We start from the raw sequence: 57,671 nt of genomic DNA on the forward strand, positions 1-57,671 counted from the left end.
GACGTGGTCGGCGTCCACCTCGTCGGCGGTGTCGTCGGCTCCCTCCTGGTCGGCCTCTTCGCCCCGAACCGGCCGGTTCGGGGGGCGCCCCTGTGTCGTCTCGTGCTCCGCGGTCCTAGATGCGGACCTGGACGGCGCGGGCCAGCCGGTCGTGCAGGCCGCGGCCGTCCCGGTCCCAGATCAGCGCCGGGATGACCAGGGCCAGCAGCAGCGTGCGCAGGAGCACGCGGCCGACGCCGAGGCGGCCGCCGTTCTCCGAGATCACCCGGAGGCCGAGGATCCGCTTGCCGGGGGTGAAGCCCACGGTGCCGATCGTCAGGACGCTGAGGGCCAGGAAGAGCCACAGGGTCCAGTTGCCCGCCGCGGCCACGTCGCCGCCCGTGATCAGCCCGTACGCGATGAGCTGGCAGCCGATCCAGTCGATCGCGACGGCGCCGAGCCGGCGCCCGAACCGGGCCACGGAGCCGGGTCCCTGCTGGGGCAGGCCGAGCCGCTGACCCGGATAGCCGAAGTCGACGCCCATCTCCTCGGCGGCCGCGCGGGGGCCGGAGAGCCAGGATCCGATTGCCTGTCTGTTGTCCACCCGACCACGGTACCGGTGGCGCCTCACGGCACTCCGGCGGGACCCTGGTTAACTTGTGCGAAACAAATGGGTCATGCTTGAGAAATCCCTTGTGCTTATGGTCGGGTCAGCGTGCGGCACCGCACTGACGCACCACGAGCTATAAAGCCCGCCCTGCCCCGGGGCCGGGAGTAGGAGGAGTTGGATGTTCCAGAACGCCGACGAAGTGAAGCAGTACATCGAGGAGAACGACGTCAAGTTCGTCGACGTCCGCTTCTGCGACCTGCCTGGTGTGATGCAGCACTTCACCATCCCGGCTCGGGCATTCGACCCGGCGGAGGAGCTCGCCTTCGACGGCTCCTCCATCCGCGGCTTCCAGGCGATCCACGAGTCCGACATGGCGCTGCGCGCCGACATCACCACCGCGCGCCTGGACCCGTTCCGCAAGGACAAGACGCTCAACATCAACTTCTTCATCCACGACCCGATCACGGGTGAGGCCTACAGCCGCGACCCGCGCAACGTGGCGAAGAAGGCCGAGGCGTACCTCGCCTCCACCGGCATCGCCGACACCGCGTACTTCGGCCCCGAGGCCGAGTTCTACGTGTTCGACAGCGTGCGCTTCGCGACCACCGCGAACGAGAGCTTCTACCACATCGACTCCGAGGCCGGCGCCTGGAACACGGGCTCCGAGGAGAACAACCGTGGTTACAAGGTCCGCTACAAGGGTGGTTACTTCCCCGTAGCCCCGGTCGACCACTTCGCCGACCTGCGCGCCGAGATCTCCCTCGAGCTGGACGCCCAGGGCCTCCAGGTCGAGCGCCAGCACCACGAGGTCGGCACCGGTGGCCAGGCCGAGATCAACTACAAGTTCAACACGCTGCTGGCCGCGGCCGACGACCTGATGCTCTTCAAGTACGTCGTGAAGAACGTCGCCTGGCGCAACGGCAAGACCGCGACCTTCATGCCGAAGCCGATCTTCGGCGACAACGGCTCGGGCATGCACGTGCACCAGTCGCTGTGGGCCAACGGCGACCCGCTGTTCTACGACGAGGCCGGCTACGCGGGCCTGTCGGACACCGCGCGCTACTACATCGGCGGCATCCTCAAGCACGCCCCGTCGCTGCTGGCGTTCACCAACCCGACGGTGAACTCCTACCACCGCCTGGTGCCGGGCTTCGAGGCGCCGGTCAACATGGTGTACTCGCAGCGCAACCGCTCCGCCGCCATGCGCATCCCGATCACGGGCTCGAACCCGAAGGCCAAGCGCGTCGAGTTCCGCGCGCCGGACCCGTCCTCGAACCCGTACCTCGCCTTCTCGGCGCTGCTGCTCGCGGGCCTCGACGGCGTGAAGAACAAGATCGAGCCGATGGAGCCGATCGACAAGGACCTCTACGAGCTCTCGCCCGACGAGCACGCGAGCGTCCCGCAGGTCCCGACCAGCCTGGACGCGGTCCTCAAGGCCCTGGAGGAGGACCACGAGTACCTCCTGGCCGGCGGTGTCTTCACCCCCGACCTGATCGAGACCTGGATCGACTACAAGCGCACGCACGAGATCGCCCCGATCGCACTGCGTCCGCACCCGCACGAGTTCGAGATGTACTTCGACCTCTAGGTCGCGACCGCTCGCGAACGAGCGTCATGCCTGATGGGAGGCCCCCCGCCACTCTCCACGGAGAGCGGCGGGGGGCCTTTCCCTTTGACAGGGCGGCAGGGGCGGGCGAGGGTGGAATAACCTAAATGCCGTATAAGCGAGACACGTACGGAGGTGCATGAAGATGCGCCGAAGGATCGTTGCAGCATGCCTGGCGGGGGCGGCCGGACTCACGATCGGCCTCATGCCGGTCGCCAGTGCGTCGGCGAGCACCCCCACGGGGGGTGGTGGCAGCTGGAGGTGCTCGGACAACAGCTGGCGTGACGGGCGCTGGGACGAATGCTGCAACCGGGACTGGCGTGACCGTCCGAGCTGGTGCTGGGACGACGGCGGAGTCGGCGGCAACAGCGGACGTCACCACTGGAACAACTGGAACGACTCGAACTGGCGTGACTCGAACTGGAACGACTCCGGTCGCGGCGGCAACGGCGACTGGGGCAGCCACGACTGGGGCAACTGGGGTGGCGGTCGCGGCGGTGACGGCGGCAACGGCGGCGACGGCGGGTGGGGCGGCGTCCGCGGTGGCGACGGCGGCAACGGCGGCGACGGCGGTGGCGGCGGCTGGAGCGGCGGTCGCGGTGGCGACGGTGGCAACGGCGGCGGAAGCGGCTGGGGCGGCGGCCACTGAGACCGATCGCGACACGTACGACACGCACGACACGTACGACACGCACGACACGTACGACACGCACGACACGTACGACGCAGACGACACGAACGACATGTAGGGCCGCGGGCCCGGGCCGGTGCCCCTGTCGCGCTGAACTCAGCGCAGCAGGGGCATCGCGCCCGTGAGGTCCCGCAGGCAGCGGACCGCGAGTTCGGCGGGGGAGCCGGTGCCCGAGACGGGTGCGTCCGTGGTCGACCACAGTTCCAGCGCGACGCGGATCGCGTCCGTGGCCGCCGCGGCGAGCAGCCGGACCTCCAGTGGATCGGCCTCCGGCCCGGCCAGCCGGGAGATCACCGGGACCAGGTGCTCCTCGGAGTCCTGGTTCACGCGGTACCAGACCGCCCGCAGGGCCTGGTCCCCCGCCGCCGCGCGCAGCAGGCCGCGGGTCACCTCCAGGCCCTCCTCGACCGCCTGCGGGCCGCTCAGCGACCGGGTGACGGCGCGTTCCAGCGCCTCGGCGAGGGGCGTGCCGGGGTCCTCCTCGGCCAGCAGCGCGCGCCAGGCGTCACCGCCGCCCGCGAGCAGCGGTGCCACCGCCTCCTGCTTGTTGCGGAAGTAGCGGTAGAAGGTGCGCAGTGCCACCCCCGCGCGGTGGGCGATGTCCTCGGCGGTGGTGCCGTCGGGGCCGTGTTCGGCGAACAGTTCGCAGGCGGCGCGGGCGATGTCGAGCTGGGTGGCGGCCTTGCGGCGCTCGGTCAGCGACTGGGCTCCGGGGCCGGCCTGGGGAGAGTACGGACGAGGGGATCTCACGGGGTGAAGCGTAACCTCCCGCGGCCCAGGGTCATGACATTCCCTGACAGCATGGCAAAACGTGCCACGTCTCGCGTACGCTCGCGCCATGAACCGTTACGAAGGACGTCGCGTCCTCATCACCGGCGGCGGCTCCGGCATCGGCCGCGCCACCGTCCACCGCATCCTCGCCGAGGGCGGCCGGGTCCACGCCGTGGACGTCAGCGAGGCCGGCCTCAAGGTCACCGCCGACCGCGCCGCCGCCGACGGCCACCAGGACCGGCTCACCACCGCCGTGCTCGACATATCCGACGAGAACGCGGTCAAGGAGGGCGTGGCCGCCGCGACCCTCGCCCTCGGCGGGATCGACGTGCTCGTCAACGCCGCGGGCATCCTGCGCTCCGCGCACACCCACCAGACCACGCTCGACCTGTGGAACCAGGTCATCGGGGTCAACCTGACCGGCACCTTCCTGATGATCCGCGAGTCGCTCCCGGCGCTGCTGGCGGGCGACCGCCCGGCCGTCGTGAACTTCAGCTCCACGTCGGCGTCCTTCGCGCACCCCTACATGTCCGCCTACGCGGCCAGCAAGGGAGGCATCCAGTCCATGACCCACGCGCTGGCCGCCGAGTACAGCAAGCAGGGCCTGCGCTTCACCTGCGTCGCGCCCGGCTCCATCGAGTCCGGCATGACCACCGGCAACGGCCCCGGCCTGCCCGAGGACACCGACTGGAGCCTGTTCACCAAGCTCGCCCCGGCCCTCGGCCAGGGCTTCGCCGGACCCGAGACCGTGGCCGGCGTCGTCGCGATGCTGGGCTCCGAGGACGGCGCCTTCATCACCGGTACGGAGATCCGCATCGACGGCGGCACCCACTACTGATCAGGCGCGGAACCGGTCCCACAGCCGGGGGAAGCGCTCCGCCAGCACGGCTTCGTTCTCGAAGTCCAGCGGGGCGCCCTCCGGCTCCGCCGCCTGCAGCGGGACGCCCAGGTCCGGTGCCACCGCCCCGGTCAGCTGCTCGTACGCCTCGTCGGCCGCGTACCCCAGCTCCTCGCCGTCCCCGTCGATCTCCTCGTCGAACTCGCCCAGCAGCTCCGCGAGATGGTCCGGATCGTGCACCCCGCCCTCGAAGACCTCCCGCCCCTGCCCGATCAGCCAGCAGCGGAAGTAGTCGAAGGCGTCGTCGCTCGCCCCGTCGAGCAGCACCCAGGCCGCGCCCCACAGGTCCCAGGTGTACGCGCGGTTGTAGCGCGACTCGAAGTGCCGCGCGAAGTCGAGGACGGAGTCCGGGTCGAGCTGGGCCAGCCGCTCCACGAGCAGCTCGGCGTGTTCCTCGGGGTCGCCGTCGGCGGCCTCGCGGGTACGGTCCACGATCTCCCAGAACTCCGTCTCGTCCATCACCGCTCCAGCATCACGGGTGCGCCCCCGCGCCGCCACCGCTCATACGGCGAAAGGCCGGTGTCCGACCCCCGCGGGGGTGGACACCGGCCTTCCGGCGGTCACTCGGAGCCTCAGAGGCCGTAGCGCTCCCGGGCCTCCTTGACGGCGGACGCCGGCACCTCGCCGCGGCGGGCGAGCTGGGCCAGCGCGGCCACCACGATCGACTGGGCGTCGACACCGAAGTGGCGGCGGGCGCCCTCACGGGTGTCGGACAGACCGAAGCCGTCCGTGCCCAGCGAGGTGTAGTCCTGCTCCACCCACTGGCTGATCTGGTCCGGGACCTGACGCATCCAGTCGGAGACGGCGAGGACCGGGCCCTGGGCGCCTTCCAGTGCGCGGGTGACGTACGGGGTGCGCACCTCGCCGCGCAGCAGCGCCTCGTCGCACTCCAGCGCGTCGCGGCGCAGCTCGCCCCAGGAGGTGGCGGACCAGACGTCGGCCGACACGTTCCAGTCGGCGGCGAGCAGCTTCTGCGCCTCCAGGATCCAGTGGATCGCCGTACCGGAGGCCATCAGCTGGACCTTCGGGGCGTCCGCGGCCGGGGCCGCCTCCGCCAGGTCCGCCGCCGTGTTGAAGCGGTACAGACCCTTGAGGATGCCTTCCTCGACGCCCTCGGGCATCGCGGGCTGCACCTTCGGCTCGTTGTAGACCGTCAGGTAGTAGAAGACGTCCTCGGGCTGCTCGCCGTACATCCGGCGCAGACCGTCCTTGACGATCACCGCGATCTCGTACGCGAAGGCCGGGTCGTAGTTGAGCGACGCCGGGTTCGTGGACGCGATCAGGTGCGAGTGGCCGTCCGCGTGCTGGAGGCCCTCACCGGTCAGCGTGGTGCGGCCGGCGGTGGCGCCGACGATGAAGCCCTTGCCGAGCTGGTCGGCGAGCTGCCACATCTGGTCGGCGGTGCGCTGCCAGCCGAACATCGAGTAGAAGATGTAGAACGGGATCATCGGCTCGCCGTGCGTCGCGTACGACGTGCAGGCGGCGATGAAGTCGGCCATGGCGCCGGCCTCGGTGATCCCCTCGTTGAGGATCTGACCGTCCTTGGCTTCCTTGTAGTACATGAGCTGGTCGCGGTCGACCGGCTCGTACGTCTGGCCCAGCGGCGAGTAGATGCCGGCCGACGGGAAGAGGGACTCCATGCCGAAGGTACGGGCCTCGTCGGGGACGATCGGCACCCAGCGCTTGCCGGTCTCCTTGTCCCGCATCAGGTCCTTGACGAGGCGGACGAAGGCCATGGTGGTGGCCATCTCCTGCTTGCCGGAACCCTTGAGCAGCGGGGCGAAGGAACGGTCCGCCGGAGCCGGCAGGGCGACCTGCTTGACCTTGCGGGCCGGGGCCGGGCCGCCGAGCGCCGCGCGGCGCTCGTTCAGGTACTGGACCTCGGGGCTGTTCGCACCGGGGTGGCCGTACGGGACCTGGCCGTCGGCGAAGGCGCTGTCCGGGATCGGGAGGCCAAGGAGGTCACGCATGTCCTTGAACTCGTCGATCGTCAGCTTCTTCATCTGGTGGTTCGCGTTCTTCGACTCGAACCCGGCACCCAGCGTGTAGCCCTTGACGGTCTGCGCCAGGATGACCGTCGGCGCGCCCTTGTGCTCCAGGGCGGCCTTGTACGCGGCGTAGACCTTGCGGGGCTCGTGGCCGCCGCGGGAGCTGTGGAAGCACTCGGCGATCTTCGCGTCGGAGAGCACGCCGGCCAGCTGCACGAGCTCGGCGTTGGCGCCGAAGAAGTGCTGGCGGATGTAGGCCACGTCGCGGGTCGCGTACGTCTGGAACTGCGCGTCCGGTACCTCGCGCAGGCGGCGTACCAGGGCGCCCGTGGTGTCGAGCTGGAACAGCTCGTCCCAGGCGGAGCCCCACAGCGACTTGATGACGTTCCAGCCGGCGCCGCGGAACTGGGCCTCCAGCTCCTGGACCACGCGGAAGTTGGCGCGGACCGGACCGTCGAGGCGCTGCAGGTTGCAGTTGATGACGAAGGTCAGGTTGTCGAGCTGCTCGCGGGAGGCGAGGGCCAGGGCGGCGGTCGACTCGGGCTCGTCCATCTCGCCGTCGCCCAGGAAGGCCCAGACGTGCGAGTTCGCGGTGTCCTTGATGCTGCGGTTCTGCAGGTAGCGGTTGAAGCGCGCCTGGTAGATCGCGGACAGCGGGCCGAGGCCCATGGACACCGTCGGGAACTCCCACAGCCACGGCAGGCGCCGCGGGTGCGGGTAGGACGGCAGGCCGTTGCCGCCGGACTCCTGGCGGAAGTTGTCGAGCTGCTGCTCGGAGATGCGCCCGTCGAGGAAGGCGCGGGCGTAGATGCCGGGGGAGGCGTGGCCCTGGATGTAGAGCTGGTCGCCCGATCCGTCGGCCTCCTTCCCGCGGAAGAAGTGCTGGAAGCCGGTCTCGTACAGCCACGCGGCGGAGGCGAAGGTGGCGATGTGGCCGCCGACGCCGTACTTGGAGCCGCGGGTCACCATGGCGGCCGCGTTCCAGCGGTTCCACGCGGTGATCTTGGCTTCCATCTCCTCGTCACCGGGGAACTCGGGCTCCGCGGCGGTGGGGATGGTGTTGACGTAGTCCGTCTCCAGCAGCTTGGGGAGCGCGAGGCCGGCGGCCTCGGCGTGCTGGAGGGTGCGACGCAGCAGGTATTCGGCCCGGCGTGTACCGGCGGCCTTGGCGACGGCGTCGAGGGAGGCCGCCCACTCGGCGGTCTCCTCGGTGTCGCGGTCCGGGAGCTGGTCGAGCTCGCTCGGAAGCTTTCCTACGGGGTCGGACATCGCTGTGCGCCGCCTTCCGGGTAATGGAGAGGTGGTGAAAAAATCCCTGACGGGCAGGACAGGGTCGGTGGACCTGGTTGAGGTCCGCGACGACTGTAAATCGCTGATCGATGATCGATCAAATAAAAGTGACGAAGAAACGTCCATCTGACGAAAGTCGGCACCGCGTGCCAGGAAGAAAGGCACGCGGTGCCGGTCAAATGGGGGCAAGCCGGGCGGCTCACGCCCTCGGAGCGCACCCCAGGACGTGCCGCTTCACGAGCAGACCGATGTCCGGGTCCTGGCTGCGGAACGCCTCGACCAGCGCCTCGTGCTCCTCGGCGTAGGACTTCTGGACGGTGCCCAGCCAGCGGATGGACAGGGCCGTGAACACCTCGATGCCCAGGCTCTCCCAGGTGTGCAGCAGCACGCTGTTCCCGGCCGCCCGCACCATCTCCCGGTGGAAGCCCACCGTGTGCCGCACCTGCGCCGTGCCGTCCTCGATGCGGTCGGCCTCCCACAGGGCCGCCACGTGCGGCTCCAGGGCCGTGCAGTCGGCCGCCAGCCGCGGCGCGGCCAGCTCGGCCGCGATCTGCTCGAGGCCGGCCCGGACCGGGTAGATCTCCTCCAGGTCGGCCGCGGAGAGGTTCCGTACGCGCACGCCCTTGTTCGGCGCCGACTCGATCAGCCGCAGGGTCTCCAGCTCGCGCAGGGCCTCCCGTACGGGGGTCTGGCTGACCTCCAGCTCCACGGCGATCCGGCGCTCGACAATCCGCTCACCGGGCTTCCAGCGCCCGCTGACGATCCCCTCCACGATGTGCTCGCGGATCTGCTCGCGCAGCGAGTGCACGACGGGTGGGGTGATCATCGGGGCTTCATCTCCTGGTGGGTGTGCAGGGTCATGCGGGGCCTGATGCGTAGACAATACGGCGGCGCCCCCGCCCGGAAGTATCCCGGACGGGGGCGCCGACAGTGAGGCTGGTTACAAGCCGTTCGGCTCAGAGGCCGAGCTCGACCTCGAACTCGCCGGCCTCGAGGATCGCCTTGACGGCCGAGAGGTACCGGGCCGCGTCCGCGCCGTCCACCAGGCGGTGGTCGTAGGACAGGGTCAGGTACGTCATGTCGCGGATGCCGATGTTGGTGCCCTCGGCGGTCTCGATGACCACCGGGCGCTTCACCGTGGCACCGATGCCCAGGATGGCGACCTGGTTCGGGGGCACGATGACCGTGTCGAACAGCGCACCGCGCGAACCGGTGTTGCTGATGGTGAAGGTCGCGCCCGACAGCTCGTCCGGCGTGATCTTGTTGCCGCGGACCTTGGCGGCCAGGTCGGCGGTCGCCTTGGAGATGCCCGCCAGGTTGAGGTCACCGGCACCCTTGATGACCGGGGTCATCAGGCCCTTCTCGGAGTCCACGGCGATGCCGATGTTCTCCGAGTCGAAGTAGGTGATGGTGCCCTCGTCGTCGTTGATCCGGGCGTTGACGACCGCGTGGGCCTTCAGCGCCTGGGCAGCGGCCTTGACGAAGAACGGCATCGGCGAGAGCTTGACGCCCTCACGGGCCAGGAACGCGCCCTTGGCCTTCTCGCGCAGCTTCATGATCTTGGTGATGTCCACCTCGACCACGGAGCTGAGCTGAGCCTGCGAGTGCAGGGCCTTCATCATGTTGTCGCCGATGACCTTGCGCATGCGGGTCATCTTGACCGTCTGACCGCGCAGCTCGGACACCGCGGCGGCCGGGGCCTTGGCGGCGGGAGCCGCAGCCGGCGCCGGGGCGGCGGCGGCGGCCTTGGCGGCCTCGGCGGCGGCCAGGACGTCCTGCTTGCGGATGCGGCCACCGACACCGGTGCCCGAGACCGTGGACAGGTTGACGCCGGACTCCGAGGCGAGCTTGCGCACCAGCGGGGTCACGTACGCGCCCTCGTCACCGGCGGAGACCGCGGTGGCGGCCGGGGCCGCAGCGGCCACGGGGGCCGGGGCGGCGACCGGAGCCGGGGCGGCCGCGGGGGCCGGAGCGGCAGCGGCGGGAGCGGCCACGGCCGGAGCCGGGGCGGCGGCCGGAGCGGCAGCCTGGACCGGAGCCGGGGCGGCGGCGGCCGGGGCGGCCGCGGGGGCGGCACCGGCGGCGCCGATGACGGCCAGAACGGCGCCGACCTCGGCGGTCTCGTCCTCGCCGATCCGGATCTCCAGCAGCGTGCCGGAGACCGGCGCGGGGATCTCGGTGTCGACCTTGTCCGTGGAGACCTCGAGCAGCGGCTCGTCGGCCTCGACGGACTCGCCGACCTGCTTCAGCCAGCGGGTGACGGTGCCCTCGGTGACGGACTCGCCCAGGGCGGGGAGCACGACATCGGTGCCGGACGCGGCCGGGGCAGCGGGGGCCTCGGCGGCCGGAGCCGGGGCCGCGGGGGCCTCGGCGGCGGGGGCCGCAGCGGCCGGGGCCTCGGCCGCGGGGGCGGCGGCCGGCTCGGCGGCCGGAGCCGCAGCGGCGGCGGGGGCGCCGGAGCCGTCGTCGATGACGGCCAGCTCGGCACCGACCTCGACGGTCTCGTCCTCGGCGACCTTGATGGAGGCCAGGATGCCGGAGACAGGCGACGGGATCTCGGTGTCGACCTTGTCGGTCGATACCTCGAGCAGCGGCTCGTCGGCCTCGACGCGCTCGCCCTCGGCCTTCAGCCAGCGGGTGACAGTGCCCTCGGTGACGCTCTCACCGAGCGCCGGAAGGGTTACGGAAACCGACATGGTTTCAGTTGCTCCTAACGAAAGTGCGGAAGTGGTCGTCGCGCCCGTGACGATTAGTCGTGGGAGTGAAGCGGCTTGCCGGCCAGGGCCAGGTGGGCCTCGCCGAGCGCCTCGTTCTGGGTCGGGTGCGCGTGGATGAGCTGCGCGACCTCGGCCGGCAGAGCCTCCCAGTTGTAGATCAGCTGGGCCTCGCCGACCTGCTCGCCCATCCGGTCACCGACCATGTGGACGCCGACCACGGCACCGTCCTTGACCTGGACGAGCTTGATCTCGCCCGCGGTCTTCAGGATCTTGCTCTTGCCGTTGCCCGCCAGGTTGTACTTCAGCGCCACGACCTTGTCCGCACCGTAGATCTCCTTGGCCTTGGCCTCGGTGATGCCGACGGAAGCGACCTCGGGGTGGCAGTAGGTGACGCGAGGGACGCCGTCGTAGTCGATCGGGACGGTCTTCAGACCGGCCAGACGCTCCGCCACCAGGATGCCCTCGGCGAAGCCGACGTGCGCGAGCTGGAGGGTCGGGACGAGGTCACCGACGGCCGAGATGGTCGGCACGTTGGTCTGCATGTACTCGTCGACCAGGACGTAGCCGCGGTCCATCGCGACGCCCTGCTCCTCGTAGCCCAGACCCTGCGAGACCGGACCGCGGCCGACCGCGACCAGGAGCACCTCGGCCTCGAAGGTCTTGCCGTCGGCCAGCGTCACGCGGACGCCGTTCTCCGTGTACTCGGCCTTGTCGAAGAAGGTGCCGAGGTTGAACTTGATGCCGCGCTTGCGGAACGCGCGCTCCAGCAGCTTCGAGCTGTTCTCGTCCTCGACCGGCACGAGGTGCTTGAGGCCCTCGATGACCGTGATGTCGGAGCCGAAGGACTTCCACGCCGAGGCGAACTCGACGCCGATGACGCCACCGCCCAGGACGATCGCGGACTCGGGCACGCGGTCCAGGACCAGCGCGTGGTCCGAGGAGATGATGCGGTTGCCGTCGATGTTCAGGCCCGGCAGCGACTTCGGCACGGAGCCGGTCGCCAGCAGGATGTGGCGGCCCTGGATGCGCTGGCCGTTCACGTCGACGGAAGTCGGGGAGGAGAGGCGGCCCTCTCCCTCGATGTAGGTCACCTTGCGGGAGGCGACCAGGCCCTGCAGGCCCTTGTACAGGCCCGAGATGACCTCGTCCTTGTACTTCTGGACACCCGCGATGTCGATGCCCTCGAAAGTGGCCTTGACACCGAACTGGGCGGCCTCGCGAGCCTGGTCCGCGATCTCGCCCGCGTGCAGCAGAGCCTTCGTGGGGATGCAGCCGTTGTGCAGGCAGGTGCCGCCGAGCTTGTTCTTCTCGATCAGGGCAACGTCCAGACCCAGCTGGGATGCGCGCAGCGCCGCGGCGTAACCGCCACTGCCACCGCCGAGGATCACTAGGTCGAAAACGGTGCTGGCGTCGTTCGCCACGTCACGTCCTCCATGCATGTGCGCCGGGCACCGGTCCTCTGTGACCGGGCGGCGGCTGGTAATCGGCCGCTTGTTTCTTCGGCCCTGTGGTGGGGGCCCTGTCCTGCCGAGAACCCATCTTCGCATTTGTCGGGGGAACGCGGGACGCCGGGCCCGCACTGTGGACGGAGCTTCTGTCCGAGGTGAGGGTTACCGATGCGTAGAAACGTACGGTTCCCCGATGTTTCGCCATAAGCCGAACGCACCCCGGGCCCCGACCCGGGCCCGGGGTGCGTCACGTCTCACATCCCGGTCGTCAGCCCAGGTCGCCCGTGGCCGTGCGCTCGGCCAGCCGCACCAGGGTGCGCACGGCCGAGCCGGTGCCGCCCTTGGGGGTGTAGCCGTGCGGCGCGCCCTCGTGGAAGGCCGGGCCGGCGATGTCGAGGTGGGCCCAGGTGATGCCCTCGCCGACGAACTCCTGCAGGAAGAGGCCGGCCACCAGGCCGCCGCCCATCCGGACACCCATGTTCGCGATGTCGGCGGTGGGGGAGTCCATGGTCTTGCGCAGCTCCGCGGGGAGCGGCATCGGCCAGGAGGACTCGCCGACCTCCTCGGCGATCTCGTGGATCGACGTGCGGAAGGCGTCGTCGTTCGACATGATCCCGAAGGTGCGGTCGCCGAGGGCGAGCACCATGGCGCCGGTCAGGGTGGCGACGTCGACGATCGCGTCCGGGTTCTCCTCGGAGGCCTTGGTCAGCGCGTCACCGAGGACCAGGCGGCCCTCGGCGTCCGTGTTGAGGACCTCGACGGTCTTGCCGCTGTACATGCGCAGCACGTCACCGGGCTTGGTGGCGGAGCCGGACGGCATGTTCTCGGCGAGCGCGAGCCAGCCGGTGACGTTGACCCGCAGGCCCAGCTTCGCGGCCGCGACGACGGAGGCGAAGACGGCGGCGGCGCCGGCCATGTCGCACTTCATCGTCTCGTTGTGGCCGGCCGGCTTCAGGGAGATGCCGCCCGAGTCGTAGGTGATGCCCTTGCCGACGAAGGCCAGGGTCTTCTCCGCCTTCGGGTGCGTGTAGCTGAGCTTCACCAGGCGCGGCAGGTTCTCGGAGCCCTTGCCGACGCCCATGATGCCGCCGAAGCCGCCCTTGACCAGGGCCTTCTCGTCCAGCACCTGGACCTTGATGCCGTTCTCCTTCGCGGCCGCGGAGGCGACCGCGGCGAAGGCCTCGGGGGTCAGGTCGTTCGGCGGGGTGTTCACCAGGTCACGGGCGACGTTGACCTCGGCCGCGACGACCGCGGCGCGCTCGGCGGCGGCCTTGTGCTCCTTGTCGCGGGGCTTGGCGCCCAGCAGGGCCACCTCGGCGAGCGGGGCCTTCGGGGCCGCGCCCTTGGCCTCCTTGCGGGCCTTGTTCTCGCCGCCCTGGTAGGCGGTGAACGCGTACGCGCCCAGCAGCGCGCCCTCGGCGACGGCGGTGACGGCCGAGGCGTCCTCCAGCGGGAGGGCGAAGGCGGCCTTCTTGGTGCCGTGCAGCGCGCGGGCGGCGGCGCCGGCGGCGCGGCGCAGCACCTCCTCGTCGAACGACTCGTCCTTCTCCGGGACGGAGCCGAGCCCCACCGCCAGCACGACCGGGACCTTGAGGCCTGCCGGAGCCGGCAGCTTGGTGATCTCGCCTTCGGCGCCCGAGGCGCCCAGCGCGTCGAGGACGCCGGCGAGCTTACCGTCGTACGCCTTGTCCACGGCCTCGGCGCCCGCGGCGACCAACGGGCCCTTGGGGCCCTTCGCGACGCCGACGACGAGGGCGTCGGCGCGGAGCGTCGCCGCGCCGGCAGTGCTGAGAGTCAGAGCAGTCACGGTGGTGAAGTCTCGCTTCCGTTTGTGTGTGTGGGCCGAGTGGGTGGACGGCCATCCGTAGCGATCGTATTCGGGCCCGACGGCCTCCAGAAATGAGCCTACGCGCACGGGCTCGCCCGCACGCCACTCGAAGGTTTGGCAAGTTGTTCGATCAAGGGGCCGTCAGGTTCACCCATCCGTGGACTCTGCTCCAGGTTTGCCTCTTAGACCTGACGAGGTCCGAGAGACTCGGTCCACTCTCGCAAGGGGACGCGGGGTTCCTTTGCATGATTTCCACAGAGCCTCCCCGGCCCGGCCGTCCGCCATGGGCCGTGTCGAGGGATGCCTGCGGGGGGAAAGGCCGAAATGGTCAACAAGAATCGGATGAACAGGCTCGCCGCCGTCATGGCCGCAGCAGCCCTGGTGTCCGTGGCAGTACCCGCCGCGTCCGCTCAGGCGGCCGAGGCACCGCGGATCGACCTGAAGGTGCTCGTCGTCGACGACGGCGGCAGCTCGGTCCAGGCGGTCACCGCGGAGCTCCGGGACACCGGAGTGCCGTACACCCGCGTCGAGCTGGGCAGCGCGAGCCGCCCGGTCATCAACGCGGCGTTCCTCAGCGACACCCTCGACGGCCGGCCGCGCGCCAAGTACCAGGGCGTCGTCCTGCCGAACGAGAACCCCTTCGGCGAGGGCTCGGCCGAGATGGCCGCGCTCGCCGCGTACGAGACGACGTACGGGATCCGCCAGGTCGACGCCTACACCTGGTCGCACCCGGGCGTCGGGCTGGAGTACACCGACAACGGCGGCTACAGCGGCCAGCTCGACGGCACCCAGGCCGCGGTCACCCCGGCCGGCAAGGCGGGGCCCTTCGCCTACCTCGGCGGACAGGTCACCTTCGAGGACAACTCCGCCCTCGTCCCCGAGAGCTTCGGGTTCATGGGCAAGCCGCGCCCCGGCTACACCAGCTACCTCGACGCCCCCGTCGGCTCCGGGCGGGCCTCGCTCGTCGGCCAGTACAGCCACGACGGACGCAACGAACTGGTCGTCACCTTCGGCTACAACCAGTACCAGCAGCAGTTCCGGCTGCTCGCCCGCGGCATCGTCGACTGGCTCACCCAGGGGGTCCACCTCGGCCAGAGCCGCAACTACTTCGCGGTCCACGTCGACGACGTCTTCGCCCCCGACGCCCGCTGGAACAAGGACCTGAACTGCACGCCGGGCGACTACGCCTGCGCGGGCGGGGAGGGCAAGGAGAGCACCATCCGGATGACCGCCGCCGACGCCGTCTACGCGGCGCAGTGGCAGACGTCCAAGGACTTCAAGCTCGACATGCTCTTCAACGGCGGCGCCGGCGAGGAGTGGAAGGCCGAGAACGGCGGGGTCGACGCCCTGACCGCCCAGCTCGTCGCCGACCGCGCCAAGTACCGCTGGATGAACCACACCTACACCCACCCGTTCCTCGGCTGCGTCCAGAACACCGCCGTCGTCCCCTGGACGTGCACGAAGAACGCCCAGGGCGCCGTCCAGTACATGAGCCGCGCCGACATCGCCGCCCAGATCCGCGACAACAACAACTGGGCCGCCTCCAAGGGCATCACCACCGACCGGACCGAGCTGGTCACCGGCGAGCACTCCGGCCTGAAGACCGCACCGCAGCAGCCCGTGGACAACCCCAACCTGGCCGGCGCCCTCGCCGACACCGGGGTCAAGTGGGCCGGCAGCGACAACTCCCGCGAGCCCGCCCAGCGGACGGTCGGCTCGGCCCTCACCGTCCCCCGGCACCCGATGAACGTGTACTACAACACGGGCACCAACGCCGAGATGGCCGACGAGTACAACTGGATCTACACCAGCCGCGCCGCCGGTGGCAGCGGCGCCTGCGAGGACAACCCGGGCACCTCCACCTGCCTGCCGGCCGCGCTCGACGTCAACACCGGCTACCTCCAGTACATCGTCCCGCAGGAGGCGCGGACCGCCCTGCGCCACGTACTGGCCAACGACCCCCGCCCGCACTACGTCCACCAGGCCAACCTGGCCGAGGACCGGACCCTCTACCCCGTGCTCAACCAGGTCCTCGACACCTACCGCACCCTCTACGCGCCGAGCGCGCCGATCGTCAACCAGACCATGAAGGACACCGGCGTCGAGCTCCAGCGCCGCGCCGCCTGGGACAAGGCGCTCGCGGACGGCAAGGTCACCGCCTACCGCATCGGCACCACCGTCACCGTCAAGGCGCCCTCCGGAGTCGTCGCCCCGGTCACCGCCCCCACCGGGACGAAGAAGCAGATGCTGCTCGGCACCAGCGACTTCGGCACCGCCTACGCCGGCAGCCGCTCCGCCTGGGCCGCTCCGGAGCTCCTCCAGAGCGCCGTCACGCTCAAGCTGCCCAGCTGACCTTCCGTCCCGCCCGAGCCGGCCGGCTGACCGTCCGTCACGTTCAGGCTGCCCGGCCGACCGTCCGTCCCGCAAGCCGTCACGAGCAACACCCAGCGCCGGCGCTCCGCACACCCACGGGCGCCGGCCCCTTTTCCGTCCTGGGGGGACACACCGTATGAGCCATGGGCGTCACGTCACCATGCTCACCGAAGGCACTTACCCGCACGTCCACGGGGGCGTCAGCACCTGGTGCGACCAACTGGTACGCGGTATGCCGGAAGTCGACTTCAACGTCATAGCCCTGACCGGCTCCGGACGCGAGCCGGTCACCTGGGAACTGCCGCGCAACGTCTACCGGCACACCGCCGTCCCGCTCTGGGGGCCGCCCCCCGGACGCGGCCGTCGTTCGGCCCTGCGCGGCAAGGCCCACCGCCGCTTCACCGAGGTCTACGAGGCCTTCCTGCTCTCCCTGCTCGACCCCGCGGGCGACCCCGCCCGGCACGGGTTCTCCGCCGCACTGCGCGAACTGGCCGCCCTCGCCCGGGCCGGGAAACTCGCCCCGGCCCTGCGCTCCGAATCGGTTCTGCGGCTGCTCATGACCGTATGGACCCGCCCCGGCCTCACCACCGCCGCGGCCGCGCCCACCATCCACGACGCGCTCACCGCCACCGACCTGCTGGAACACGCGCTGCGCCCGCTCGGCGTACGGATCCCGCCCGACAGCGTCGCCCACGCCGTCAGCAGCGGCCTGGCCACCCTCCCGGCCCTCGCCGCCAAACACCTCGACGGGGTCCCCTTCCTGCTCACCGAGCACGGCATCTACCTGCGCGAGCGCTACCTCGGCTACCGCAGCGCCGGCCAGCGCTGGCCCGTCAAGGCGCTCATGCTCGGCTTCTACCGCGAGCTCAACACCGAGGGCTACCGGCAGGCCGACCTGATCACCCCGTGCAACCAGTACAACCGCCGCTGGGAGGAGCGCGGAGGCGCCGACTCCGAGCGCATCCGCACCGTCTACAACGGCGTCGACCCGCACGCCTTCCCCGAGGCCGGCCCCGAACCGGACGTGCCCACCCTCAGCTGGTGCGGCCGCATCGACCCGATCAAGGACCTCGAAACCCTCATCCGGGCCTACGCCTTCATGCGCGAGGAGCTGCCCGCCCTGCGGCTGCGCCTCTTCGGACCGGTCCCGGCCGGCTGCGAGGAGTACCGGCTCCGCCTGGAGGAGCTCGCCGCCGAACTCGGGGTGAGCGACGGGATCACGTACGAGGGCCGCATCGAGCAGGTCGCCCGGGCCTACGCGGCCGGCCACATCGTGATGCTCTCCAGCATCAGCGAGGGCTTCCCCTTCAGCATCATCGAAGCCATGTCCTGCGGCCGCACCACCGTCTCCACCGACGTCGGCGGGGTCCGCGAGGCCGTCGGCGACACCGGTCTGGTCGTCCCGCCGCGCGAGCCCGAGACCATGGCGCGCGCCACCCTCGCCCTGCTCCGCGACGACGAACGCCGCGCCGAGCTCGGCCGGCTGGCCCGCAAGCGGGTGGTGGAGAAGTTCACCCTCCACCAGTCCGTGGACGGCTTCCGGCACATCTACCGGGAACTCGCCGGCCAGCCCGTGCTGCCCGTCCACGCCGGCGACAGCTGGACCCAACGGCTCGCCGACCCCTGGTACCGCGAACTCGCCGCCCTGGGACGCCCCCGGACCGACTCCGCCGAAGGGGGCCTGTGGTGAGCGGATCCCTCTGGCTCAAGCCGCCCGGCGCGGCCAACGGCGCCGACACCCTCCCGGCCATCCCGCGGCCCCGCCGCGAGGGCCCCGGCCCGGCCGCCGACCCGATGGACGAACTCGCCGAACGCCTCGACGCGTTCATCTCCGCCGCCGTCCACCCCGACGAGATCGCCGCCATCCTCGAATCCGACGGCATGACGGACGAGTACATCCGGCTCACCTACGGCCGGCACGACTCCTTCGGCCTCGCCGAGGAGCTCTACGCCCGGGTCCCGCGCTCCTTCCCGGACCCGGGCGCCGCCCCCGACCCCTGGAAGGTCTCCCTCACCGCCTGCCTGCTGCGCGGGGTGATCTTCGCCCTGCCCGGCCTGGCCTACCTCCTCGGCGCACCCCTCCTCGAAGGCCCCCAGGACCGCCTCGGCCTGCCCGCAGGAACGCTCACCCTGCTCGCCGGCGCGCTCATCGGCTGGGTCTGGGACCAGACCCTGTCCCACCGGGCCTACTCCTGGCTCGGCATGGGGGACCGGGCCGCCGCCGGGCGGACCCTGCTCGTCGGCGCCCCCGCCGGATCCCTGCTGGGCACCGCCGCCGCGCTGGCCGTGCCCGGCGGGCCGCCGTTCTCCTACGCCTTCGCCGCCGGACAGGCCCTCTACGTCGGGGCCGCCACCGTCCTGCTGGTCCTCGGCCGGGAACGGGTCCTGCTCGCCGCACTCGCCCCGATGGCCGCGGGGGCGCTGCTCGTGCTCTTCGTCGACCTGCCCGTGCCGGTCCGGGTCACCCTGCTCGTGGTGTCCCTCGCGGCCGCCTGCACCCTGGCCGTACGGGAACTCCCGCTGGCCGACGGGACACGGGCCGCCGTGCACCGGATCCGCGGCTGGGCGGCGCGCCGGCCCGGCAAGGGCCCCGTGCGCTGGCGCATGCTGCGCGGCGCCGAGGAGCAGCTCGCGGCCCGCGGGCCCCGCCTCGGGGACTCCGTGCCGTACGGGGTCTTCGGCCTCGGCACCGGCCTGCTCGTGCTGTACGCCGCCCTCGGCGAGGTGCTCGCCGGCGGCCCCGCCGAAGCGGTCGCCGCGCCCTCGGCGGTGGCCCTCACCCTCAGCATGGGTCCCGCCGAATGGCTGCTCCACCGGTTCCGCAGCGGCAGCCTCTCCGGGCTCCAGGGAGCCCGCTCGCCCGGCGCCTTCCGCCGGCGGATGCTCGTCACCCTGGCCCGCTGCCTCGCCGTCTACCTGGCCGTGCTGCTGCTCCTGGGCCTGACCGGAACCCTCCTGTGGCCCGGCGCCCCCGGCCTGACCGGAGTCCGGGTCGCCACGCTGCTGCTGCTCGGCGCGGTGATGTGGACCGGGCTGCTCCTGCAGTCCTTCGGAGCGGTCCGGCCCGCCGCCGCCGTCTGCGCCTCGGCCGCCGTCGCCCAGAGCCTGGCCCTGCTGACCGGGCTGGGCCAGCCCCGCGCGGTCCAGCTGGTGGTGGCGGGCACCGCCGCCGCCGTCCTGGCCGCCCTGGTCTGCCTGCTCCTGGGCCGCGCCACCGCCCACCGATGACGTACGAGACGCACGAGACACACGAGACGCAGGAGAAGAAGGACCCCATGCTGCTGGTGCCCCTCTACGAGCACCCCGCCGACCGGCCCGAGGCCTGGGAGCGGCTCATCCGCTCCGCCGGCCGGCTGCACTCGGTGGTGCTCAACCCCGACAACGGGCCGGGGGCCGCCCCCGACGAACGGTTCGCCGTCGTCGCCGAGCGGCTGCGCGAGGCCGGCGTCCCCGTCCTCGGGTACGCCGACACCGACTACGGGCGGCGCCCGCACGCCGCGGTGGTGCAGGACCTGCTGCGCCACCGCGACTGGTACGCCACCGACGGGGCGTTCCTCGACCAGGCCTCCGCCGACCCGGAACTCCTCCCGCACTACGGACGGCTCGCGGTCGCGGCGCGCGCCGCCGGCGCCCGCACCCTCGTCCTCAACCACGGGGTCCACCCGCACCCCGGCTACGCCGAACTCGCGGACCTGCTCGTCACCTTCGAGGGACCCTGGGACGCCTACCGGGACGCGACCGCCGTACCGCCCTGGACGGCGGACCATCCCGCCCAGCGGTTCTGCCACCTCGTGTACGCGGTCCCGCCGGGCGCGCCCGCCGCCGAACTCGCCGAGGAGCGGCGGGCGGGCGTGCACTGCGCGGTCCCCGGGACCGGCGCACACCCGTGGGGGACCCTCCCGTACGCCCTGGAGGCAGCGGGATGAAACGACTCAGACTGCTGCTGCTCCTGCCGCTGCTCTTGCTCGCCGCGTGTACCGCGGGGCCGCCGGACGACGGCGAGGACGAGGACGAACCGTACCCGTGGCCCGAGCAGGCGCCGGGAGAGCTCTGGCGGCCCCCGCCGGGCGTCGGCTGGCAGTGGCAGCTCACCGGGAAGCTCGACACCTCGGTGAAGGCGCCCGTGTACGACGTCGACGGGTTCACCACCACCAAGGAACAGGTCGCGGAGCTGAAGAAGGCCGGGCGCAAGACCATCTGCTACCTCTCCACCGGAGCCTGGGAGGACTTCCGCCCCGACGCGGACGCCTTCCCGAAGGACCTCATCGGCAAGGGCAACGGCTGGGAGGGGGAACGCTGGCTGGACGTGCGGCGCGTGACCGAGCTGGAACCGCTGATGGCCAAACGGTTCGACATGTGCCGGGACAAGGGCTTCGACGCGGTCGAGCCGGACAACATGGACGCCTACCGCAACACGTCCGGCTTCCCGCTCACGGCCGACGACCAGCTGCGGTACAACCGGCTGATCGCGAAGCTGGCCCATGACCGGGGCCTGGCGGTCGGCCTGAAGAACGACCTGGACCAGATTCCGCAGCTCGTGGACGCGTTCGACTTCGCGGTGAACGAGCAGTGCGCGCAGTACGACGAGTGCGAGCTGCTGACGCCGTTCATCGCGGCGGGGAAGGCCGTGTTCCACGTGGAGTACGAACTCCCGACCGGCCGCTTCTGCGACCGCTCGCGCGAACTGAAACTGAGCTCCTTGCAGAAACGCTACGACCTGGACGCCTGGCGCCGCCCCTGCCACTAGCCGCGCCCTCCCGGCTGCGCCGCGCCCTCCCAACCGCCCCGGCTGCGCCCGCGCCCTTCCGTCTCCGCCGCGCCTTTCCCGCTGGCCGGGCACAATCAGCCCTCCCGGCTGCGCCGCGCCCTTCCCGCTTGGCCGGGCAAATCCAGCTCCTCCGGCTCCGCGGCCTCCTTCCGGCTGCGCCGCGCAAACCCAGCCTCGCCGGCGTTTGAGGCGCGGGTCCGGGCGGAGCCCGGTGCCCGGCGGAGCCGGGTTTCCTGGGGCTCCGCCCCAGACCCCGCTCCTCAAACGCCGGAGGGGCTGAAGTGGCCCGGCCAAGGCTGGAATTGCCCCCCGAGCTGAAGGGTGCGGGCGAAGCCCGAGGACAGTCCGGGCGGAGCCCGGGAGGGTTCGGGGGAGACGGACGGGTCTGGGCCGAGTCCGGGAAGGGGAGGGGAGTTGGCGGGTCCGGGCGCAGCCCGGGGGGTTAGGTGGGGAGGATGGCGTGGACGCGGTAGCCGCCGCCGAAGCGGGGGCCCGCGAAGCAGGAGCCGCCGAGGGCGCCGGCGCGCTCCCGCATGCCGAGGAGCCCGTGGCCCCCACCCGGGTCGGCCGGCTCCGCAGCGGACGCCCCCGCGCCCCCGTCGTCCAGCACCGTCACCTCCACCGACGGCCCGACCCGGACCACGCTGACCTCGGCCCGGGCCCCGGGCCCCGCGTGCTTGCGCACGTTGGTCAGCGCCTCCTGGATCACCCGGTACGCCGCCAGGTCCACCGCCGCCGGCAGCGCCCCCGCGCCCCCGTCGTCCAGCTGGACGATCACCTTCACCGGCAGCCCGGCGTGCCGGAAGGTGTCCACCAGCTCCTCCAGGACGCCCAGCCCGGGCGCGGGCTCCGTCGGCGCCTCCGGATCACCGGACTGCCGCAGCAGCCCCACGGTGGCCCGCAGTTCGTTGAGCGCCGACCGGCTGGCGTCCCGTACGTGGGCCAGCGCCTCCTTGGCCTGGTCCGGCCGCTTGTCCATGACGTGCGCGGCCACTCCCGCCTGCACGTTGACCAGCGCGATGTGGTGGGCGACCACGTCGTGGAGGTCCCGGGCGATCCGCAGCCGCTCCTCGGCGACCCGCCGCCGGGCCTCCTCGTCCCGGGTCCGCTCGGCCCGCTCGGCCCGCTCCCGGATGGCGTCGACGAAGGCCCGCCGGCTGCGCACGGCGTCCCCGGCGGCCGCGGCCATGCCCGTCCAGGCGAAGATCCCGATGTTCTCCTGCGCGTACCAGGGCAGTGGCCCGGCGAGCATCGCCACGCCCGTCAGCCCGGCCATGGTGAGCAGCCCGACCCGCCAGGTCGTGGGCCGGTCGGTGCGGGCGGCCACCGTGTACAGGGCGATCACCGTGCACATGGCGACGGGCGCCCGCGGCTCCCCGGTGGTCAGCTCCAGCAGCGAGAGCCCGCAGGTCACGGCCAGTACGGTGCGCGGCTGCCGGCGCCGGAACACCAGGGCGGCCGCGCCGAGCAGCATCAGCAGCAGCGAGAACGGATCGGGGGTGCGCGTCCCGAAGGTGGGCCCGTGCGGCCCGTGCGGATCGGCGAAGGAGCCGACGACCATGGCCGTGAACGCCCCGAACGCCAGCACGGCGTCGGTCGCGAGCGGATGGGCCCGCATCCACTGCCGGGTGGGGGCGAACCGCCCGAGGTCTGTCGTCACCCCGATACGGTACGGCCTGCCCGGCACCCGCTAAGGCGGTGGCTGTCCCACCGCGGCGCGGGTGCGCACCGGGTGCCACTGCGCCCGCACCACGCACACCGCCATCACCGCCGCGATCGCCGCCAGGTGCTCCTTGCCCGCCAGGTTGTCCTTGACGAGCACCTCGCCGATCATCGCCAGGATCACGACGGTGCCGGTCAGGTACGCCCGGTAGCGCCAGCAGACGTAGATGGCGAGCCCCACCACCGCCGCCGAGGGCCCGGTGTCGTTGACGATCCGGTCGGACACCGGCAGGCCGAAGGGATGGTCGTGGCCCAGCGCGAGCCCGATCCGCGCGTACGTGGTCCCGGCGAGGGTGGCGACGTAGCCGATCAGCAGGGTGCGCCACCAGCCGATGCAGATCTCCGAGATCCCGAAGACGAGCAGGATCTGCGCGAGCGCCCCCCACACCGGCAGGTCCAGGGCCGGGACGAACAGCGACAGGGGGGTGCGCAGCAGAGCCAGCCAGAGCGGGTCCGCGGCCTTGACCGACCCCAGGTCCTGGACCGGCTGGAAGCCCCAGGAGGTGTTCTGCACGATCTGGAAGACGGAGGTCAGACAGACCGCGCCGATGGTCATCGGAATCGCCCGCCACTTGTCGCGGACGAGCGCGTTCCGGACGGTCCGGAACAGGGGCCCCCACTCACGACGGGCGAACCGCCGGAGTGGGGAGGTGTTCCACGCTGTCAACGGCGGGTCTCCAGGTGTCTGCGGTGCAGCCACTTCGGAAGGCCGGGGGCCTCCAGGAAGCCTTCGGCCCGTCCGGCCGCGACACCGATCCGCAGCAGGTCCGAACTCTTCTCGAAGAGCATGAACCGCGGTTCCCAGATCGGCCGGTATTTGGCGTTGGCCCGGTAGAGGGACTCGATCTGCCACCAGCGGGAGAAGAAGCTCAGCAGCGAGCGCCACATCCGCAGCACCGGACCCGCGCCGAGCTTGGACCCGCGCTCGAAGACGGACCGGAACATCGCGAAGTTCAGCGAGACCTGGGTGACCCCGATCTCCTTGGAGCGTTCGAGGAGTTCGATGACCATGAACTCCATCAGGCCGTTCTCGGAGTCCCGGTCTCGGCGCATCAGATCCAGTGACAGACCCTTGGGTCCCCACGGTACGAAGGACAGCACGGCCCGCAGATCGCCGTTGCCGTCGGTGCACTCCAGCATCACGCACTGGCCGTCGGCGGGATCACCCAGCCGGCCCAGCGCCATGGAGAAGCCGCGCTCGGTCGCGCCGTCGCGCCAGTCGTCGGCGCGGCGCACCAGTTCGGCCATCTCCTCGGCCGGGATGTCGGCGTGGCGGCGGATGCGGACCGTGTACCCGGCCCGCTTGACGCGGTTGAACGCCTGCCGGACGGTCCGCATGGCGCGGCCCTCCAGGGTGAACTCGGCGGTCTCGACGATCGCTTCGTCACCGAGTTCCAGCGCGTCCAGGCCGTGCCGGGCGTAGATCTGCCCGGCCTCCTCGCTCGCCCCCATCACGGCCGGCACCCAGCCGTGCTCGCGGGCCTCGGCCAGCCACGGATCGATGGCGCCGGGCCAGGCCTCGGGGTCGCCGATGGGGTCGCCGGAGGCCAGCGAGACCCCGCCGACGACGCGGTAGGTGACGGCGGCCTTGCCGGTGGGGGACCAGATGACGGACTTCTCCCGGCGCAGCGCGAAGTAGCCGAGCGAGTCGCGGTCGCCCTGGCGGGCCAGCAGTGCCCGCAGCCGCTCCTCGTCCTCCTCGCTGATCGGGTCGACGGCGCGGCGCGAGCGGAAGGCGGCGAAGAGCACGGCGAGCAGCAGCAGCATCGACATGACGTTGATGACGACGTCCACCCAGGCGGGCGTGGTGATCGCCTCGAAGGCCCGGTCGTCCGGGGCGAGGGTGATCAGCCGCATCACGCCGTACTTCCAGCGCGCCAGGAAGGTGGCCTCGGAGCTGTGCGGGGCGGTGTTGGCGGCGCCGACGAGCAGGGCCGCGACGAGCGAGGTGACCAGCAGGCCGACGGCGGCGACGGCGGTGGCCAGCGCCGGGTTGGAGCGGTCGCCCTTGGCGTAGAACTCGCGGCGGCCCAACAGCAGGGCGCCGGTGAAGGCGGCCGTCAGGGCCAGGGAGACCCAGTTCTGCGGATGCTCGCGGATCTCCTCGTACGCGTAGAGCGCGTAGGCGAGCAGCAGGGCCAGGAGGCCGCTGAGGACGAGGTTGAGGATCCAGGAGGCGCGCTTGCGGCGGCCGAGGGTGACGGCGAGCAGCAGCGTGAACAGCCCGGAGGCGAAGCCCGCCGTGAGCATGTACGGGGTGTAGAAGTCCTCGACGTTGTGGCGCCGCAGGTCCTGCCCGAGCGAAACCCACACCGCGCTGAGGAAGTTGACGAAGGTGACGGCGCGCAGGTACCAGACCGCGAACGCGGCGCCGCGGCGCGAGCGGGCGGACCCCCGGCCCGGCTCCCGTCCGGCCTCGCGGCCCGGCTCCCGTCCGGCCTCCCGGCCGCCCCCCGCTGCCTTGCCGGCGGGGTTGCCGCCGGTCTCTTTCCTGCCGGATGACGGACCGGTCGCCGGTGAGGCGGTGCGGTCGGTCTCTGCGCTGGTCAAACGGACCTCTCCCATAAAAAGCGATCATATGGGGCGCCGCTGTCCGTGGTTGGGCGTACGGGGACCACGGCCTGGTCAGGACCGCGGGCCCCGGTGGCTCATTCCGTCGGCTCGGCCGCCGCCCGCTCAGGGAGTTCCGCCGCGAGTGCGGCGGCCGCCTGGACGAGGGGGAGAGCCAGCAATGCCCCGGTACCTTCGCCCACTGTGACGCCGTGGTCGAGCACAGGGTTGAGTGCCATCCGGTCCAAGGCCTTCGCCTGGCCGGGTTCGCCGCTGGCCTGACCGGCCAGCCACCAGTCCGGCGCCCGGAACGCGGCCCGCTGGGCCACCAGCCCGCAGGCCGCCGAGACCACGCCGTCGAGGATGACCGGCGTACGGCGCACCGCGCACTGGAGCAGGAAACCGGTGATGGCGGCCACGTCCGCGCCGCCCACCGCGGCCAGCAGCGCGACCTGGTCGCCGAGCACCGGGCGGGCCCGGCGCAGCGCGTCGCGGATCGCCGCGCACTTGCGCATCCAGGCCAGGTCGTCGATGGGCAGCCCGCCGCGGCCGGTGACCACCGAGGCGTCCGTTCCGCACAGGGCGGCGACGAGCGTCGCGGCGACGGTGGTCCCGCCGACGCTGAGGTCCCCGAGGACGACCAGGTCGGTGCCGGAGTCCGCTTCCTCGTCGGCGATGCGCATCCCGAGCCGGACCGCCGCCTCGGCCTCCTCGGCCGTCAGCGCGTCCTCCACGTCGATGCGGCCGCTGCCGCGCCGCACGCGGTGCCCGGTCACCTCCGCGGGGAGCAGCCCGGGATCGCAGTCCAGTCCGGCGTCGACGATCCGTATCGTGGCACCGAGCCGGCCGGCGAGGATGGCGACGGGGCTGGCCCCGTCCAGGACGGCCCGCACCAGCTCGTGGCCGGTGGACGCGGCCCGCGCGGAGACGCCCGCGGAGGCGATCCCGTGGTCGGCGGCGAACAGCACCACGCGGGGACGCTCGATCGGCTTGACCGGCACCTGCCCCTGCGCGGCGGCGAGCCACTCGGCGAGCTCGTCCAGCCGGCCCAGCGCACCGGGCGGCACGGCGAGGCGCTCACGGCGTTCCTCGGCATCACGCCGGACGCCCCCGTCGGGGCGCTCGATCAGATCGGAGAAGTCGTCGAGATTCAGCGTGCTCATCTGCCAGAGAGTACAGCCGGTGAGGCGCACCCTCAGGCCTTGGGCGAAGGCCCCGAGTTCAGGTTCCGGACGGCCTCTCGCGGCCCGGCCGCCGGCCCGGTTCCGGGGCCCGGTTCACGCCCCGCCGCACGGGCTCACGCCGGCGGTTCCTTGAGTACGGCCACCTGCCCCGCGACGACCAGCAGCACGTGCTCGCACTCTCCCGCGACCCGCGCGTTCAGCCGGCCCAGCTCGTCACGGAAGCGGCGGCCCGAGGAGGTCGCGGGGACCACGCCCGAGCCGACCTCGTTGCTGACCAGCACCACGTGACGCCGGGTCGCGCGCACCGCTGCCACCAGGGCGGCGGTGCGCTCGCCGAGCTTGCGCTGCCCGCTCTCGGTCCAGACGGCGTCGTCCCAGGCCCCGGCCCGGTCCATCGCGTCCGTCAGCCACAGCGCCAGACAGTCGATCAGCAGCGGCGGCCCCTCCTCGGCCAGCAGCGGAACCAGCTCACAGGTCTCCACCGTCCGCCAGCTGCCCGGCCGGCGCTCCCGGTGCAGGCCGACCCGCTGCGCCCATTCCGCGTCCCCGTCGCGGGTGCCGCCGGTGGCCACGTAGACCACCTCGGGGAAGGACTCCAGCCGGCGCTCCGCCTCCACGGACTTGCCCGAGCGGGCCCCGCCCAGCACCAGGGTCCGGCGCGGCAGGTCCGCCGCCGGGTGGTACTCCCCGACGGTCACGGTGGTCCCGTCCGGTACGGCCCTGGCCCCGGCGGCCGCGCACCGGCGCTCCAGCTCCCGGCCCGGCGCCACGTCGTGGTCCAGGTGTACGGCGATCACGTCCGTGGCCGGGCCGACGGCGCCGCTCGCCCGCAGCCGGGCGAGGGCCTCGGGCCGCCCCAGCACATCGGCGAGCACCACGTCGTACGGACGCTGCCCGGTCACGTCGTGCGTTCCGGCCGGGGCCCCGCCGGGCGGCAGGTACAGCAGCCGGCCGCCGTCCGGGCCCGTCACCTCGTACCCGGTGCCCGGCGCGTCCATCGGCACCGCCCGCACCCGGTGCCCGGAGATCACCGCGAGCTCGCGCCCGTCCGGGACCCGCCCGGCGGCCGGCAGCCCGGGCGGCAGCTCCACGGCGGGTCCGTCGTGCGGGTGAGTGAGCAGGACCTGCCGTACGCCGGCCAGCGAATGCCCGGCCCGGGCGCCGGCCAGCACGGCACCGGGGGTCAGGTCGAGCAGCAGCGCCCCATCGACCAGCACGGCCGTGGCGGCGCGGGACCGCCCGCCGACGGAGACCGCGCAGGCCGCACAGGGGCATCCGGGACGGGGCAGGCCCTCGGGTGTGCCGGTGCCGAGCAGAGTGAGTTCCACAGGATGATCCTCCCGCGTCCCCGAGACTGCTGCGCGCCCGGTTACTCTGCGGGCAGACTCAGGGCAGGAAGCGTGCGAGATGCGTGCGATGCGTGCGAGCAACGGAGGCGGACATGGCGTGGACGTGGCGGTTCGAGACGGCCGACGGCACCGAGACGAGCCCGTCGGTGGTACCGGAGGAGTTCACCACGCAGGGGGACGCGGAGTCCTGGATCGGTGAGTACTGGAAGGACCTGCTGGAAGGCGGCACCGAGCAGGTGAAGCTGTCCGACGACAGCGGGACCGAGCTCTACACGATGAGCCTGCGCTCAGCGTTGGAGGCGTAGCCTCCGTCGGCGGGGCTGGGTTGCCGCCGGGCAAATCCAGCCTCGCCGGCGTTTGAGTGGGGGTCCCCCCCCGGACGAAGTCTGGGGGAGGGTCCGGGCGGAGCCGGGTTTCCTGGGGCTCCGCCCCAGACCCCGCTCCTCAAACGCCGGAGGGGCTGGATTTGCAGGCGGGCTGTCAGCCCCGGACTCCGCACAAGTGCAGCAGCGCGGCCACGCCGCGGTAGGGGTCGGTCCGCCCCGCGCGGTCCTCGGCGGTCAGGAGCCGCTCCAGCTCCTCGTCCGGCGGCAGCACCTCGCCCGCCTCGGTGCCGTCGGTGAAGACGCGTACCCCGTACCAGGCGCCCAGCGGAGCGCCGATCCCGGACAGCGTGGCCGTCAGCCCGGCCAGCCGGTCGGCGCGCACGTCCAGGCCCAGCCGGTTCGTGTAGTCGGTGCTGTCGAAGGCGTCCAGCGCGCCCTTCCAGTCGCCGTCCAGCCCGGGCCGCATGGCGAGCGCGTCGCCGTTGCGCACCAGCAGGGACAGCAGACCGCCGGGGGCCAGCATCCGGGCCAGCCCGGCGAGCATGGCGTCCGGCTCGGGCACGTACATCAGCACCCCGTGGCACAGCACCACGTCGAAGCTGCCCGGCAGGAAGTGGGCGCCGGTCTCGCGCCCGTCCCCCTCCATGAGCTGCACCCGGTCGCGGATCCCGGCGGGCTCCTCGGCCAGCGCCTCACGGGCGACGGCCAGCATGCCGGGGTCCTGCTCCAGGCCCGTCACCTTGTGCCCGGCCCGGGCCAGCCGCAGTGCCTGCGTGCCCTGGCCCATGCCCACGTCGAGGACGCGCAGCCGCTGCCCGACCGGGAAGCGCTGCGCGATCTGCTCGTCGACCTGCCGGCCCACCAGTTCCTGCCGGACGGCGTTACGCAGTCCGCCCAGGCCCTCGAGCCAGATCCGCGCGCCCTCGGAGAATCCGCTCAGGGCCGTTCCCCGCGCTTGACCTGCGGCTTCGGCAGGCGCAGCCGGCGCATCTGGAGGGTGCGCATGAGGCCGTACGCGACCGCGCCGCGGCGCGGCTCGTTCGGGAAGCGCTCGTTCAGCGCCTTGCGCAGGCGGAACACCAGGCCGATGGAGTCGAGGATGATCAGCACGATCACGCCGAGCCACAGCATCAGCGCGACGTTCTGGATCGTCGGCTGCCGGATCATGCTGAGCACCAGGATGACCACGGCCAGGGGCAGGAACATCTCGGCGACGGAGAAGCGGGAGTCCACGAAGTCGCGGACGTACCTGCGGACGGGACCCTTGTCCCGGGTGGGCAGGTAACGCTCGTCGCCGCTGGCCAGCGCCTCGCGCTGCTTGGCCATCTCGGACCGGCGGCGCTCACGGGCTCGCTTGGCATCCTCCTTGCGGTTGCCGGTCGAGGCCACTACGGACTTGCGCTGCGACTGGGCCACAGCACGCTTCGGCGTAGGGCGGCCCTTCGGGGCCTGCGGATCACGGGGCTGCGAGAGGTCGGCGCTCACCTTGTCGGTGGCGGCGGCCTTCTCTTCCTTGGAGGAGCGGCTACCAAACACAAAACCCAAGCCTACGTGGTTGTGGGCACGCGCCCCACCCCGGTGGGGAACGATCCGGCAACGGCGGGCGTCTTCCCATTGCACGGTGTGTGCGGTGTCCGCCTCTCCTGGGATCACCTACTCCTTACGCCTGATACGGCGTGGCTGTAGTCGTCCTGGAGGAGGAGCGCATCCGTACTCGAACAGTGCGGTAATGGAGACAGGGCCCGTACTGTGGGTTCTGTCGGTGACCTGGAGCACAGTCCGTCTAGAAGGGGGCGCGCGAAGCCCATGAGCGGTGTCATGAAGCGTATGGGGATGATCTTCCGCGCGAAGGCGAACAAGGCCCTTGACCGGGCCGAGGACCCGCGCGAAACCCTCGACTACTCGTACCAGAAGCAGCTGGAGCTGCTGCAGAAGGTGCGCCGCGGAGTCGCCGACGTGGCGACCTCCCGCAAGCGCCTGGAGCTGCAGCTCAACCAGCTCCAGGGGCAGTCCGCCAAGCTGGAGGACCAGGGCCGCAAGGCCCTCGCCCTCGGCCGCGAGGACCTGGCCCGCGAGGCCCTCTCCCGCCGCGCCTCGCTCCAGCAGCAGGTCAGCGACCTGGAGGTGCAGCACCAGACCCTGCAGGGCGAGGAGGAGAAGCTGACCCTCGCCGCCCAGCGGCTCCAGGCCAAGGTGGACGCCTTCCGGACGAAGAAGGAGACCATCAAGGCCACCTACACCGCGGCCCAGGCGCAGACCCGGATCGCGGAGTCCTTCTCCGGCATCTCCGAGGAGATGAGCGACGTCGGCCTGGCCATCCAGCGGGCCGAGGACAAGACCGCCCAGCTGCAGGCCCGCGCGGGCGCGATCGACGAGCTGCTGGCCTCCGGAGCGCTCGACGACCAGAGCGGCCTCGGCTCCAAGGACGACATCCAGGCCGAGCTGGACCGCCTGTCGGGCGGTACGGACGTGGAGCTGGAGCTCCAGCGGATGAAGGCCGAGCTGGCGGGCGGCCCGTCCGCGCAGCAGCAGGCCATCGAGGGCGGTGCCCCGGGCACCGCCCAGCCGTCGCAGACCCAGCACCGGTTCGACAAGCAGTAGGACGGGGCCCGTCATGATTGTCCGCATCATGGGGGAAGGTCAGGTGGAGCTGGCCGACAGCCACTTCGCCGAGCTCAACAAGCTGGACGACGATCTGCTCGCGGAGATGGAGAGCGGTGACGAGGAGGGCTTCCGGCGCACGCTGGGCGCCCTGCTCGAAGAGGTACGGCGGCTGGGCCGGCCGCTCCCGGACGACGCGCTGGAGCCGTCCGAGCTGATCCTGCCCGCCCCCGACGCGAGCCTCGACGAGGTCAGGGAGATGCTCAGCGACGACGGCCTGATCCCGGGCTGAGTCCGCACGGACGCGCGGACAGGTAGACAGGCCGACGCGCGGACAGGCGGGCGCGCCGACGGACGGACCCACCGACACCGGACGTCACGACGGGCCCTTCCCCTTGCGGGGGAGGGCCCGTCGTCGCACGTCCGTCGTCACTGCGGCGGCTTCTCCAGGGAGACCGCGTTCCGCTCGGGGTCGGGGGTGCCGCCGATGAAGTTCTCGAACCTGCGGCGCGGCCGCGCCCACCGCCGGTCGTGGTGGAAGGCGCGCAGCCCGGCCTTGGCGCGGGCGCGCGGGCGGTTCGCGTAGAACCTCTTCGCGTACGGGGACCCGGGCCGGGCCAGCCGGATCGCCCCGACCAGCGCCACGAAGGGCACGATCACGCCGAAGAGCGCGGTGCGCGCCTTGCCCTTCCACAGGGCGATCAGGGCGAGGAAGAAGTTGAAGGCCGCGTTCATGGCGACCAGCCCCCGGCTCTGGCGCTCCTCGGGGGTCAGGTCGTTCACCCCGAAGGGCACGAACCCGCCCAGGACGAGGGCCACCACCGCCGCCGTCACGACCACGATCTCCACGCTCTTGCGGCCCTGCTCGCTCCAGTAGACGTCGTCGAGGTGCAGGATCAGCGCGAACTCGTCCAGGACCAAGCCCGCACCGAGCCCGAAGATGACGGCCGAGAGCGCCCCGCCGAAGCCGTACCGGCCGGCGCCGACCGCGCCGAAGCCGCCGATGATCACGAGGATCACGCCGGGGACGACGTGGTGGATGTGCAGACCGCCCGGGGTGACGTTCTTGAAGGGGCCGCGGCCGGCCCGGATCATCCGGGTGATCACACGGGTGACCAGGAACGACATCACGAAGGAGAGCAGGGCGAGCAGGAGGGGGAGCTTCCCCGGTTCGACGATGTTCCGATACCACCAGTGACCCATCCCACGGACTCCCTATTTGGCACGTAATGGGTAATTTACCGCTCGCGCCGAGGGGGTAGCGTTCCCGCCGATGACAGATTCGTTCGATGGTCCGCCCCTGACGCCGCCCCCGGAACGCGCCTCGTTCCCCGACGGCCTCCGCTTCGCCTTCGGCACGCTCACCGTGCTGCCCGCCCGCATCACCCGCTGGGACCGTCCCGCCGCCCGCACCGGGATGGCCTGCGCCCCGCTCGCCGGGCTGGTCGTGGGCGTGCTCGCGGCCGTCCCCGGAGCGCTCCTGCTGGTCCTCGGCGGGGGCCCGCTGCTCGCCGCGGCCGTCACCGTCGCCGTACCGGCCGCGCTGACCCGGGGCCTGCACCTGGACGGGCTCGCCGACACGGCGGACGGCCTGGGCAGCGCCAAACCGGCCGGCGAGGCCCTGCGCATCATGAAGCAGTCCGACATCGGCCCCTTCGGCGTCGTGGCCCTGGTGGTCGTGATGCTGGTGCAGGTGGCGGCCCTGTCCGACGTGTACGCCGACAGCTGGATCCGCGGCGCCCTCGCCACCGTGGTCGCCGCCGTGACGGCCCGCGTCGCCATGACCCTGGCCTGCCGCGAAGGCGTCCCGGCCGCCCGCCCCGGCGGGCTCGGCGCCGCCGTCGCCGGAGTCGTCCCGCGTCCCGTCGCCGCCGCGATCGCCGTGCTCGCCGTCGCCGCGGCCGCGGCCGCCGCCCTCCCGCTGGGCCTGCCCGCCGCCGGCCGGTACGCGGCGGCGGTCCTGCTGGCCCTGCTCGCCGCGCAGCTCCTGCTCCGCCGCTGCGTACGCCGCTTCGACGGGGTCACCGGCGATGTCTTCGGGGCCCTGGCCGAGGTCGCGGCGACCACCGCCCTGATCGTCCTCGCCCTGGGCTGAGCCGGCGCGCAGGACCCGGATCCGTCCGGTCCGACGGGACTCGTGCGTCCGGTCCGACGGGACCCGTGCGGCCGGCCCGGGCGGGCCCGCGTACGCTCACCCCGTGGACGACACGCCGACGGACCTGCCCGCCGCCGCGCCCATCCGGGTGCTGCTCGCCGACGACCAGGCACTGCTGCGCAGCGCCTTCAAGGTGCTCGTCGACTCCGAACCCGACATGGAGGTCGTCGGGGAGGCCTCCGACGGGGCGCAGGCCTTCGAACTGGCCCGCCGCACCCGCGCCGACGTCGTGCTCATGGACATCCGGATGCCCGGCACCGACGGACTCGCCGCCACCCGAATGATCAGCGCGGACCCGGAACTCGCCGCCGTGCGCGTGGTGATGCTGACGACCTTCGAGGTCGACGAGTACGTGGTCTCGGCCCTGCGGGCCGGCGCCTCCGGCTTCCTCGGCAAGGGCGCCGAGCCCGAGGAACTGCTCAACGCCATCCGCATCGCCGCCGCCGGTGAGGCGTTGCTCTCCCCGGCCGCCACCAAGGGGCTCATCGCCACCTTCCTCGCCCAGGGCGGCGCCGACCCGGCCGCCGCCGGAGCCTCGGCCGGGATGCACGTGGAGCGGCTCGCCGCGCTGACCGTCCGGGAGCGCGAGGTCCTCGTACACGTCGCCGCCGGGCTGTCCAACGACGAGATCGCCGGCCGGCTGGAGGTCAGCCCGCTCACCGTCAAGACCCACGTGAACCGGGCCATGGCCAAGCTCGGCGCGCGCGACAGGGCGCAATTGGTGGTCATTGCCTACGAATCGGGACTGGTCCGCCCACGCGCGGAGTAGTGGGGGAGTAGTCGGCGGTGGTGCGGCGTACTACGGACGCGGTATGCCGCACATAAGGACGGGACCTGCGAGCGACGAAACGCACCCGGGTGATGGGACAGGGTGGGAGTGCCCTCGCGTTCGTCACTGCAGAGAGATCCCATAACCATGTCGTGGCTGTCCCGCTTCAGCCTTGCCCAAAGGGCGTTGGTCGGCCTCGTGTCGATCGTCGCGCTCCTCTTCGGCGCCATAGCCATCCCGCAGCTCAAGCAGCAGCTGCTGCCGTCCATCGAACTGCCGATGGTGTCCGTGCTCGCGCCGTACCAGGGCGCCTCGCCCGACGTGGTGGAGAAGCAGGTCGTCGAACCGATCGAGGCCATGCTCAAGGGCGTCGACGGCATCACCGGCATCACCTCCACCGCCAGCGAGGGCAACGCCCTCATCATGGCCACCTTCGACTACGGCGACAGCGGCACCAAGCAGCTCGTCGCCGACGTCCAGCAGGCCGTCAACCGGGCCCGCGTCCGGCTGCCCGCCGAGGTGGACCCGCAGGTCGTGGCCGGTTCCACCGACGACATCCCGACCGTCATCCTCGCCGTCACCTCCGACAAGGACCAGCAGGCGCTCGCCGACCAGCTGGAACGCTCCGTCGTCCCCGTCCTGTCGGACATCGAGGGCGTCGGCCAGGTCACCGTCGACGGAGTCCAGGACCTCCAGGTCACCGTCACCCCCGACGAGGCCAAGCTCGCGGCCGCCGGCCTCGACGGCGCCGCGCTCGCGCAGGGCCTCCAGGCGGGCGGCGCGGCCGTACCCGCCGGCTCCTTCGACGAAGCGGGCAAGAACCGCACCGTCCGGGTCGGCGCCGGCTACACCTCCCTCGCCCAGGTGGAGGAGCTGCGCCTGAGCCCCGGCCCCGGCAAGCCGGCCGTCCGCCTCGGCGACGTCGCCACCGTGAAGCAGGAGGCGGCCAAGGCCGACTCCATCACCCGGACCAACGGCAAGCCCAGTCTCGCCCTCGTCCTCACCATGGACAAGGACGGCAGCGCCGTCGCCATCTCCGACGCCGTCAAGGACAAGCTCCCCGAGCTGCGTTCCACCCTCGGCGCCGGCGCCGACCTGACCGTCGTCAGCGACCAGGGCCCGGCCGTCGCCAAGTCCATCTCCAGCCTCACCACCGAGGGCCTGCTCGGCCTGCTCTTCGCGGTGATCGTGATCCTGGTGTTCCTGGCCTCGCTGCGCTCGACGCTGGTCACCGCGGTCTCCATCCCGCTGTCCGTGGTCCTCGCACTCATCGTGCTGTGGACCCGCGACCTGTCGCTCAACATGCTGACCCTCGGCGCCCTCACCATCGCCATCGGCCGCGTCGTCGACGACTCGATCGTGGTCCTGGAGAACATCAAGCGCCACCTCGGCTACGGCGAGGAGCGCGAGGCCGCCATCATCACCGCGGTCAAGGAGGTCGCCGGCGCGGTCACCTCCTCCACGCTCACCACCGTCGCCGTCTTCCTGCCGATCGGCCTCGTCGGCGGCATGATCGGCGAGCTCTTCGGCTCCTTCTCGCTCACCGTCACCGCGGCCCTGCTGGCCTCGCTGCTCGTTTCGCTGACGGTCGTGCCGGTGCTCTCGTACTGGTTCCTCAGCGCGCCCAAGGGCGTCACCGCAGGGGACGCCGAGAGCGCGGCCAAGGCCCGGCGCGAGGCCGAGGAGAAGGAGGCGCGCAGCCGCCTGCAGAAGTTCTACGTACGGGTCCTCGGCTTCGCCACCCGGCGCCGCCTGACCAGTGTGGCCATCGCCGTGGTCGTCCTCCTCGGCACCTTCGGGATGACCCCGATGCTGAAGACCAACTTCTTCGACCAGGGCGAGCAGGACGTCCTGACGGTCAAGCAGGAGCTCGCCCCCGGCACCTCGCTGGCCGCCTCCGACGAGGCGAGCCGCAAGATCGAGAAGGTGCTCGCCTCGGTCGAGGGCGTCAAGAGCTACCAGGTCACCGTCGGCTCCTCCGGCTTCCTCGCGGCCTTCGGCGGCGGTACGGGCTCCAACCAGGCCTCGTACCAGGTCTCGCTGAAGGACGCGGGCGACGGGGAGGCCGTGAAGAAGCAGATCGAGGAGAAGATCGCCGCGCTCGACGGCATCGGCGACACCCGCATCTCGGCGGGCGACGCCTTCGGCAGCCAGAACCTCAGCGTGGTCGTCAAGGCCGGCGACGGCGAGGTCCTCGCCAAGGCCGCCGAGCAGGTCCGCGCCGAGGTGGCGAAGCTGGACAACGTCACCGACGTGCAGAGCGACCTGTCCCAGTCCGTGCCCCGGATCTCCGTGACCGCCACCCCCAAGGCGGCGGAGGCGGGCCTGAACCAGGCCGCCCTCGGCGCACTCGTCGGGCAGGCCGTACGGGGCAACCCGGCGGGCAAGGCCGTACTGGACGACACCGAGCGGGACATCGTCATCAAGTCCGCGCAGCCGGCCACCACCCTGGCCGAACTGCAGGCGCTCCCCGTCGGCCCCCTCAAGCTCGGTGACATCGCCGAGGTCAAGGAGGTCGCCGGCCCGGTCGCGATGACCCGGATCGACGGCGCCCGCGCCGCGACCATCACCGCGAGGCCGCAGGGCGACAACACGGGCGCGGTCAGCGCCGAGCTCCAGACGAAGCTCAAGGCCCTGGACCTCCCCGAGGGCGCCACCGCCTCCATCGGCGGCGTCTCCGAGGACCAGGACGAGGCCTTCGGCTCGCTCGCCCTGGCCATGCTCGCGGCCATCGCGATCGTGTTCATGCTGCTGGTCGCGACCTTCCGCTCGCTGGTCCAGCCGCTGATCCTGCTGGTCTCCATCCCGTTCGCGGCGACCGGCGCACTCGGCCTGCTCCTCGTCACCGGCACCCCGATGGGCGTCCCGGCGATGATCGGCATGCTGATGCTCATCGGCATCGTGGTGACCAACGCGATCGTCCTGATCGACCTGGTCAACCAGTACCGCGCCCAGGGCCTGGGGGTCGTCGAAGCGGTCGTCGAGGGTGGCCGGCACCGCCTGCGCCCGATTCTGATGACGGCCCTGGCGACGATCTTCGCGCTGCTCCCGATGGCGCTGGGCGTCACCGGCGAGGGCGGCTTCATCTCGCAGCCGCTCGCGGTCGTGGTGATCGGCGGCCTGGTCAGCTCGACCCTGCTGACGCTGCTCCTGGTGCCGACCCTCTACACGATGGTGGAACTCCGCAAGGAGCGCCGCCGCGCCAAGCGCTCGGCGAAGCGCGAGGCCCGCCTGAAGGTGGTCCCGGCGCCGTCGTCCGTCCAGGAAGACGAAACCCCGGCCACGGTCTGACCCGACCTGCGGCAAGCACGGTGAAGGGGCGCTCCGCAACGGCGGGGCGCCCCTTCGCCCTCCTCCCACACCAGGGGAGCCGTGCTCGGCAGTTCCTCAGGCATCAAACCTCCGTCCGCTTCACAGGTTTTCCCCATCAGATCGAGCCGAATTGCGGTGAGCCTGGCACGGGTATCCACTGGATATAGGCGTGTTTAGCTTGGTTTCCCGTGGTTCTGCATCCCGGAATGAGCCCGCCCCGGCGGCCCCGCCCCTGTGGCCCGATGGGCCGCACACGTCTCCCGCGGTCGCCCGATCGTGAAGGCCAGATGGCGATGACCATGTCCAACACTGAACTGCCGCGTGTCGTAGCAACCATCCCGGTGGGGCCGAAGCCGATCGGTGTGGCGGTGGATGTCCACAACCACGTCTTCGTCACCAGTAGCGGTGCCCATCACGTTTCGGTGATCGATTCCTCGACCAACGCCGTGAGCGCCACCATCCAGGTCGGACTCCGGCCGGAGAGCGTGGCAGCCGATCCACAATTCGGCGTCTGTGTCGCCAACGGCGGAAACAACACCATGTCAGTGATCGACAGATTCAACGCCGTCATCGCCACCGTCAACATGGGAGGCCCTCTCGGCCCGCCGTTCAACGCGGTGCGGGTGGCGGTCGACCATCTCATGGGCCGGGCCTACGTGACCAACCGCCTGAGCGACAGGGTGGCGATCATCAGCATCAGCGGCGACCCGTCCTTCGTCGTCCCCGACTTCATCGATGTCCCAGGTCCCCTTGGTGTGGCAGTCGATCCGGCAAGTCACCGCGTCTACGTCACGCAGCCCGACTTCAACAGGGTGTCGGTGATCGATCCCGCGACGAAGGAGGTCATCACGACCATCCCGGTCCGCCAACAGCCCGCCGGTATCGCGGTCGATCCCCAGAGGCATCGTGTCTATGTCGCCAACTCCGGCTTCAAGACGGTGTCTGCGATCGACATCGCCGCCGGTGGCACCGCCGCCGGTGGCATCGCCGACATCGACGTCGGTGCAGGACCCGAATGCGTGGCGGTTGACTCCCGAGGTGACGTCTACGTCACCCACCCCGACGGCCTCGTGAGATTGATCGATGCCGGGACCGACAGCGTCACCGCCAGGATCGCAGTCGGATCCCAACCGGCAGGTCTGGCCTTCGAGTCCCACAGCAACCGCGTCTACGTCGCCAACAGCGGCGACGGCACCGTATCGGCGATCGACCTGGCCGCCCCTTAGACGGAAGGGGCACCCCGACGGAGTGCCCCTTCCAGTGATCGGTGCTGCGGCTACGGGAGGGCGAGCATCCGCTCCAGCGCGAGCTTCGCGAAGCTCTCCGTCTCCTTGTCGACCTTGATCTGGTTGACGAGGGTGCCCTCGGCCAGGGACTCCAGGGTCCACACCAGGTGCGGGAGGTCGATGCGGTTCATCGTCGAGCAGAAGCAGACCGTCTTGTCGAGGAAGACGACCTCCTTGTCCTCCGCGGCAAATCGATTCGCCAGGCGGCGGACGAGGTTCAGCTCGGTGCCGATGGCCCACTTGGAGCCGGCCGGGGCCGCCTCCAGCGCCTTGATGATGTACTCCGTCGAGCCGACGTAGTCCGCGGCCGCCACGACCTCGTGCTTGCACTCGGGGTGGACCAGGACGTTCACGCCGGGGATCCGGGCGCGGACGTCGTTGACCGAGTCGACCGAGAACCGGCCGTGGACCGAGCAGTGCCCGCGCCACAGGATCATCTTGGCGTTCCGCAGCTGCTCGGCGGTCAGGCCGCCGTTCGGCTTGTGCGGGTTGTAGAGCACGCAGTCGTCCAGGGACATGCCCATGTCGCGGACGGCGGTGTTGCGGCCCAGGTGCTGGTCCGGGAGGAAGAGGACCTTCTCGCCCTGCTCGAAGGCCCATTCCAGGGCCTTCTTCGCGTTGGACGAGGTGCAGATCGTGCCGCCGTGCTTGCCGGTGAAGGCCTTGATGTCGGCGGAGGAGTTCATGTACGAGACGGGAACCGTCGTACCGGCTATGCCGGCCTCGGTCAGCACGTCCCAGCACTCCGCGACCTGCTCGGCGGTGGCCATGTCGGCCATCGAGCAGCCGGCGGCCAGGTCCGGCAGGACCACCTTCTGGTCGTCCGAGGTCAGGATGTCCGCGGACTCGGCCATGAAGTGCACGCCGCAGAAGACGATGTACTCGGCCTCCGGCTTGGCGGCCGCGTCCTTGGCCAGCTTGAACGAGTCGCCGGTGACGTCCGCGAACTCGATGACCTCGTCGCGCTGGTAGTGGTGGCCGAGGATGAAGACCTTGTCCCCGAGCTTCTCCTTGGCCGCGCGGGCACGCTCCACGAGGTTCGGGTCCGAGGGCGAGGGCAGGTCGCCGGGGCACTCCACCCCGCGCTCGCTCTTGGGGTCGGCCTCACGGCCGAGCAGCAGCAGGGCAAGGGGCGTCGGCTGGACGTCCAACGGCTGGGCGGTGGTCACGACACGCACCCTTTCTGTTCTGCGAGACAAGGGACTTCTGGATCATCGATTCGACTTCTCGTCTACTTGACGTTATCTATCATAACCGCTTCACGTCAGTTTGACGATGCCGATAGTGTCAATGTGACGCATCAGCCCTCGATCCATCGGGCCCGCCCCCGCGCGCGGTGTGCGAGCATGGAATATCTGAAACAAGCGTCGGGTCCCGGAATGAATCCGCGGTCCCGCTCGTTGCCACCGACGGCAAGAGTCCGACGTTTCCCCGTCTCCGGCGGGGAGCCGCCCACTTCGGGAGTGAATGCAGATGTCCGTACAGGACGACAAGACCACCGTGAGCGACGGCATCCTCCTGTCCGACGCCGCCGCCGAAAAGGTCAGGACCCTGCTGGAGCAGGAAGGCCGCGATGACCTGGCGCTCCGCGTCGCCGTCCAGCCCGGTGGCTGCTCCGGCCTGCGCTACCAGCTCTTCTTCGACGAGCGTTCCCTCGACGGCGACGTCGTGAAGGACTTCGACGGTGTGAAGGTCGTCACGGACCGGATGAGCTCCCCGTACCTCCACGGCGCGTCCATCGACTTCGTCGACACCATCGAGAAGCAGGGCTTCACGATCGACAACCCGAACGCCACGGGCTCCTGCGCCTGCGGCGACTCGTTCAGCTAAGCCTGGACACTGCGCACGTACGACGAGGGCCCGCCTCCGGTCACACCGACCGGAGGCGGGCCCTCGCCGTATGCCTGAGGGGCTGCGGGCTATTGCCGGGGGAGCGGCTTGCCCGTGGTCGCGTCGAGCACCTTCCGGTCACCCAGCGGCTGTCGCAGCGTGGTCGTCAGGGACATCTCCTGCGCGAGCATGATGCAGGCCTGACCCGGCTTGTTCGGGGTGTCCGTGATCTTCACCAGGACCGACTCGGCCGACTCCCGCGCCTCCAGGGCGTAGGTGCTGCACACACTGCCCCAGAAGTGCACGGTGAGCTTCTGATCGGCCTGCGCGTACGAGACCCCGGGCACGGTACGACCGTCCTTCGGGGCGGGGGTGCCCTGTTCGGCGCCGGCCGGCTGGGCCACCGTGTGGGCGGGAGCGCCGCCGCGGCCCGCCACCTCGAAGAGCCAGGCCGGGACCAGGCCCCGCGCGCCGTTCACCGTGCCCGGGGCCAGCCCGAGCACCGCGCCCTGCACCGTCTCCGTCCGCGGCGGCTTCATCGGCCGCGGCTCCGGGTTGCACGGCACCGTGTCGGTGGCCCCCACCGGGGCGTCCGGCGCCAGCGGGACCGCGCTGGCGCAGCCGCTGGGGTCGGGGGCGCCGCCCCCCCGGCCGCCCGACTTCGCGTTCAGCTGTGCCAGCGCCTCCACGGCCCCGACCACCGGCTGCTCGGCCGCCCGCACGGGCGCCTTCAGCTCGCCGCTGCCGCCCACGACCGCGCCGTCGCCGGCCACGCTCACCTTCGTGGACCAGCCCTGCGTGGGCAGCCCGCCGACCACCGGATCGGCGCTCACCACCCGCACCGAACCCTGGGTGAGCCGGGCATCGAGCTTCGCCCCTTCCTGGCCCGCGGCGGCCAGTACGGGGGCCGCGGCGGCCTTGGCGGCCTCCTCGGACACCGGCTTGGCCGTCGACTCGGGCTTGCCCGCCCCCGAGACCGCTCCGTCGCCGTCCCGCGGGACGGTCGCGGGACCGCAGGTGTCCTTGCCGCGGGCGCAGTCGTCCCCGGTGCCGTTGGTCGGCGCCTGGAAGCGGGCGAAGTTCCAGGTCCCCGGGGCCGTACGGCTGACCGTGAGCCGGGGGCCGGAGCCGTCGGCGGCCTCCCCGGCCAGCCAGACGTCCCCGGCGAGCCGCGGCTCGCCCGGGATGCCGAGGGCCGCGGCGAGCCGGGCCACCTCCGCCGAGGCGACCTCGCCCGAGGCGGCGAAGGCCGGCGCGGAGGCCGGGCCCTCCGGGAGCCGCACGTCGGCCCGGTAGACCACGCCCTCGCCGGACGGATCGGGCTCACCGGGCGCGATGCCCGGACCCGGGGGATCCCCCGCGTCGCGGCGCGCGGAGGCCGCGCTGTCACCCGTACGGTGGCCCGGCCCGCCGTCGCCGTGGGCGGTGGACGCCCAGTACGCGGTGCCGCCGCCCGCGAGCAGGACGGCGGCCGCGATCGAACCGACGGCCCAGGCGGGCCGCCGTCGTGTGCCGCGTGATGTGTCGGGTTGTTCGCTGGTCACCGCAACGCTCCTTCTCCGGTCCCGCAGTGTCTGATGCGGGTGTGACGGAGCAGGGGCGAAACCGGTTCCCGTCCCCCTACTGGTCCCCGTACGCGGCGGTGGAGGCGATCAGCCGCGCCGAGGCCGGCGGGACGCTGATCCCGTGGATCTGCGAGGGCGCCACCCGGGCCGGCCGGGGGTCCGCCGGGACCGCCCAGTGCGGGGCCATCCGGGCGCAGTCGCCGAGCAGCCGGGTGAGGCCGGGCTGCCGGGGGGCTTCCGTGCCGCGCTTGTCCGCGGTGTACTCGCCGTAGCCGAAACCATCGGTATAGGTCATGAAGGCACCGTAGGCATCGGTGCTCTCGCGAAGAAAGAGCTACTAAGGGGTAGTTTCTGGGGTTCGGCCTGGGGTCGCTTACCGGGTAGTTTTGACTGTCCCCGCCGTCCTCAGCAGGAGCGTCCACGCCGTGCGCATTGCAGTCACCGGCTCCATCGCCACCGACCACCTCATGACCTTCCCCGGCCGTTTCGCCGACCAGCTGGTCGCCGACCAGCTGCACACGGTCTCCCTCTCCTTCCTCGTCGACAACCTCGACGTGCGACGGGGCGGTGTCGGCCCGAACATCTGCTTCGGCATGGGGCAGCTCGGCAGCCGCCCGATCCTGGTCGGAGCCGCCGGTTCCGACTTCGACGAGTACCGCGCCTGGCTGGACCGGCACGGCGTCGACACCGAGTCCGTCCGCATCTCCGAGGTGCTGCACACCGCGCGCTTCGTGTGCACCACGGACTCCGACCACAACCAGATCGGCTCCTTCTACACGGGCGCGATGAGCGAGGCCCGCCTGATCGAGCTGAAGTCCGTGGCCGACCGGGTCGGCGGACTGGACCTGGTCCTCATCGGCGCGGACGACCCCGAGGCGATGCTGCGCCACACGGAGGAGTGCCGGACGCGGGGGATCCCCTTCGCCGCCGACTTCTCGCAGCAGATCGCCCGGATGGACGGCGACAACATCCGCACCCTCATGGAGGGCGCGACCTTCCTCTTCTCGAACGAGTACGAGAAGGGCCTCATCGAGTCGAAGTCGGGCTGGACGGACGCGGAGATCCTCGCGAAGGTCGGCACGCGCGTGACCACGCTCGGCTCCAACGGCGTCAAGATCGAGCGGGTCGGCGAGGCCCCGATCGTGGTCGGCTGCCCGGAGGAGACCGCGAAGGTCGACCCGACGGGTGTCGGCGACGCGTTCCGCGCCGGGTTCCTGACGGGGCTGGCGTGGGGTGTGGGCCTGGAGCGGGCGGCGCAGCTGGGCTGCATGCTCGCGACGCTGGTCATCGAGACCCTCGGCACCCAGGAGTACACCCTGGCCCGGGCCCACTTCATGGAGCGCTTCACGAAGGCATACGGCGACGAAGCCGCCGCCGAAGTCCGCGCCCACCTGGCCTGACCCGTCACCTGTCCTGACCCGTCCGGCCGGCGCCGCCGCCTGGGCTCCGCCGCCTCATCCAGCCCCTCCGGCGTTTGAGTGGGGGTCCCCCCGGACGAAGTCTGGGGGAGGGTCCGGGCGGAGCCCGGTGCCCGGCGGAGCCGGGTTTCCTGGGGCTCCGCCCCAGACCCCGCTCCTCAAACGCCGGAGGGGCTGGATTTGCCGGCGACCGGGAGGCTGAAGCAACGGGGCGCGGGTCCGGGCGGAGCCCGGGTTACACCAGGCGGCGGACCGTGTAGGCGGAGCCGGCCGCGCGGGGGGTTTCGCCCACGTACTCCTGCCCCCGCATCGCGCACCACGCCGGGATGTCCAGCCGGGCCACCTCGTCGTCGGAGACGACCGTGACCGTGCCGCCCACCGGTACCCGGAAAATGGCCCGGGCCAGTTCGATCACCGGCTGCGGGCACCGCAGGCCGAGCGCGTCGAGCTCCAGGGTGTCCGCCACCGGCTGCACCGCCGGGGGGTGCGAGACGCCGAGCCGCTCCCGTACGCCCGCCACCGCACCCGGCAGCACCTCCAGGAACGCGTTGACCTCCTCTGCCGTGGTCCCCGGCGGCAGGGACACCCGTACGTTCCCCTCCGACAGCACGCCCATCGCCCGCAGTACGTGACTGGGGGTCAGCGTGGAGCTCGTGCACGAGGAGCCCGAGGAGACCGAGAAGCCCGCCCGGTCCAGCTCGTGCAGCAGGGTCTCCCCGTCGACGTACAGGCAGGAGAAGGTGACCAGGTGCGGCAGCCTCCGCTCCGCGTCGCCGACCACCTCCACGTCGGGGACCAGCCGCACCACCCGCCGCCGGATCCGGTCCACCAGGATCCGCAGCCGGGCCGCCTCCGCCTCGGCCTCGGCCCGTACGGCCCGCAGCGACGCCGCAGCCGCCACGATCGCGGGGAGGTTCGCGAAACCGGGGGAGCGCCCGGACTCCCGCTCGTCGGAAGGGTGTTGGGGGGCGAACCGGACCCCCTTGCGGACCGCCAGCAGGCCGACCCCGGGCGGCCCGCCCCACTTGTGGGCGCTCGCCGCCAGGACCGACCAGGCGCCCTCCACCGGGCCCCAGCCCAGCGACTGCGCCGCGTCCACGAGCAGCGGCACGCCGGCCGCCGCGCAGACCTCGGCCACCTCCGCCACCGGCTGGACCGTGCCCACCTCGTGATTGGCCGACTGGAGGCAGGCGAGGGCGGTCGTCGGGAGGAGCGCGTCCGCGTACCCGGCCGCGGTCACCGCGCCGTAGCGGTCCACCGGGACCTCGGTCACCGTCCCGCCGTGCGCCTCGTGCGTCGCCGCCGCGTGCAGTACAGAACTGTGTTCGACCGCCGACATGACCAGGTGGCCCCCGACGCGCCGGCGCCCAGCGAGGGCCCCCGCCACTCCCGTGTGAACCGCGTGCGTCCCCGAAGGAGTGAACACGAGCTCGTCGGCGCGGCATCCCACCGCCTCCGCCGCGGCCTCCCGCGCCGCGTCCAGCAACAGCCGGGCGCGCCTGCCCTCCCGGTACAGCCTGGCCGGATCGGCCCAGCCCTCGTCCAGGGAGGCCTGCAACGCCTGCCGGGCCACGGGGTGCAGGGGGGCGGCGGACGCGCTGTCGAAGTACGGCATCCGGCCACCGTAAGGCAAGGTGGCGGGTCCGGGAGCGTCCGAGGTCAGGGGGCGTCAGTTGTGCCCCGGAGCCCGCCATTCAGGGCCATTCGCACCGTCCCCCGGACGGCGGATCCATCCCTTCGGGGGCTGTAGCGGCGCGTTGGGCACCCTCCCCGCGCGACCCCAAATAGCGTCCAGTAGGGTTTGGTCCGCATAAACATCCAAACCCCTGCCTGCGTCAGGGCCGGCGACCGACCCGAACACGGCCGCGGCCGGCCGCGCGGGCCGAGACTCTCGGGAAGGCGCTACGTGAGTCCCTACGGCTCCGACCGCTCGCCGCGGCGCCCGATGCGGCGGAAGCTGCTGCAGGCGCTGACTGCGGGCGTGGTCCTGGCGACCGCCACTGGTTGCTCGTATACATGGAAAGACTTCCCCCGCCTCGGAATGCCGACTCCGGTAACCGAGGAGGCGCCGCGCATCCTCTCCCTGTGGCAGGGATCCTGGGCGGCCGCGCTCGTCACGGGCATCCTGGTCTGGGGCCTGATCATCTGGAGCGTCATCTTCCACCGGCGCAGCCGGACGAAGGTGGAGGTCCCCCCGCAGACCCGGTACAACATGCCCATCGAGGCGCTGTACACCGTGGTCCCGCTCATCATCGTCTCGGTGCTCTTCTACTTCACCGCGCGTGACGAGTCGAAGCTGCTCGCCCTCTCCAAGCCGGCGCACACGATCAACGTGATCGGCTTCCAGTGGAGCTGGGGCTTCAACTACATCGAGAACGTCGACGGCGACGGCGCGACCCCGAAGGCGGGCGAGGTTCCCAAGGAGCTCGCCTCGATCCCGGACCGCTTCACGGAGGCCTTCCCGGCGGGCGCCGAGGGCGTCTACGAGAAGGGCGTCCCGGGCGACAAGAACCCGCAGACGGGCAACCCGGGGCCGACCCTGGTCCTGCCCAAGGGTGAGAAGGTCCGCTTCATCCTGTCGTCCAACGACGTCATCCACTCCTTCTGGGTGGTCCCCTTCCTGTTCAAGCAGGACGTCATCCCGGGCCACACCAACGTCTTCGAGGTCACCCCGAGCCAAGAGGGCACCTTCATGGGCAAGTGCGCCGAGCTCTGCGGCGTCGACCACTCCCGGATGCTCTTCAACGTCAAGGTGGTCTCGCCGGAGAAGTACCAGGAGTACCTGAAGGAGCTGGCTGAGAAGGGCCAGACCGGCTTCCTGCCCGCCGGCATCCAGCAGACCGACCCGGCCCGGAATGCGGAAGTGAACAAACTGTGAGCATCCTCAACGAATCCCAGGGTGCCGCCGCAGCTGACTCGTACGAGAACGAGCTGCCGGTACGGCGCAAGCAGCCGGGCAACGTGGTCGTGAAGTGGCTCACCACCACCGACCACAAGACCATCGGCACGATGTACCTGCTCACGTCGTTCGTGTTCTTCATCATCGGCGGCCTGCTGGCGCTCTTCATGCGCGCCGAGCTGGCTCGTCCGGGCACGCAGATCATGTCGAACGAGCAGTTCAACCAGGCCTTCACCATGCATGGCACGATCATGCTGCTGATGTTCGCCACCCCGCTGTTCGCGGGCTTCGCGAACTGGATCATGCCGCTGCAGATCGGCGCGCCCGACGTGGCGTTCCCGCGGCTGAACATGTTCGCGTACTGGCTGTACCTCTTCGGCTCGACCATCGCGGTGGCCGGCTTCGTGACGCCGAACGGCGCCGCCGACTTCGGCTGGTTCGCCTACTCCCCGCTGTCGGACGCGGTCCGCTCGCCGGGCATCGGCGCCGACATGTGGATCATGGGTCTGGCCTTCTCGGGCTTCGGTACGATCCTCGGTTCGGTCAACTTCATCACCACGATCATCTGCATGCGCGCACCCGGCATGACGATGTTCCGCATGCCGATCTTCACCTGGAACGTGCTGCTGACCGGTGTCCTGGTCCTGCTCGCCTTCCCGGTGCTGGCCGCCGCGCTGTTCGCGCTGGAGGCCGACCGCAAGTTCGGTTCGCATGTGTTCGATGCCGCGAACGGCGGCGCATTGCTATGGCAACACCTCTTCTGGTTCTTCGGACACCCAGAGGTGTACATCATCGCGTTGCCATTCTTCGGAATCGTTTCCGAGATCATTCCGGTCTTCTCGCGCAAGCCGATGTTCGGTTACATCGGTCTGATCGCCGCGACGATCGCGATCGCCGGCCTCTCGGTGACCGTGTGGGCCCACCACATGTACGTCACCGGCGGTGTACTGCTGCCGTTCTTCTCCTTCATGACCTTCCTGATCGCGGTACCGACCGGTGTGAAGTTCTTCAACTGGATCGGCACCATGTGGAAGGGCTCGCTGTCCTTCGAGACCCCGATGCTCTGGACGATCGGCTTCCTGGTCACCTTCACCTTCGGTGGTCTGACCGGCGTCATCCTGGCCTCGCCCCCGATGGACTTCCACGTCTCCGACTCGTACTTCGTCGTCGCGCACTTCCACTACGTCGTCTTCGGCACCGTGGTCTTCGCGATGTTCGCCGGCTTCCACTTCTGGTGGCCGAAGTTCACGGGCAAGATGCTGGACGAGCGCCTCGGCAAGATCACCTTCTGGACGCTGTTCATCGGCTTCCACGGCACGTTCCTGGTGCAGCACTGGCTGGGCGCCGAGGGCATGCCGCGTCGCTACGCGGACTACCTCGCGGCCGACGGCTTCACCACGCTGAACACGATCTCAACGATCAGCTCCTTCCTGCTCGGCCTGTCCATGCTTCCGTTCATGTACAACGTCTGGAAGACGGCCAAGTACGGCAAGAAGGTCGAGGTCGACGACCCGTGGGGTTACGGCCGTTCGCTCGAGTGGGCGACCTCCTGCCCGCCGCCGCGGCACAACTTCCTCACCCTGCCGCGGATCCGCTCCGAGTCCCCGGCCTTCGACCTGCACCACCCGGAGATCGCGGCCCTCGACCACCTCGAGGACCACAGCGTCGCGGCCCAGGCCGTCACCGGTGGCAAGGAGGCCGGCAAGTGAAGATCCAGGGCAAGATGTTCCTCTGGCTCTCCTTCTTCATCCTGATCATGGCCATCGTGTATGGCGTGTGGTCGAAGGAGCCCGTCGGCACCACCGCGCTCTTCCTGGCCTTCGGCCTGAGCGTCATGATCGGCTACTACCTGGCCTTCACGGCCAAGCGCGTGGACGAGATGGCCCAGGACAACCTGGAGGCCGACGTCGCCGACGAGGCGGGCGAGCTGGGGTTCTTCTCCCCGCACAGCTGGCAGCCGCTCTCGCTGGCCGTCGGTGGCGCGCTCGCCTTCATGGGCGTCATCTTCGGCTGGTGGCTCATGTACTTCTCGGCCCCGATCATCGTGATCGGCCTGTGGGGCTGGGTGTACGAGTACTACCGCGGTGAGAACGCGAACCAGTAGGAGCACCCCGCGCGGCCGAGCCGCGCGAGCACACTTGGGGCCCGGACACCTCTTCGGAGGAGTCCGGGCCCCTCGTTTGCAGTCACCCCGCGCGCCGTAATTGTCATATCTTCATAGCGTTGGCTCCATGAAGCACTCACCGCGTCTTTGGACGGTACTCAGCTGCTCCCTGCTGGTCGCGTCCCTCGGGGCCGGCGCCACCGCATGCGGGTCCGGCGACAAGAACCCGCTGTCAGCCCGCCCGTACGACGCGGGCGATCAGGTCGCCTTCAACCAGACCAAGGGCAGTCGCCCCGTGGACCCCGACAAGCCCCTCGAAATCACCGCCAAGGCCGGTGGCGGCCGGATCACCGACGTGCTGGCCGTGGACACCCACGGCCGCCGCCTGGCGGGCGAACTGAGCGCCAAGGGCGACCGCTGGCACAGCACCGTCCCGATGGCCTCAGGAGTCCGCTACACGGTCACCGTGAGCACCGAGGACGAGCGGGGCGCCCCGGGGCAGCGCACGCTGACGTTCGACACCACCCCGTCCAAGGGGGTCCTCAAGGTCGAATTCGGCCCGGAGGAGGGCAAATACGGCGTCGGACAGCCCCTCACGGCCGAGCTCAGCGAGCCGGTCAAGGACAAGGCCGCCCGCGCGATCGTGGAACGGGGCCTGATCGTCGACGCCCCGACCGGCGTCGAGGGCGCCTGGCACTGGGTGGACGACAAGAACCTCCACTTCAGGCCCAAGGACTACTGGCCCGCCAACTCCACCGTCTCCGTACGGAGCAACCTGGAGGGCATCAGGATCACCGACGAGCTCCACGGGGTCGCGGCCAAGCCCGTGAAGCTGGAGATCGGGGACCGGGTCGAGGTCACCACCGACGCCTCCTCGCACTACCTCACGTTCCGGCGCAACGGAGAAGTGATCAACACCATCCCGGTGACCACCGGAAAGCCCGGTTTCTCCACCCGCAACGGGGTCAAGGTGGTGCTGGGCAAGCAGTACTTCGTCCAGATGCGCGGCGACACCGTGGGCATCGGCGGCAGCGAGTACTACAACCTGCCCGTCTACTACGCCACCCGCGTCACCTGGAGTGGTGAATACGTCCACGCCGCGCCGTGGTCCGTCGGCTCCCAGGGCTACGAGAACGTCAGCCACGGGTGCACCGGCATGAGCACCGGCAACGCCGCCTGGTTCTACGAGAACATCACCGAGGGCGACATCGTCAAGGTGATCAACAGCATCGGCGACGACATGGACATCTTCGGCAACGGCTTCGGCGACTGGAACATGGACTGGAAGGACTGGCGCCAGGGCAGCGCGCTGCTCAAGGGCACCGAGGAAGGCCGCAACCCGATGGACCAGGCCCGCCTGCGGCCCACCGTCTGACGGGAAGCGCCTGTGCGGGCCCACGGATCACCCGTGGGCCCGCAGGCGCACCCTCAGGCGGCCGAGGAGGAGAGGCGGGTGCGCAGCACGCCCGCCAGGGCGTCCGCGAACTCCACCGGGTCCACCGGAAGGGTCACTGCGGCGTCCGCGCGGCTCCACGTGGCCAGCCAGGCGTCCTGGGGGCGCCCCATCAGCAGCAGCACCGGCGGACACCGGAAGATCTCGTCCTTGATCTGCCGGCACACCCCCATGCCCCCTGCCGGAACCGCCTCGCCGTCGAGCACGCACGCGTCGATGCCGCCCGCGTCCAGCTGCGTCAGCACCGCCGGCAGCGTCGCGCACTCCACGAACTCCACCGGCGGCAGGTCCGCGGCGGGCCGGCGTCCGGCCGCCAGCCGCACCTGCTCCCGGGTGCCCGCGTCGTCGCTGTAGACCAGAACCCGCGCAGTCGCCCGCATTTCGTTCCTCCACGTGTCCCGTGAATCACGTTGATGTTGCGCGGGATGCTACTCCTCCCGATGCGCTGTCAACATCGGTTCGGACATGTGCACGGGACATCCCACCGGGGCGATCTGATGGGCCGTTCGGGCCTTGCACACACCCCTGACACTCCGAACGGCACCCCCCGGGGTGAGGGCGGGATAAGCGACCGACATAATGTCGGTCGTGGCGACAGCAACGACAGTAGATACCGGGCACGCGCACCCGACGGTCAACCGGCCGAACCTCGTCAGCGTCGGAACCATCATCTGGTTGAGTTCCGAGCTGATGTTCTTCGCGGCCCTCTTCGCGATGTACTTCACCCTGCGATCCGTGACGGGTACCGAGTACTGGACAGAGCAGGCTTCGGCCTTGAATCTGCCCTTCTCGGCGACGAACACGACGATCCTGGTGCTTTCCTCGCTCACCTGCCAGCTCGGCGTATTCGCCGCCGAGCGCGGTGACGTGAAGAAGCTCCGGACGTGGTTCATCATCACGTTCGTCATGGGTGCGATCTTCATTGGCGGCCAGGTGTTCGAGTACACCGAGCTGGTCAAGCACGAGGGCATGAGCCTCTCGTCCGGTCCGTACGGCTCGGTCTTCTACCTGACCACCGGCTTCCACGGTCTGCACGTGACGGGCGGCCTCATCGCCTTCCTGCTGGTCCTCGGCCGGACGTACGCGGCCAAGAGGTTCACCCACGAACAGGCCACGTCGGCCATCGTCGTGTCCTACTACTGGCACTTCGTCGATGTCGTCTGGATCGGCCTCTTCGCCACGATCTACCTGATCAAGTAGCGAACACGTCACCGGGCCCGACCCGGCACTCCATCCAGACACACCGACGCAGAAGATCCTGACACCGGGGTAATCCGTGAAAAAGCTCTCCGCACGACGACGCCATCCGCTGGCGGCGGTCGTCGTTCTACTCCTCGCGCTGGCGGCCACTGGGGGGCTGTACGCCGCCTTTGCTCCCGCGGGCAAGGCGCAGGCCGATGAAACCGCCCAGTCCCTCGCCATCGAGGAGGGCAAGAAGCTCTACGCCGTGGGTTGCGCAAGCTGCCACGGAACCGGCGGTCAGGGTTCCTCTGACGGCCCGAGCCTGGTCGGCGTCGGCTCCGCGGCCGTCGACTTCCAGGTGAGCACGGGCCGCATGCCCGCCCAGCAGCCCGGCGCCCAGGTGCCGAAGAAGCCCGTCATCTACACCCAGGCGCAGATCGACCAGCTGGCGGCGTACGTCGCGTCCCTCGGCGCCGGTCCGATCACGCCGACCGCAAAGCAGTACGACCCGGCAGGTGCCGACATCGCCAGGGGTGGTGAGCTGTTCCGCAACAACTGCGCGCAGTGCCACAACTTCACCGGTGAGGGCGGCGCGCTGACGAACGGGAAGTACGCCCCCAACCTTGAGGGCGTCGACCCGAAGCACGTCTACGAGGCCATGCTGACCGGCCCGCAGAACATGCCCTCCTTCCCGGACCAGACCATGCCGGAGCAGCAGAAGAAGGACATCATCGCGTACCTCCAGAACGTGAACGGTGAGAAGTCGACCAGCCCCGGTGGTCTCAAGCTCGGTGGCCTCGGCCCCGTCTCCGAGGGTCTGTTCGGCTGGATCTTCGCTCTGGGTGCGCTGATCGCTGTCGCCGTCTGGGTCGCGGCCCACACCGCTAAGGCCAAGAAGTCATGAGTAGCCAAGAGATTCCCGAAGAGAAGCACCTGCCGAGCGAGCAGGGCGACGCGCACCACGGTGCCGTAGCGGTCGCGGACGACCCGTTCGCCGACCCGGGCCTGCCGGTCCACAAGCCCCGCATCCAGGACATCGACGAGCGGGCGGCGAAGCGCTCCGAGCGCACCGTCGCGATGCTGTTCACGCTGTCCATGCTGGCGACGATCGGCTTCATCGCGTCCTACGTGATCTTCCCGGTCGACAAGATCGTCTACATCTTCCCCATCGGGAAGGTCAGCGCGCTCAACTTCGCCCTGGGCATGACGCTGGGCACGGCCCTCTTCTGCATCGGCGCGGGCGCGGTCCACTGGGCCCGCACCCTGATGTCCGACGTCGAGGTCGCCGCCGAGCGCCACGAGATCGCCGCTCCGCCGGAGGTCAAGGCGCAGGTCCTGCAGGACTTCCGCGACGGCGCGAACGAGTCCGGCATCGGCCGTCGCCCCCTGATCCGCAACACGATGCTCGGTGCGCTGGCGATGCTGCCGCTCTCCGCCGTCATGATCATGCGCGACCTGGGCCCGCTGCCCGAGGAGAAGCTGCGCAAGACCGTGTGGGCCAAGGGCAAGCTGCTCATCAACGACAACACGAACGAGCCGCTGCGTCCCGAGGACGTGCTCGTCGGGTCGCTGACCTTCGTCAGGCCGGAAGGCCTGGAGGAGGAGCAGCACGACTTCCAGGTCCAGATCGCCAAGGCCGCCCTGATGATCGTCCGCATCCAGCCGGAGGACATCAAGGACAAGCAGGAGCTGGAGTGGTCCCACGACGGGATCGTGGCCTACTCCAAGATCTGCACCCACGTCGGCTGCCCGATCAGCCTGTACGAGCAGCAGACGCACCACGTGCTCTGCCCGTGCCACCAGTCCACCTTCGACCTCTCCGACGGCGCCCGTGTCATCTTCGGCCCGGCCGGTCACGCGCTTCCGCAGCTGCGGATCGGCGTGAATGACGAAGGCTTCCTCGAAGCGCTCGGCGACTTCGAAGAGCCCGTCGGTCCTGCATTCTGGGAGCGCGGATGAGCACCAGCGACAACAACGAGCGCAAAGCGCCGGCCGGCGAGCGCGTAGCCGACTGGGCGGACGGCCGCCTGGGCATCTACGGCCTGGCCAAGGCCAACATGCGCAAGATCTTCCCGGACCACTGGTCCTTCATGCTCGGTGAGATCTGCCTCTACAGCTTCATCATCATCATCCTCACGGGTGTGTACCTGACGCTGTTCTTCCACCCGAGCATGAACGAGGTCGTGTACCACGGCTCGTACGTGCCGATGCAGGGCGTCATGATGTCCGAGGCCTTCGCCTCGACGCTGGACATCAGCTTCGACGTCCGCGGTGGCCTGCTGATCCGTCAGATCCACCACTGGGCGGCGCTGATCTTCGTCGCGGCCATGGTCGTGCACATGATGCGCGTCTTCTTCACCGGCGCGTTCCGCAAGCCGCGTGAGGTCAACTGGATCTTCGGCTTCCTGCTGCTGGTCCTCGGCATGTTCACCGGCTTCACCGGTTACTCGCTGCCGGACGACCTGCTCTCGGGTACCGGTGTCCGCTTCATGCAGGGCGCCATCCTGTCCGTCCCGGTCGTCGGCACGTACCTGTCGATGTTCCTGTTCGGCGGGGAGTTCCCGGGCGGCGACTTCGTCGCGCGGTTCTACTCGGTGCACATCCTGCTGCTGCCCGGCATCATGATGGGCCTGCTCGTGGCCCACCTGATCCTGGTCTTCTACCACAAGCACACCCAGTTCGCGGGTCCCGGCAAGACGAACAACAACGTCGTCGGCATGCCGCTGCTGCCGGTCTACATGGCCAAGGCCGGAGGCTTCTTCTTCCTGGTCTTCGGTGTCATCGCGGCCGTCGCGGCCATCGCCTCGATCAACCCGATCTGGGCGCTCGGCCCGTACCGCCCGGACCACGTGTCCACCGGTGCGCAGCCCGACTGGTACATGGGTATGCCGGAAGGCCTGATCCGTGCCATGCCCGGCTGGGAGATCAACCTGTGGGGCCACACGCTCGTCCTGGGCGTGTTCATCCCGCTGCTGCTCTTCCCGCTGGTGCTGGGTGCGATCGCCGTCTGGCCGTTCATCGAGTCCTGGGTCACCGGGGACAAGCGCGAGCACCACATCCTGGACCGCCCGCGCAACGTCCCGACCCGTACGGCCTTCGGTGTCGCCTGGATCGCGGAGTACATCGTGCTCCTCATCGGCGGCGGCAACGACATGTTCGCCCAGTACTTCCACCTGTCGATCAACTCGATCACCTGGTTCGTCCGGATCGGCTTCTTCGTCGTCCCGGTCGTCGCCTTCATCGTCACCAAGCGGATCTGCCTCGGCCTCCAGCGCCGGGACCACGACAAGGTGCTGCACGGTCGCGAGACCGGCATCATCAAGCGTCTGCCGCACGGTGAGTTCGTCGAGGTCCACGAGCCGCTCCCGGCGGGTCAGCTGCACAAGCTCACCGCGCACGAGCAGTACAAGCCGATCGAGATCGGCCCGACGGTCGACGAGAACGGTGTCGAGCGCAAGGTGAAGGCCACGGAGAAGCTCCGCGCGAAGCTCAGCAAGGGCTTCTACGCCGAGAACAACCAGATTCCGAAGCCCACGGTGGAGGAGTACAAGGAGATCCAGGCCGGCCACGGCCACCACTGATCCCCTGCACGACCGTATGAGGGACTGATTTCGGTCAGTTCTGGTGTCGCCACGGCGAGAGCCCCGTCCAGTGTCTGGACGGGGCTCTTTGCCGTGTTCCGGGCTGGATAGGCTGGAGCCCTCCCATTCGACGTGGAAACCTTGACAAGCAGCAGGAGCGGACCATGAACGTTGTGACCCCGGCAGGCGGCGACAGCGTGGCGGCCCGTGGCTGGCCGGGCGTCCTCGACGCCCTGCTGACCGGCCAGGACCTGCGTGCCGACGACACCGCCTGGGCCATGGACCGGATCATGCGGGGGGAGGCCACCGACGCCCAGATCGCCGGCTTCACCGTCGCGCTGCGGGCGAAGGGGGAGACGGTCGCGGAGATCAACGGCCTCGTACGGGCGATGTACGAGCACGCCAACCTGATCGAGGTGCCGGGCCGGACGGTGGACATCGTCGGCACGGGCGGCGACGGGGCCAAGACGGTGAACATCTCGACGATGTCGGCGGTCGTGGTGGCCGGAACCGGTGCCAAGGTCGTCAAGCACGGGAACCGGGCCGCCTCCTCCGCGAGCGGCTCCTCGGACGTCCTGGAGAAGCTCGGGGTGAACCTCAACCTGAGCCGGGAACGGGTCGTGGAGGTCGCCGAGGAGGCCGGCATCACCTTCTGCTTCGCGGTCAAGTTCCACCCGGCACTGCGTCACGTGGCGGCGGCCCGCAAGGAGCTGGGCATCCGGACCTTCTTCAACGCGCTCGGCCCGCTGACCAACCCGGCCCGGGTGCGCGCCCAGGCGACCGGCGTGGCCGATCCCCGGATGGCCCCGATCATCGCGGGCGTGCTCGCCGAGCGGGGCTCGTCCGCGCTGGTCTTCCGCGGTGACGACGGCCTGGACGAACTGACCACGACGGCCACCTCGCGCGTCTGGTGGGTCCGCGACGGCAAGGTCTCGGAGCAGTCCTTCGACCCGCGCGACATCGGCATCGACCTGGTCGAGGTCTCGGCCCTGGCCGGCGGCGACCCCGCGTACAACGCGGACGTGGCCCGCCGCCTGCTGGCCGGCGAGACCGGCCCGGTCCGCGAAGCCGTACTGCTGAACTCGGCGGCGGCCCTGGTCGCCCTGCACCCCGGCACGGGCACGCTGGAGGAGCAGCTCGCCGCCGGTCTGGTGCGCGCGGCGGAGTCCATCGACTCGGGCGCGGCCCGCGCGGCGCTGGAGCGCTGGGTGGCGGCGAGCAACGCCTGATCACCCGCCGAATCGAGCCAAGGCCCCGGTCCACCATGCGGACCGGGTCTTGCGCGCGGGGGATCTTGTGGCAGGATGCTGACCAGGTCACGAGTGACAGCGTTTAGGCCCCGGCTTGCTGTCCGGCAACCCTCCTTCCGTGGCGGGGTGCCCCGGGTGATGACCAGGTCGTAGGCAGCAAGGCCTACGGCAAGCGCGGATCCCTCGACACCAGGGGTCCTGGTCTCTCGAGGAGCGTTTTCCGTGAGCAAGCGAATGCGATAGGGCGACTCCGCCCCTACTTCACCCCTCGGATCAGGGTCACTTCCGTGTACCCCCGCCGACCGTCAGGTCCGGCCCGAGGGCTCTCCCGTACCCCGGACGGCCGCACGGCCGTACCCGCGTACGGGCACTCCGAAGCCATTCAGCCCTGCCTGCCGGGAGATACCGCCATGTCCGCATTCCTGAACGCCGCCACCACCTCCGTCGCCACCGCCGAGGGCCCCGCCTGTGCCGAGCCGCTGCCGGTGCTCGGCCGGGACGTCACCGTCCCGCTCGTCACCGGCGGCGAGGTCACCTACGCCGCCCTGGACTACGCCGCCAGCGCCCCGGCGCTCCAGCGGGTCTGGGACGACGTGGCCGCCTACGCCCCGTACTACGGCAGCGTGCACCGCGGCGCCGGGTACCTCTCGCAGCTCTCCACCGACCTGTTCGAGCAGAGCCGGGTCACGGTCGCCGAGTTCCTCGACTGCCGCCCCTCCGACCAGGTGGTCTTCACCCGGTCCACCACCGACTCGCTGAACCTGCTCGCCGCCGTGCTCCCCGCCGACTGCCAGGTCTTCGTCTTCGAGACCGAGCACCACGCCTCGCTGCTGCCCTGGACGAACGCGCGGGTCACCTACCTCAACGCCCCCCGCACGCCGGGCGAGGCCGTCGCCACCCTGGAGCGGGCCCTCACCGACCGCGAGCCTTACGGCCCGGCCCTGGTCTGCGTCACCGGCGCGTCCAACGTCACCGGTGAACTGTGGCCGGTGAAGGAACTCGCCGCCGCCGCGCACGCCCACGGCGCGCGGATCGTCCTGGACGCCGCCCAGCTGGCCCCGCACCACCCCGTCTCCGTCCAGGACCTGGACGTGGACTGGGTCGCCTTCTCCGGACACAAGCTCTACGCGCCCTTCGGCTCGGGCGTGCTCGCCGGCCGCGCGGACTGGCTCCAGCAGGCCGAGCCGTACCTCGCGGGCGGCGGCGCCTCCCGCAAGGTGGCCCGGCGCGAGGACGGCGGCGTGGACGTCGAGTGGCACACCACGGCCGCCCGCCACGAGGCCGGCTCCCCGAACGTCATCGGCGTCTACTCCATCGCCTCCGCCTGCAAGGCCCTGACCGAGGCCGGCTTCGACAGCCTCGTCGCCCGCGAGCGCCACCTCATCGCCAAGGTCCGCGAAGGCCTGGCCGAGGTCCCGGCGGTCCGCGTCCTGTCGCTCTTCGGCGACGACGCCCCGCGCGTCGGCGTCATCTCCTTCGTGGTGGACGGCTGGAACAGCTCCCACTTCGCCGCAGCGCTGTCCGCGGAGTACGGGATCGGCGTCCGCGACGGCCTGTTCTGCGCCCACCCGCTGGTGCGCACCCTGCTCGGCAGCGAGCCGCAGGCCCAGGGCGAGTGCGGAGCCCCCGAGGCGGCCCCGGGGGAGCGCTCCCTGAACGCGATCCGCGTCAGCTTCGGCGCGGGCACCCCGGACGAGCACGTCGAGCGCTTCGTCCGCGCGGTGAAGGAGCTCGTCGCGGACGGCGCGAAGTGGCAGTACCGCACGGAGGAAGGCCGCTGCGTCCCGGCCGTCTGACACCGTACGGACCATGACCTACTGGGATCCGATACCGACCGTCCGGGCCTGCGTGGAGGGCGAGCCGCTCCCCGGCCTGGCCGCGTGGGTACCCGCGTACGACCACTCGTGGAGCACCTGGCCCGACACGTGGCAGGAGCGCAACTGGCGCAACGTGCCCGGGCCGTTCTACGGGGCGACGACCGACACCTGCTGGGTGGGGCGCGGCGTCGCGCCGGACCACATCCTGTACGACGACGAGTTCGGCCAGGAGTTCGTCTACCGTCAGCCGCGCACGCCCGAGGAGACGCACCGGGTCATGGCCGCGGCCTGGCAGGACCCGATGCGGGGATTCCAGTACGACGGGGACGAACGGTGGACGCCGGAGCTGGT

At 70.9% G+C, this 57,671-nt stretch carries 49 protein-coding genes and 1 riboswitch (1 of these 50 running past the window's edge); of the genes, 28 read left to right on the forward strand and 21 right to left on the reverse strand.

Annotated elements, in window-relative coordinates:
• Nucleotides 1-115 precede the first annotated feature (115 nt).
• A complete protein-coding gene (locus AB0D29_RS25820; RefSeq protein ID WP_362857439.1) occupies nt 116-583 on the reverse strand; it encodes an RDD family protein in 468 nt (155 codons plus the stop codon).
• 184 nt (nt 584-767) lie between these two features.
• Between AB0D29_RS25820 and glnA the strand changes: the two genes are divergently transcribed.
• Complete coding sequence (gene glnA / locus AB0D29_RS25825) at nt 768-2,177, forward strand: type I glutamate--ammonia ligase (RefSeq protein WP_327413593.1); 1,410 nt, start codon at nt 768-770, stop codon at nt 2,175-2,177.
• A 223-nt stretch (nt 2,178-2,400) separates the two neighbouring features.
• Entirely contained in the window at nt 2,401-2,844 is a 444-nt protein-coding gene (locus AB0D29_RS25830) for a hypothetical protein (RefSeq protein WP_362857440.1), read from the forward strand.
• Between the two features lie 138 nt (nt 2,845-2,982).
• Here the strand turns inward: AB0D29_RS25830 and AB0D29_RS25835 are convergent, their stop codons facing one another.
• The gene (locus AB0D29_RS25835) at nt 2,983-3,636 is read right to left on the reverse strand and encodes a TetR family transcriptional regulator (protein WP_362857441.1); all 654 of its coding nucleotides are present in this window, start codon (nt 3,634-3,636) and stop codon (nt 2,983-2,985) included.
• Between the two features lie 88 nt (nt 3,637-3,724).
• Here AB0D29_RS25835 and AB0D29_RS25840 point away from each other — a divergent pair, with 88 nt between their 5' ends.
• A complete protein-coding gene (locus AB0D29_RS25840) occupies nt 3,725-4,495 on the forward strand; it encodes an SDR family oxidoreductase (protein ID WP_362857442.1) in 771 nt (256 codons plus the stop codon).
• Here the strand turns inward: AB0D29_RS25840 and AB0D29_RS25845 are convergent, their stop codons facing one another.
• The 6 genes from AB0D29_RS25845 to AB0D29_RS25870 form a co-directional block, all read right to left on the reverse strand.
• Nucleotides 4,496-5,014 (reverse strand): DUF4240 domain-containing protein, encoded by a 519-nt coding sequence (locus tag AB0D29_RS25845; protein WP_351295812.1) that lies wholly within the window; start codon nt 5,012-5,014, stop codon nt 4,496-4,498. It abuts the gene before it with no gap.
• A gap of 113 nt (nt 5,015-5,127) precedes the next feature.
• Nucleotides 5,128-7,812 carry a pyruvate dehydrogenase (acetyl-transferring), homodimeric type gene (gene aceE, locus AB0D29_RS25850; protein WP_362857444.1) on the reverse strand — a complete coding sequence of 895 codons (2,685 nt, stop codon included), beginning with the start codon at nt 7,810-7,812 and terminating at the stop codon, nt 5,128-5,130.
• A 220-nt stretch (nt 7,813-8,032) separates the two neighbouring features.
• Nucleotides 8,033-8,656, reverse strand: coding sequence for a GntR family transcriptional regulator (locus AB0D29_RS25855; RefSeq protein ID WP_030707528.1), 624 nt, complete (start codon nt 8,654-8,656; stop codon nt 8,033-8,035).
• A gap of 133 nt (nt 8,657-8,789) precedes the next feature.
• Nucleotides 8,790-10,529, reverse strand: a complete 1,740-nt coding sequence (gene sucB, locus AB0D29_RS25860) for a 2-oxoglutarate dehydrogenase, E2 component, dihydrolipoamide succinyltransferase (RefSeq protein ID WP_362857446.1) — start codon at nt 10,527-10,529, stop codon at nt 8,790-8,792.
• A 53-nt stretch (nt 10,530-10,582) separates the two neighbouring features.
• Nucleotides 10,583-11,971 (reverse strand): dihydrolipoyl dehydrogenase, encoded by a 1,389-nt coding sequence (gene lpdA, locus AB0D29_RS25865; protein WP_030765666.1) that lies wholly within the window; start codon nt 11,969-11,971, stop codon nt 10,583-10,585.
• Nucleotides 11,972-12,266: 295 nt separating this feature from the next.
• Nucleotides 12,267-13,805 carry a leucyl aminopeptidase gene (locus AB0D29_RS25870; protein ID WP_362857448.1) on the reverse strand — a complete coding sequence of 513 codons (1,539 nt, stop codon included), beginning with the start codon at nt 13,803-13,805 and terminating at the stop codon, nt 12,267-12,269.
• Nucleotides 13,806-14,150: 345 nt separating this feature from the next.
• On the opposite strand from AB0D29_RS25870, the gene AB0D29_RS25875 reads away from it, so the two are divergent.
• From AB0D29_RS25875 to AB0D29_RS25895, 5 genes are all read left to right on the forward strand, one after another.
• Nucleotides 14,151-16,178: a hypothetical protein gene (locus tag AB0D29_RS25875; RefSeq protein ID WP_362857450.1), complete on the forward strand. Its 2,028-nt coding sequence runs from the start codon at nt 14,151-14,153 to the stop codon at nt 16,176-16,178.
• A gap of 157 nt (nt 16,179-16,335) precedes the next feature.
• Nucleotides 16,336-17,889, forward strand: coding sequence for a GT4 family glycosyltransferase PelF (gene pelF / locus AB0D29_RS25880; RefSeq protein ID WP_362857452.1), 1,554 nt, complete (start codon nt 16,336-16,338; stop codon nt 17,887-17,889).
• Nucleotides 17,886-19,427: a hypothetical protein gene (locus AB0D29_RS25885; RefSeq protein ID WP_362857454.1), complete on the forward strand. Its 1,542-nt coding sequence runs from the start codon at nt 17,886-17,888 to the stop codon at nt 19,425-19,427. Before pelF ends, AB0D29_RS25885 begins: the two co-directional genes overlap by 4 nt.
• Nucleotides 19,424-20,125, forward strand: coding sequence for a spherulation-specific family 4 protein (locus AB0D29_RS25890; RefSeq protein WP_362857456.1), 702 nt, complete (start codon nt 19,424-19,426; stop codon nt 20,123-20,125). Before AB0D29_RS25885 ends, AB0D29_RS25890 begins: the two co-directional genes overlap by 4 nt.
• Complete coding sequence (locus AB0D29_RS25895; protein ID WP_362857458.1) at nt 20,122-20,946, forward strand: endo alpha-1,4 polygalactosaminidase; 825 nt, start codon at nt 20,122-20,124, stop codon at nt 20,944-20,946. Before AB0D29_RS25890 ends, AB0D29_RS25895 begins: the two co-directional genes overlap by 4 nt.
• A gap of 463 nt (nt 20,947-21,409) precedes the next feature.
• Here AB0D29_RS25895 and AB0D29_RS25900 read toward each other — a convergent pair whose 3' ends face one another.
• The 5 genes from AB0D29_RS25900 to AB0D29_RS25920 form a co-directional block, all read right to left on the reverse strand.
• The gene (locus tag AB0D29_RS25900; protein WP_362857571.1) at nt 21,410-22,585 is read right to left on the reverse strand and encodes a sensor histidine kinase; all 1,176 of its coding nucleotides are present in this window, start codon (nt 22,583-22,585) and stop codon (nt 21,410-21,412) included.
• A 72-nt stretch (nt 22,586-22,657) separates the two neighbouring features.
• Entirely contained in the window at nt 22,658-23,356 is a 699-nt protein-coding gene (locus AB0D29_RS25905; RefSeq protein WP_362857459.1) for a hypothetical protein, read from the reverse strand.
• Nucleotides 23,353-25,254 (reverse strand): phosphatidylglycerol lysyltransferase domain-containing protein, encoded by a 1,902-nt coding sequence (locus AB0D29_RS25910; RefSeq protein ID WP_362857461.1) that lies wholly within the window; start codon nt 25,252-25,254, stop codon nt 23,353-23,355. Before AB0D29_RS25910 ends, AB0D29_RS25905 begins: the two co-directional genes overlap by 4 nt.
• Before the next feature lie 83 nt (nt 25,255-25,337).
• Nucleotides 25,338-26,402, reverse strand: a complete 1,065-nt coding sequence (gene cobT / locus AB0D29_RS25915) for a nicotinate-nucleotide--dimethylbenzimidazole phosphoribosyltransferase (protein WP_362857462.1) — start codon at nt 26,400-26,402, stop codon at nt 25,338-25,340.
• A gap of 134 nt (nt 26,403-26,536) precedes the next feature.
• The gene (locus AB0D29_RS25920) at nt 26,537-27,751 is read right to left on the reverse strand and encodes a bifunctional adenosylcobinamide kinase/adenosylcobinamide-phosphate guanylyltransferase (protein ID WP_362857464.1); all 1,215 of its coding nucleotides are present in this window, start codon (nt 27,749-27,751) and stop codon (nt 26,537-26,539) included.
• A 113-nt stretch (nt 27,752-27,864) separates the two neighbouring features.
• Between AB0D29_RS25920 and AB0D29_RS25925 the strand changes: the two genes are divergently transcribed.
• The gene (locus tag AB0D29_RS25925) at nt 27,865-28,077 is read left to right on the forward strand and encodes a hypothetical protein (protein WP_319721050.1); all 213 of its coding nucleotides are present in this window, start codon (nt 27,865-27,867) and stop codon (nt 28,075-28,077) included.
• 175 nt (nt 28,078-28,252) lie between these two features.
• Here the strand turns inward: AB0D29_RS25925 and AB0D29_RS25930 are convergent, their stop codons facing one another.
• Both AB0D29_RS25930 and AB0D29_RS25935 read right to left on the reverse strand, forming a co-directional pair.
• A complete protein-coding gene (locus tag AB0D29_RS25930) occupies nt 28,253-28,960 on the reverse strand; it encodes a class I SAM-dependent methyltransferase (RefSeq protein WP_362812271.1) in 708 nt (235 codons plus the stop codon).
• Nucleotides 28,961-29,034: 74 nt separating this feature from the next.
• Nucleotides 29,035-29,634 carry a DUF3043 domain-containing protein gene (locus AB0D29_RS25935; RefSeq protein WP_362857465.1) on the reverse strand — a complete coding sequence of 200 codons (600 nt, stop codon included), beginning with the start codon at nt 29,632-29,634 and terminating at the stop codon, nt 29,035-29,037.
• Between the two features lie 270 nt (nt 29,635-29,904).
• Between AB0D29_RS25935 and AB0D29_RS25940 the strand changes: the two genes are divergently transcribed.
• On the forward strand, nt 29,905-30,699 hold the full coding sequence (locus tag AB0D29_RS25940) for a PspA/IM30 family protein (protein WP_351830546.1): 795 nt from the start codon (nt 29,905-29,907) through the stop codon (nt 30,697-30,699).
• A gap of 13 nt (nt 30,700-30,712) precedes the next feature.
• The gene (locus tag AB0D29_RS25945) at nt 30,713-30,991 is read left to right on the forward strand and encodes a hypothetical protein (RefSeq protein ID WP_362857467.1); all 279 of its coding nucleotides are present in this window, start codon (nt 30,713-30,715) and stop codon (nt 30,989-30,991) included.
• Between the two features lie 137 nt (nt 30,992-31,128).
• Here AB0D29_RS25945 and AB0D29_RS25950 read toward each other — a convergent pair whose 3' ends face one another.
• Nucleotides 31,129-31,902 carry a hypothetical protein gene (locus AB0D29_RS25950; protein ID WP_362857469.1) on the reverse strand — a complete coding sequence of 258 codons (774 nt, stop codon included), beginning with the start codon at nt 31,900-31,902 and terminating at the stop codon, nt 31,129-31,131.
• Nucleotides 31,903-31,972: 70 nt separating this feature from the next.
• On the opposite strand from AB0D29_RS25950, the gene AB0D29_RS25955 reads away from it, so the two are divergent.
• The 4 genes from AB0D29_RS25955 (at nt 31,973) to AB0D29_RS25970 (ending at nt 38,161) form a co-directional block, all read left to right on the forward strand.
• Nucleotides 31,973-32,794: an adenosylcobinamide-GDP ribazoletransferase gene (locus tag AB0D29_RS25955; RefSeq protein WP_362857471.1), complete on the forward strand. Its 822-nt coding sequence runs from the start codon at nt 31,973-31,975 to the stop codon at nt 32,792-32,794.
• A 103-nt stretch (nt 32,795-32,897) separates the two neighbouring features.
• Entirely contained in the window at nt 32,898-33,623 is a 726-nt protein-coding gene (locus AB0D29_RS25960; RefSeq protein WP_362857473.1) for a response regulator transcription factor, read from the forward strand.
• 147 nt (nt 33,624-33,770) lie between these two features.
• Nucleotides 33,771-36,914 carry an efflux RND transporter permease subunit gene (locus AB0D29_RS25965; RefSeq protein WP_362857475.1) on the forward strand — a complete coding sequence of 1,048 codons (3,144 nt, stop codon included), beginning with the start codon at nt 33,771-33,773 and terminating at the stop codon, nt 36,912-36,914.
• Nucleotides 36,915-37,222: 308 nt separating this feature from the next.
• Nucleotides 37,223-38,161, forward strand: coding sequence for a YncE family protein (locus tag AB0D29_RS25970; protein WP_362857477.1), 939 nt, complete (start codon nt 37,223-37,225; stop codon nt 38,159-38,161).
• A 50-nt stretch (nt 38,162-38,211) separates the two neighbouring features.
• Here AB0D29_RS25970 and nadA read toward each other — a convergent pair whose 3' ends face one another.
• Nucleotides 38,212-39,399, reverse strand: coding sequence for a quinolinate synthase NadA (gene nadA / locus AB0D29_RS25975; RefSeq protein ID WP_362857478.1), 1,188 nt, complete (start codon nt 39,397-39,399; stop codon nt 38,212-38,214).
• Nucleotides 39,400-39,694: 295 nt separating this feature from the next.
• Here nadA and erpA point away from each other — a divergent pair, with 295 nt between their 5' ends.
• On the forward strand, nt 39,695-40,051 hold the full coding sequence (gene erpA, locus AB0D29_RS25980) for an iron-sulfur cluster insertion protein ErpA (RefSeq protein WP_030010511.1): 357 nt from the start codon (nt 39,695-39,697) through the stop codon (nt 40,049-40,051).
• Between the two features lie 89 nt (nt 40,052-40,140).
• Here erpA and AB0D29_RS25985 read toward each other — a convergent pair whose 3' ends face one another.
• Together AB0D29_RS25985 and AB0D29_RS25990 are read right to left on the reverse strand one after the other, a co-directional pair.
• Nucleotides 40,141-41,595 carry a hypothetical protein gene (locus AB0D29_RS25985; RefSeq protein ID WP_362857480.1) on the reverse strand — a complete coding sequence of 485 codons (1,455 nt, stop codon included), beginning with the start codon at nt 41,593-41,595 and terminating at the stop codon, nt 40,141-40,143.
• 76 nt (nt 41,596-41,671) lie between these two features.
• Nucleotides 41,672-41,911 (reverse strand): hypothetical protein, encoded by a 240-nt coding sequence (locus tag AB0D29_RS25990; protein ID WP_351304572.1) that lies wholly within the window; start codon nt 41,909-41,911, stop codon nt 41,672-41,674.
• A 130-nt stretch (nt 41,912-42,041) separates the two neighbouring features.
• On the opposite strand from AB0D29_RS25990, the gene AB0D29_RS25995 reads away from it, so the two are divergent.
• Complete coding sequence (locus AB0D29_RS25995; RefSeq protein ID WP_362812298.1) at nt 42,042-43,016, forward strand: carbohydrate kinase family protein; 975 nt, start codon at nt 42,042-42,044, stop codon at nt 43,014-43,016.
• A 253-nt stretch (nt 43,017-43,269) separates the two neighbouring features.
• On the opposite strand, the gene AB0D29_RS26000 is transcribed toward AB0D29_RS25995, so the two are convergent.
• The gene (locus tag AB0D29_RS26000) at nt 43,270-44,649 is read right to left on the reverse strand and encodes an aminotransferase class V-fold PLP-dependent enzyme (RefSeq protein WP_362857482.1); all 1,380 of its coding nucleotides are present in this window, start codon (nt 44,647-44,649) and stop codon (nt 43,270-43,272) included.
• Nucleotides 44,650-44,940: 291 nt separating this feature from the next.
• On the opposite strand from AB0D29_RS26000, the gene coxB reads away from it, so the two are divergent.
• From coxB to AB0D29_RS26020, 4 genes are all read left to right on the forward strand, one after another.
• Nucleotides 44,941-45,912 (forward strand): cytochrome c oxidase subunit II, encoded by a 972-nt coding sequence (gene coxB, locus AB0D29_RS26005; protein ID WP_362857483.1) that lies wholly within the window; start codon nt 44,941-44,943, stop codon nt 45,910-45,912.
• A complete protein-coding gene (gene ctaD, locus AB0D29_RS26010; protein ID WP_351296681.1) occupies nt 45,909-47,642 on the forward strand; it encodes a cytochrome c oxidase subunit I in 1,734 nt (577 codons plus the stop codon). The genes coxB and ctaD overlap by 4 nt, the downstream gene beginning before the upstream one ends.
• A complete protein-coding gene (locus tag AB0D29_RS26015) occupies nt 47,639-48,037 on the forward strand; it encodes a cytochrome c oxidase subunit 4 (protein ID WP_362857485.1) in 399 nt (132 codons plus the stop codon). Before ctaD ends, AB0D29_RS26015 begins: the two co-directional genes overlap by 4 nt.
• A 127-nt stretch (nt 48,038-48,164) precedes the next feature.
• Nucleotides 48,165-49,412 (forward strand): Ig-like domain-containing protein, encoded by a 1,248-nt coding sequence (locus tag AB0D29_RS26020; RefSeq protein ID WP_362857487.1) that lies wholly within the window; start codon nt 48,165-48,167, stop codon nt 49,410-49,412.
• Between the two features lie 53 nt (nt 49,413-49,465).
• Here the strand turns inward: AB0D29_RS26020 and AB0D29_RS26025 are convergent, their stop codons facing one another.
• Nucleotides 49,466-49,870, reverse strand: a complete 405-nt coding sequence (locus AB0D29_RS26025; protein ID WP_362857489.1) for a hypothetical protein — start codon at nt 49,868-49,870, stop codon at nt 49,466-49,468.
• 199 nt (nt 49,871-50,069) lie between these two features.
• Here AB0D29_RS26025 and AB0D29_RS26030 point away from each other — a divergent pair, with 199 nt between their 5' ends.
• The 7 genes from AB0D29_RS26030 to AB0D29_RS26060 all read left to right on the forward strand — a co-directional run.
• Entirely contained in the window at nt 50,070-50,690 is a 621-nt protein-coding gene (locus AB0D29_RS26030; RefSeq protein WP_179172919.1) for a heme-copper oxidase subunit III, read from the forward strand.
• 76 nt (nt 50,691-50,766) lie between these two features.
• Nucleotides 50,767-51,576, forward strand: a complete 810-nt coding sequence (locus AB0D29_RS26035; protein ID WP_351296691.1) for a c-type cytochrome — start codon at nt 50,767-50,769, stop codon at nt 51,574-51,576.
• The gene (locus tag AB0D29_RS26040; protein ID WP_362857491.1) at nt 51,573-52,631 is read left to right on the forward strand and encodes a Rieske 2Fe-2S domain-containing protein; all 1,059 of its coding nucleotides are present in this window, start codon (nt 51,573-51,575) and stop codon (nt 52,629-52,631) included. Before AB0D29_RS26035 ends, AB0D29_RS26040 begins: the two co-directional genes overlap by 4 nt.
• Complete coding sequence (locus AB0D29_RS26045) at nt 52,628-54,253, forward strand: ubiquinol-cytochrome c reductase cytochrome b subunit (protein WP_362857493.1); 1,626 nt, start codon at nt 52,628-52,630, stop codon at nt 54,251-54,253. The genes AB0D29_RS26040 and AB0D29_RS26045 overlap by 4 nt, the downstream gene beginning before the upstream one ends.
• A 164-nt stretch (nt 54,254-54,417) precedes the next feature.
• A complete protein-coding gene (gene trpD / locus AB0D29_RS26050; protein WP_362857494.1) occupies nt 54,418-55,482 on the forward strand; it encodes an anthranilate phosphoribosyltransferase in 1,065 nt (354 codons plus the stop codon).
• An 85-nt stretch (nt 55,483-55,567) separates the two neighbouring features.
• Nucleotides 55,568-55,684: riboswitch (SAM riboswitch) on the forward strand.
• A gap of 229 nt (nt 55,685-55,913) precedes the next feature.
• Nucleotides 55,914-57,299, forward strand: a complete 1,386-nt coding sequence (locus AB0D29_RS26055; RefSeq protein WP_362857496.1) for an aminotransferase class V-fold PLP-dependent enzyme — start codon at nt 55,914-55,916, stop codon at nt 57,297-57,299.
• A gap of 13 nt (nt 57,300-57,312) precedes the next feature.
• Nucleotides 57,313-57,671 carry the 5' portion of a ferredoxin gene (locus tag AB0D29_RS26060; RefSeq protein WP_362857498.1) on the forward strand. 223 nt of this gene lie beyond the right edge of the window, so only the first 359 of its 582 coding nucleotides appear in the window; its start codon is at nt 57,313-57,315; its stop codon lies off the right edge, out of view.

This window comes from Streptomyces sp. NPDC048424, from assembly GCF_040651555.1.
Taxonomy (GTDB): domain Bacteria; phylum Actinomycetota; class Actinomycetes; order Streptomycetales; family Streptomycetaceae; genus Streptomyces.

Coding starts and splice junctions, on each gene's coding strand:
- AB0D29_RS25970 (WP_362857477.1), top strand. CDS start 37,223: ATGGCGATGACCATGTCCAACACTGAACTGCCGCGTGTCGTAGCAACC.
- AB0D29_RS25910 (WP_362857461.1), bottom strand. CDS start 25,254: ATGGGAGAGGTCCGTTTGACCAGCGCAGAGACCGACCGCACCGCCTCA.
- AB0D29_RS25840 (WP_362857442.1), top strand. CDS start 3,725: ATGAACCGTTACGAAGGACGTCGCGTCCTCATCACCGGCGGCGGCTCC.
- AB0D29_RS26040 (WP_362857491.1), top strand. CDS start 51,573: ATGAGTAGCCAAGAGATTCCCGAAGAGAAGCACCTGCCGAGCGAGCAG.
- trpD (WP_362857494.1), top strand. CDS start 54,418: ATGAACGTTGTGACCCCGGCAGGCGGCGACAGCGTGGCGGCCCGTGGC.
- AB0D29_RS25955 (WP_362857471.1), top strand. CDS start 31,973: ATGACAGATTCGTTCGATGGTCCGCCCCTGACGCCGCCCCCGGAACGC.
- AB0D29_RS25945 (WP_362857467.1), top strand. CDS start 30,713: ATGATTGTCCGCATCATGGGGGAAGGTCAGGTGGAGCTGGCCGACAGC.
- AB0D29_RS25940 (WP_351830546.1), top strand. CDS start 29,905: ATGAGCGGTGTCATGAAGCGTATGGGGATGATCTTCCGCGCGAAGGCG.
- AB0D29_RS25990 (WP_351304572.1), bottom strand. CDS start 41,911: ATGACCTATACCGATGGTTTCGGCTACGGCGAGTACACCGCGGACAAG.
- sucB (WP_362857446.1), bottom strand. CDS start 10,529: ATGTCGGTTTCCGTAACCCTTCCGGCGCTCGGTGAGAGCGTCACCGAG.
- erpA (WP_030010511.1), top strand. CDS start 39,695: ATGTCCGTACAGGACGACAAGACCACCGTGAGCGACGGCATCCTCCTG.
- pelF (WP_362857452.1), top strand. CDS start 16,336: ATGAGCCATGGGCGTCACGTCACCATGCTCACCGAAGGCACTTACCCG.
- glnA (WP_327413593.1), top strand. CDS start 768: ATGTTCCAGAACGCCGACGAAGTGAAGCAGTACATCGAGGAGAACGAC.
- AB0D29_RS25845 (WP_351295812.1), bottom strand. CDS start 5,014: ATGGACGAGACGGAGTTCTGGGAGATCGTGGACCGTACCCGCGAGGCC.
- AB0D29_RS25830 (WP_362857440.1), top strand. CDS start 2,401: ATGCCGGTCGCCAGTGCGTCGGCGAGCACCCCCACGGGGGGTGGTGGC.
- aceE (WP_362857444.1), bottom strand. CDS start 7,812: ATGTCCGACCCCGTAGGAAAGCTTCCGAGCGAGCTCGACCAGCTCCCG.
- AB0D29_RS26030 (WP_179172919.1), top strand. CDS start 50,070: ATGTCGGTCGTGGCGACAGCAACGACAGTAGATACCGGGCACGCGCAC.
- AB0D29_RS25925 (WP_319721050.1), top strand. CDS start 27,865: ATGGCGTGGACGTGGCGGTTCGAGACGGCCGACGGCACCGAGACGAGC.
- AB0D29_RS25900 (WP_362857571.1), bottom strand. CDS start 22,585: ATGCGGGCCCATCCGCTCGCGACCGACGCCGTGCTGGCGTTCGGGGCG.
- AB0D29_RS25875 (WP_362857450.1), top strand. CDS start 14,151: ATGGTCAACAAGAATCGGATGAACAGGCTCGCCGCCGTCATGGCCGCA.
- AB0D29_RS25890 (WP_362857456.1), top strand. CDS start 19,424: ATGACGTACGAGACGCACGAGACACACGAGACGCAGGAGAAGAAGGAC.
- AB0D29_RS25965 (WP_362857475.1), top strand. CDS start 33,771: ATGTCGTGGCTGTCCCGCTTCAGCCTTGCCCAAAGGGCGTTGGTCGGC.
- AB0D29_RS26045 (WP_362857493.1), top strand. CDS start 52,628: ATGAGCACCAGCGACAACAACGAGCGCAAAGCGCCGGCCGGCGAGCGC.
- cobT (WP_362857462.1), bottom strand. CDS start 26,402: ATGAGCACGCTGAATCTCGACGACTTCTCCGATCTGATCGAGCGCCCC.
- AB0D29_RS26020 (WP_362857487.1), top strand. CDS start 48,165: ATGAAGCACTCACCGCGTCTTTGGACGGTACTCAGCTGCTCCCTGCTG.
- AB0D29_RS26055 (WP_362857496.1), top strand. CDS start 55,914: ATGTCCGCATTCCTGAACGCCGCCACCACCTCCGTCGCCACCGCCGAG.
- AB0D29_RS26025 (WP_362857489.1), bottom strand. CDS start 49,870: ATGCGGGCGACTGCGCGGGTTCTGGTCTACAGCGACGACGCGGGCACC.
- AB0D29_RS25895 (WP_362857458.1), top strand. CDS start 20,122: ATGAAACGACTCAGACTGCTGCTGCTCCTGCCGCTGCTCTTGCTCGCC.
- AB0D29_RS26000 (WP_362857482.1), bottom strand. CDS start 44,649: ATGCCGTACTTCGACAGCGCGTCCGCCGCCCCCCTGCACCCCGTGGCC.
- AB0D29_RS25950 (WP_362857469.1), bottom strand. CDS start 31,902: ATGGGTCACTGGTGGTATCGGAACATCGTCGAACCGGGGAAGCTCCCC.